This window comes from Streptomyces parvus, from assembly GCF_014648875.1.
GTDB lineage: Bacteria > Actinomycetota > Actinomycetes > Streptomycetales > Streptomycetaceae > Streptomyces > Streptomyces parvus.
Map to the genome: position 1 here is coordinate 457428 of NZ_BMRY01000003.1, position 57211 is coordinate 514638.

The window sequence follows — 57211 nt, forward strand, 5'->3', positions numbered from 1 at the left end:
TCCGCGATGCACCCCCGCCCGGGGACGGGTTCCGCCCCCGCCCTGGGGGGTGTTGTTCCCCTACCGGACCTCGCCGGGCGGGGTGGGGTGTGACGGCCGGGTGGCGGGTCGCTCAGGCGGGGCAGGTGGAGGCGCGGGTCTCCAGGGACCAGGCGTGGCGGCGGACGGAGTCGGGGGCTGTCCGGTCCGCGAGGATGTCGCAGAGCAGCTCGGCGCAGGCGCGGCCGTACGCGGCGGGGCGCAGGTCGACGGCGGTGACGGGTGGTTCGGCGTTGCGTGTGGCGGGGCCGTCGACGCAGGACGCGACGAGCAGGCCGGGGCCGGCCTTCCGGCCGAGGGCGGCCGCCGCGCGCAGGACACCCGGGGCCGAGCCGTCGGGGGCGCAGATCACGGCGTCGACCGCCGGGTCCGCGGTGAGCAGGGCCCGGGTGGCCTCCTCGGCCTCCGCCGGGGTCGCGGCGAACGGCACGGTGCGCAGTGCCACCTCCACCCCGTGGGCCAGTCCCCAGGACCGGGCCGTCGCGCGCAGGGCGGTCGCCCAGGCGGAGGAGCCGGACGGGGAGAGGACGGCGGGGCGGCGGGCGCCGCGGTCGGTGACGTGGTCGAGGAGGGCGGTCAGCGAGGCGGCATTGTCGCAGACCACCGCGGCGCTGGGGCCGGTGGCCGGGCCGAGGTAGCGCTCGCCGGTCACCACCGGGACGCCCGCGTCGAGCAGCCCGGGCACCGCGCTGTCGGCCGCCTCGGGGTCGATCACCAGCAGCCCGTCGACGCGCGAGGCGATCCGCCCGCCCGCCGCCCCCGACGGCGCGAGCAGCACCATGTCGAGCCCGTCCTCCTGGGCGCGCTCGACCGCCCCGAAGGCGAGGTTCATGTAGTAGTCCAGCCGGGTCGCGGTGGCCGGCAGATGCAGGCCGACGGCCCCGGTGCTGGCGCGGCGCAGCCGCCGGGCGGCGCTGTTGGGGCGGTAGCCGAGCTCCGCCGCCACCGCGCGGACCCGGTCCCGGGTCTCCGCCGCGACCCGCCCCGAGCCCTGGAGCGCGTCCGACACGGTGCTCTTGGAGACCCCGGCGGCGCGGGCCACGTCGAGCAGGGTCACGGTCCGGGAGGTCACGGGGGTGAAGTCTAGACGTTGGGGGAGGGGAGGCCGGGAGGGTTGCCGGAACGTTCCGGCAGGGTTAGATTCGGAGCCGTTGCCGGAACGTTCCGGCAGTCTTCGTTGCCCCTTCGTCCGTCCCCCGTCCCCGCTCCTCCTCCGCCCCCGTTGCCCCTGGACTCCGTCCCCTCGCCCCTGGAACTGGTCATGCGTCTGATCACCGCGTACAACCCGCCCGCCTCCCCGACCCGGACCCGGCCCGCCGAGCGCGCCCCCCTGCGCGTCGCGGCCGTCCAGCAGCGCTGGCACCGCGACCCCGCCGAGCACCGCGCCGCCCTGCTGGAGGGCATCCGGCTCGCCGCGGCGGAGGGCGCCCGGGTGGTCTGCCTCCAGGAGCTGACGCTCTCGCCGTACTTCGCGGTCGTCCGCCGGGCCGACCACCCCGAGCCCGCCGCCCCGGAGGACCTGCTGACCGGCCCCACCTTCACGTTCGCGGCGGAGGCAGCCCGTGAGCACGGGATCCACGTACACGCCTCGCTGTACGAGAAGGCCCCGGCGCCCGGCGGCGAGGACGACGGCCTCGGCTACAACACCGCGATCCTGGTCGCCCCCGACGGCACCCTCGCCCAGCGCACCCGCAAGACCCACATCCCGGTCACCGAGGGGTACTACGAGGACGACTGGTTCCGGGCCGGCCCGGCGGGCGAGGACGCCTTCCCGCTGGTCGAGGTCGACGAGGCCCGCTTCGGCCTGCCGACCTGCTGGGACCAGTGGTTCCCCGAGCTGGCCCGCGCCTACTCGCTGGCCGGCGCCGACGTCCTCGTCTACCCGACCGCCATCGGCTCCGAGCCCGGCTTCCCCGGCTTCGACTCCCAGCCGCTCTGGCAGAAGGTGATCACCGGCAACGCCATCGCGAACGCCACCTTCATGGTCGTGCCGAACCGGATCGGCGCCGAGAACGGTCTCACCTTCTACGGCAGCTCGTTCATCGTGGACCCGTACGGCCGCGTCCTGGCCCAGGCCCCCCGCGACGAGCCCGCCGTCCTCGTCGCCGACCTCGACCTGGACGCCCGGCGCGACTGGCTGGAGCTGTTCCCGTTCCTGACCACCCGCCGCCCCGACGCGTACGGCCCGCTCACCGAGACCCGCTGATCCGGGAGACCCGCCGACCCGTTCACGCGGGGCGCCGGAGACCCTCCGGTGCCCCGCCCGCCTGGTTTCACCCGGGCAGACATCTGGCCGGCTGCCGCCTTCTCCGCTTCCGTCCTTCCTGCTTCCTCCGTCCTTCCGGCTGACGTGCCTACGGCACCACCGGATGCCCCTGCCGTGCTCCGAGACGCACCTGAAGCCGAGACGTACCTGAAACAGAGCCGCGCGGTGCTCGAAGCACGCCCCTGACCGGCCGGAAGCGGCGTTCCCGGAGGCTGTCGGCGTACCCGATTCCCGGTGTACGCGACCGTCAGGAGACCCGTGCCGTGCTGAGCCCAACGGAAGCCGCAGAGCCTGTCACGGACGGGACACCCGAGGCCGGACTTCCCGAACCCGCCGGGTCCGCCGTCCGCCGGCGTGCCCCCCGTTGGGTCGCCGCCGGGGCGGTCGTCTGGGCGACGGCGATGGCGCTCCACGCGTCGGTCCCGAACGCGGGCGTCAACGCGGGCAGCCTCTTCCAGACGCTGCTGCCCTGGACGGGCCTCGGTGTGCCGTTGCTGCTCGCTCTCGCCGTCGTACTCCGGTCCCGGATCGCCGCCGTCGCGGTCCTCGCGCCCGCCGTCGTGTGGGTCACGCTCTTCGGCGGAGCCCTCACCGACAAGCGTTCCGGCGGCGGCGATCTGACGGTGGTCAGCCACAACGTGGACGAGGGGAACACCGATCCGGCCGGGACCGCGCGCGTGCTCGCCGCGGCCGGCGCGGACGTACTGGCGCTGGAGGAGCTGTCCGACGCGTCGGCCGCCGTCTACTCCCGCGAGCTGGCCGCCGCCTACCCGCACCACGCGGTGATCGGCGGGGTCGGCATCTGGAGCAGGCACCCGCTGGCGGACGTGAAGGCGGTCCCGATCATGCCGTGGACCCGTGCGATGCGGGCCACGGTGCGGACCCCGGAGGGACCGCCCGTCGCCGTGTACGCGGTGCATCTGGCGTCGGTACGGGTCTCGGCGGCCGGTTTCACGACGGGCCGGCGCAACGACGCTGCCCGCGAACTGGCCGCCGCGCTCCGGTCGGAGACCGCGCCCCGGGTCGTGGTGCTGGGCGACTTCAACGGGGCGTACCGGGATCGCGCCCTGGCCCCGGTGACCTCGCGGCTGCGGTCCGCGCAGGGGGAGGCGGGCGCCGGTCTCGGGTTCACCTGGCCCGCGGCGTTCCCGGTGGTCCGCATCGACGACGTGCTGGTACGGGGGATGACCCCGCGCGCGGCCTGGACCCTGCCCGCCACCGGCAGCGACCACCTCCCGGTGGCGGCCCGGCTGAGCCGGTGAGCCGTGACCAGCAGCCGGTGAGCCGGTGACCCCTGACCAGCAGCCGGTGACCCGCTGTCCTGGTGACCGGCCCTTCGGCCCTCCCCCGACTACGATGCGAGCGACCGACCGATGACCTCGAACGCCCAGGCAGGCAGCGTGCCCGACCCACGAGGACCGGCCCCCGGCCCCGCCCCCGTTAGCGTGCTCGTGGTCGAGGACGACGCCACCATCCGCCGTGCCGTCCAACTGGCCCTGGAACGCTACGGCTACCGGGTCGATGTCGCCGCCGACGGGCTCAGCGGCCTGGAGTCCTTCCGCGCGGGCGCGCACGACCTGCTGATCCTGGACGTGATGCTGCCCGAGCTGGACGGCATCGGGCTCTGCCACCGGATCCGCGAGGAGAGCCCCGTCCCGGTCCTGATGATGTCCGCGCGCGGCGACGCCCTCGACGTGGTCGCGGGCCTGGAAGCGGGGGCGGACGACTATGTGATCAAGCCGGTCGACACCGCCGTCATGGTCGCCCGCATCCGGGCCCTGCTGCGCCGCGCCACCTTCGGCCCGGACGGCCCCGCACCGGAGAAGTCCGGCCGGGACCGGGCCCCCGACCACATCCTGACCTTCGGCGACCTGACCGTCGACACCCTCGGCATGGAGGTCCGCCGGGCCGGCGTGACGGTGCCGCTGACCCCCACCGAACTGCGGCTGCTGCTGGAGTTCGCCGCCGCGCCCGGCTCGGTCCTCGACCGGCGTCGGCTGCTGCGCGACGTGTGGGACTACGGGTGGGAGGGCGACACCCGGGTCGTGGACCTGTGCGTGCTGCGGCTGCGCAAGAAGATCGGCAGCGGGCGGATCGAGACCGTCCGCGGCTTCGGCTACAAGCTCGTCCGCGGCTGAGCGGCCGGCGACCGCCGTGGACTTCCTCAACCCCCGCGCCCTGCGCTGGAAGATCGCCGCGCTCGCCGCGGCAGCGTGCTGCGCGGTCGCCGCCGTGGTCGGTTTCCTCGTGCACGACGCGACCCGGGAACGCGGCCTGCGCGTCGGCACGGACCGGACGCTGACCCGGCTGATCGCCGCCGAGCGGGAGTACGACCGTACGGGGAGGGCTCCGGCCGACATCGACGTGCGGAGCAGGGACGAACTGCCGGAACCGCTGGCGCGCGACCTCGCGACCTTCGTGGGGACGGAGACGGAGCCGGAGACGGGGGCTGTGACGGGGGCTGTGACGGAGTCGGGACCGCCGGACACCGGTGCCTACGCCACCTGGTACGACGCCGATCCCCCCAACTGGTTCTGGATGTGGGGCGCCGTGGCCGTCGCCGACGACCGGTTCCTCGTCGTCCGGGACGACATGAGCACCGAGGTCCGCAGCCTCCAGCTCCTGGACCGCAGCATCGTGAAGTCCGTTCTCGCCGCCCTCCTGTTCGTCGTCCCCCTCGCCGCCCTCGCCACGGAACCGATCAACCGGCGGCTGCGCCACGGGGCCCGTACCGCCCGCCGCATCGCCGACGGCGACCTGGACGCCCGGATCGGCACGGCCGGGCGGGCCCGCGACGAGGTCACCGAGATGGCGTCGGCCGTCGACGACATGGCCGGCGCCCTCCAGCGCAAGCTGGAGAACGAGCGACGCTTCACCGCCGACGTCGCGCACGAACTGCGCACCCCGCTGATGGGACTGGTCACCGCCGCCGGGCTGCTGCCCGAGGACGACGAGGCGGCCGGTCTCGTACGGGACCGGCTGCGGGCCCTGAACGCGCTGGTCGAGGACTTGCTGGAGATCTCCCGCCTCGACGCGGGCGCCGAGCGGGCCCGCCTCGACCCGGTTCCGCTGGGCGAACTGGTCGCCGACGTGGTGCGTCGTACGGGCACGGACACCCGCGTCGGCGCGGTGGACGCCGAGGTGGTGGAGACCGACCCGCGCCGGGTCGAGCGGATCGTGGTCAACCTCGTCACCAACGCCCACCGGCACGGTGCGGCCCCCGTCGAGGTGACCGTGACCGGGGCGCGGATCACCGTGCGCGACCACGGTCCCGGCTTCCCGGCCGACCTGCTGGAGCGAGGCCCCCAGCGGTTCCGCACCGGGGCGAGCGAACGCGGCCGGGGGCACGGTCTCGGCCTGACCGTCGCCCAGGGCCAGTCCGAGGTGCTCGGAGCCCGGCTGACCTTCACGAACGCCCCGGGCGGGGGAGCGGTCGCGACCCTCGACCTGACTCCGCACGCGTCCGCCGCCTGATACGGAACCGAAACGCACTCTCGCGGCCGTCGAAACGGTGCCGTACGGGGCCGGAAGAACGACTCCTCGAAGGTGACACCGGTACGGGAAACCGCACCGGTCCACCTGGAGGAACCCATGCCCGCAGCCCCCACTGTCACCCCTTCCGCCGGGAGCGGTGTGCGCTTTCGCCGCTCGGTCCTCGTACCGCTGACGGCCGCCGTGGTGCTCGCCGCCGGGACGGGAGGGTGGTACGCGGTCGGCGGCAGCGGCGGGTCCATGAACGGGCCGGGCGGCGACGGCGGCCCGGGGGAGGGGGTGGCGCCGCTCGCCCGGTCGCTGCATCTGCCGTGGCCGCGCGAGGGGCAGGCGAGCGTGGCGGTGGAGGGGATCGGCAGCCTCGGCACCCGGGGCGAGCAGAAGCCGGTTCCGATCGCCAGCGTCACCAAGGTCATGACGGCCTATGTGATCCTCAAGGACCACCCGATGCGGGCCGATGCCCCCGGCGCGACCGTGGTCGCCGATCAGCGGGCGGCCGACGAGTCGTACTCCTCCGTCGAGACGACCGCTCCCGTGCTCGCCGGGCGGGAGTACACCCAACGCCGGCTGCTGGAGCTGATGATGGTGCCGTCGGGCAACAACGTGGCCCGGCTGCTGGCCCGTTGGGACGCGGGTGACGAGAAGGCGTTCGTCGCGAAGATGAACCGGACCGCCGCCGGGCTCGGTATGCGCGCCACCACGTACACCGGGGTGAGCGGCATGGAGACGAGTACGCGGAGCACGGCGGCCGACCAACTGGCCCTGGCCCGCGCCGTGATGAAGGACCCGGCCTTCCGGCAGATCGTGGCGACCGCCTCCGTCACGGCCCCGGGCACCGGGGTGACCTTCCGCAACACCAACAAGCTGCTCGGCCACGACGGGGTCATCGGCCTGAAGACGGGCTCGTCCACCCCGGCGGGCGGCAACCTCGTCTGGGCCACGCGGCAGAAGGTCGCCGGGGCCGACCGTCTGGTCCTCGGGGTCGTGCTGCACCAGCGGGCCGGCACGACCCCCGCCGAGGGCAGTGCCGCCGCCCACGAGGCGAGCCGCGCCCTGATCGCCGCGCTCCGGGCGGAGCTTCCGACGACGGCGAACAGGGCGTAGCGGTAGAGGCCCTGCCGGTCGTCAGTGCAGGGTCTTCAGCATCTCCGCGGCGAACGGCGTGATGTCCTCGGTGCGCCCGCGCAGGGTCTTCGCCGCCCACGCGGGATCGGCGATCAGAGCCCGTCCGACGGCGACCATGTCGAACTCGTCGCGCTCCATCCGGTCCAGCAGCTGTTCGATGCCGGTGACGCTGGAGTCGTTGCCCTGGAAGGCGCTGAAGAAGTCGCCGTCCAGGCCGACCGATCCGACGGTGAGGGTCGGCCGGCCGCTGATCTTCTTCACCCATCCGGCCAGGTTCAGGTCGGAGTCCTCGAACTCCGGCAGCCAGTAGCGGCGGGTGGACGCGTGGAAGACGTCGACACCGGCTTCGGCCAGCGGGGTGAGCAGGGCGTCCAGCTCCTGCGGGGTCTCGGCGAGCTTCGCCTCGTACGCGTCCGCCTTCCACTGGGACATCCGGAAGAAGAGGGGGAAGGCGTCGGACACGGCGGCACGGCAGGCGGCCACGATCTCGGCCGCGAACCGGGTGCGGGCGACCAGGTCCCCGCCGTAGGCGTCGGTCCGCCGGTTGCTGCCGGACCACAGGAACTGGTCGATCAAGTAACCGTGGGCGCCATGTAGTTCGGCGCCGTCGAAGCCGAGGCGCTCGGCGGCGGCCGCCGCGTCGGCGAAGGCGGCGATGACGTCGTCGAGGTCCTTCTGCGTCATGGCGCGGCCCTTGGGCTCGCCGCTCAGGGAGATCCCCGAGGGCCCGACCGGCTCGGCGTCCGGGACGGGCCCGGCGCCTTCGGTGCGGGTGATGCCCACGTGCCACAGTTGCGGGATGATCGCGCCGCCCGCCCGGTGCACGGAGTCCGCCACGTGTCCCCAGCCCGCGAGCGCGGCCTCGCCGTGGAAGCGGGGAACCCGGTCGCTGGTCCCGGCGGACTCGTGGTCGACGTAGGTGCCCTCGGTGATGATCAGTCCGACGTCGGCGGCGGCGCGGCGGGTGTAGTAGTCCGCCACGTCCTGCCCCGGAACGCCGTCCGGGGAGAACTGCCGGGTCATGGGCGCCATGGCGATCCGGTTACGGGCGGTGAGCCCGCGCACCGAGAACGGCCGGGAGAGGGCGCTCGCGGCACGGTCGGCGGCGCTCACGAAGTCTGCCGTGCCTGCCGAGCCCGTCGCGCCTGCCGAGCCCGCCGCGTCTGCCGTCGTCGCGTCTGCCGTCGTCGTGTCTGTCACGTCGATGTCCTGTCCGTAGCCGGGGTGTCCACCCGGGGCCAACACGCTCGGGCGGCGTGGACATCCCGGCATCGGCCGCGACGGCAGTAAAGAGTGGGCAAAGAACGGAGTGCGCCTCCGGTGTCTTTCGGTCCTTTCGGTGCCTTCCGGGGCCCTGCGCAGGCGACTCACACCCGCCCCGACTCAGGCGGCCTCACACCCGCCCCGACTCAGGCCGCCGGCTTCTCCGGCTTCTCCGGTTTCTCCGGCAGTTTCAGGTCCGTGCAGGCCCCGCGCCGTACCTGATCCGCGGCGAACGCGGACACGTACGTGCGCAGCAGCACGCGCTGCTCGTACTGCTCGGCCTCGGTCGGCGGCACGTACTTCGTGCCCGGTTCCCGGTGCCGGTCGGGGTAGTCCTGACCCCAGTGCGCGGCGAAGCCGACGTCGTCCCCGTCGCACCTGGCGACGGCCCACGCCCGGTGTTCGGTGAGGGCGGGCCTCCGGGTGATGCCCCGGCCCATCGGCAGGGGATCGGGGCCCGAGCCCATCTCCCTGACCCGCGGGCCCCAGTCGCCGCGCCAGGCGGTCAGCTCGATGATCGCCGCGCCCTCCCGTGCGTCCTCGTACGTCTCCGTGGCACGCAGGGTGCACCGGCCGACGATCCCGCCGTCGGCGATGGCGATGCGGACTTCGCCGTCGCGCCCCGCCGCCGGGACGCGCGTGGTGGCGAGTGCGTCGCAGGCGGTGCCCTTCGCCCCGGCGCGGGGCACGTACGTCCCCTCGTCCGGCACCGCGCCGTCCGCCGGGGCGGGCAACGGCTCGCCGCCGCAGCCGAGCTTCCCGGTCACGACGTTCGTCATGTGGACGGCGAGCCGCAGCATGGCCGCCTTCTCCGCGGGGCTGTGGGCGAAGTACGTCCAGGTGCCCACGAGGAGTCTGTGCTGTTCCGCCGGGGTCCGGCCGGCGCGCGGGCATTCGGGCATCAGGTAGACGAGGCTGTTCTCGTCCTCGAAGCCGGGCAGTCCGCCCGGCAGCACGGCGTGCGGTGGGCGGGAGGTTCCGGCCAGCCCGAGTTCCTGGTCCCGCTCGCGTCCCTCCGGGTAGGCGTCGACGGCGACCACGACCTGGCCGTTCTCGTCCCTCAACACACAGCTGTACGTGCCGTTCTCGGCGTCGAAGGACTCCTCCGTCTCCCCGAGCCGCAGGTCCGTCCGCACGATCTCCAGTTCCCCGGAGGGCAGTTGGCCCCCGCACGCCTCGCGCGCCACCCACCAGTCCCTCACCGGTTCCCGTACGGAGTAGCCGACGATCAGCAGGACGACCAGCGCCCAGAGCCCGGCCACCAGCCACCTGCGGTGCCGGGAGGACCAGTCCTTCACCCGGTCCTCCAGCCGGGTCCCCGTCCGATTACCCGCGCTCAACTCCACTTCCGCATCCCCCGCTCGCCCGTATGTCACGTCCGTACCAGTGTGATCAACGGCCCCGAGGCCTGACCGCCCGGGTCTCGCGGACGGCGGATCACGGGGCCGCCGACGAGACCGAGTTGTGACCTGACCGACAGCCGCACACCGATGACTTCACCGCCCGGCGCCGGTCATAAGTGCGACACCATCGGAACCGCATCCGCTCCACATCCGCTCCACATCCGAACCACAGACGGGACAGACCATGACCGACAACGCTGTGAAGGGCCCTGCCAGCTACTTCCCCTCGATCGAGAAGAAGTACGGCCGCCCGGTCGCCGAGTGGAAGGACCTCATCCGTACCTCCCCGCTGACGAAGCACATGGAGTTGGTCGGCTGGCTCAAGTCCGAACACGGCCTGGGTCACGGGCACGCCAACGCCCTGGTGGCGCACACGCTCGCGGAGGACAGCACCGGCTGACACGGCCGTCCCACGGGAAAGGAGCAGGGCTACTCCTTCGGCTTCCCCGTGCGTTGAGCGAAGCTCCGCGATCCAACCACCCCCGGACGGACACAGAATCTGCACGCGCCAGTAGAGTGCGATGCTTGTTCGATTCGCCGGGAGGCGGAGGGGGAGGGATCGTGGGGGCACAACTGCGCGACACCGCTACGGAATTGGCGGGCGTGCTGTGGCGTGAGCACACCGTGTACCGGGAGCGGTCCGGGGGGATGGTGATCCGGGGCGAACACGTACGGCGCTGGATCAGCCTCGCCCCGGCGGGCGGCCGGGACGAGATCCTCGTACGCGCCGGGCGCATCCTGGACGGCGGCACCACCGCCCCGGCACGCTCGGAGGCCGTGGTGCACCTCTCCGCCGGTACGGACGTACTCGCCGCAGCCTGCCGACGCCTGCTGGCCGAGGCGGCGTCCGACGCGGAGCGGGCCCCGCGGGGCGGCGCGGCGCCCGGTTCCGGCAGGGCCCGCCGAGCGGGAAAGACCGCGCGCCGCAAGGGCAGGGGGCGGCACACCGGGTTCGGCTCGTGGGTGATCGTCATCTGCGTCGTCGGGGTGATCGGCCTGTACGTCTACAGCAACGCGGCACTGCACGGCTGACGCGCCCGACCGGGTCGGGCCGGGCCGGATCCGGGTCTGTCCCGGCCCGGGTCTGTCCCGGTGAAGGGGTCGGCCGTCACACCCCAGGAGAAGACGAACCCGCCCCGTGAAGCGTCGTACGTGACGGCGGCACCCGAGCTCTCCAGACCGAACCGCTCATGGAGCCACCCGTCCATGGCCAAGGCCGCGGCCTCGGACCGATAGTCACTCAGCGGGTAGCCGAGCGAGGACGTGCGAATGAGGACACCGTCGGGTGCGAGCTCGCTCAGGGCGCGGGCGTTGAGGGATACCCCGAACGCCAGCCACGCGGCGTCCTTCCAGTGCAGCCCGGATGCCGGCAGGGCGAGCCAGATCTTCCCGTGGATCTGCATGCTGTGCGGCGGGATCCCGCCGTCGAGCGGAGCGGTGTCGGCCCGCAGATTCACCGCGAGCCCGCCCGCCGGGCCCCGAAAGCGGAACGCGAATGCGTGGACCACGGGTCCTTCAGCCGGCGGCGGTGTCCGTCTGCCCGGCGCCCTCCGCCGTGCCCGCCTGCCCGGCACCCTCCGTTGCGCCGGCCTGTCCAGACCCCTCGGGCGTGTCCGTCTGCCCGACACCCCCGCTCGCACCCGTCTTCTCCCGCATCTTGCGCACCAGCTCCGCCTTCTGGTCGGCCGCGTTCTTGCGGTCGAGGTTGCGGTGCGGCCCGTTGTTCTGCCGCTCGGCGCGGGACTGGCGCTTGCGCTGGCCTCCGCCCATGCCCACGGGATTGTTGATGTTCTTGCTGTCGGTCATGGTTTCTCCCGGGATGAGGTGATCTGAACCATGGGCCCCTCGACGCGCACCGCGCCCGCCGTGAAAACGGCCCAGAGCAGATCCTGGCATCCGAAGAAGGACTCCCCCCAACTGTCCACCCGGACATGGACGCGGGACGGTCCGGCCACCGTGGCGTCCCACCACTCCCAGCCCCGGGAGTCCTCGTCCTGGTCGAAGCGGTACAGCCAGTCCTGGAGATCCCACGGTCCGCCGCCCCCGGTGTGGTCCGCGTACGCCTCGCGGCCCGCCCGGGCGAACCGCGGTGCCCGCTCCTCACCCCCGCCCCCGGACCCGGGCCCCGAACACACCTCGGCGAACCACCCCGGGATCTCGTCGACCGGCAGGCTCTCCTGCTCGAAGTCCGCCGTGCAGCCCAGCCGTACGGCAGGCGCGAGCACGGACCGCAGGCGTTCCACATACGCCGCGGTGTCCCCGGAGACATCGATGACGAAGAGGGAGAGGACGGGGGGCGCGGCATCCGCACCCGGGCGCTGCGGGACATGCCGGTGCTGCGGGACAGGCCGGCACTGCCGGAGACGAAGGAGCTCGGCGGCCAGGCTGTCGCCGGTGTGCATCATCCGGGAGGGGTGCCCTTCCCGGGGCCACGCATGCCGCTCACCAGTTCTCGTAGTCCTCGATCAGGCGCGCCACCAGCTGGTGGAGGGCCGCCGCCCTGACCGGGTCCTCGCCCCGGTCACCCTGTTCGCGCAGGGCACGCTCGGTCGTACGGAGCCGGTGCCATGCCGACGGTTCCTGGTCCATGACCTCGTCGATCAGGGGGCGCGTGATGAGGGCCAGGCACTCGGCCAGCCGCAGCCCGGTGGCCGGCGCCGGCGGTGCCGTATCCGCGTCGGCGTACCCGGTGGTCAGGTACCGGGCGGGGTCGGTCAGGCTCCAGCCGACGACCTCCCCGGCCCGCACCAGGAGCGCCAGGCCGGGGGCGATACCGATCCGGGCGTCGAGCGGAGCGCCGACGCCGACGACCCCGGGGTCCCGCAGGCAGACCAGTTCCCTCGCTTCGGGGTCGCAGTGCAGCACCGTCGTCTGCGCGAGAGTCACATCTCGCTTCTCCTGTGCGCGGAGCCCGCCCCGGACCACCCGGGGCTCGGCGGGCAAGCCGATGCCGGCCTCCGCCGGGGCGGACGCGGGGGGCAGATAGAGCCCTGCGGCGACCAGTTCGCGGCTGGTGTCGTCGAACAGCAGGTCGTCCGTCTCCGAACCCAGCCACTCCCGGCTTCCGAAGGTGCTGGGGAGCAGCCGCTCGAATCCCGCCCGGTCGGCGAACTCCCCCACGATCAGCTGGGGGATGTCGAGGGCGAGGCGCGGAGTGGAGGCGAGCGGCGTGTCCGTCACCACGGCGCGCAGCGTGTCCAGAGCGATTTCCACAGGCGAGCCCCTCACCGGATCTGATCGGCGGGCGCCATCGTGCCGCCCCTGCTGTCCGGAATGTTGCCGTTCACAATATCGTCGTGGGTCACCGGCAGGCCCGGGTCGATGACCGGGGCCTCAGTCGTGGAGCGGGTGACGAGAAGCGACATCGTGCTCTGAGCTTCGGAATCCGCGGCGCTTTCCCGTTGAAGGGCCCCCTCAAGACCAAGCCGGGCAGTCCTCCAGCGAGATCTCCGCGACGGCCGCGTCCGTAACAGCCTCCAGGTCCGGGATGTAGGGCCGGACGTCGGGAAGGGAGGTGCAGAAGGTGACGTTCGAGGTGAGGAGGGCCTCCTCGGTATCGGCGAAGGAGAGGGAGACGTACGCCTTCACCTGAGTGTCACGGAACTCCTCCTGTGCCTTCCGGAGGCAGGCGCACATGTACGCCAGGCACCGCCGGACGAGGAGGGGCGTGCGCTCGTGAGGCGCGGCCGGGAGGTCGTAATCGGTCATCCCCCTCCCGTTGATCGCTGTCTCCTCCGCGAGCCTGTCGAAGTAGGTGCCAGGCGTTTCCGGACGGAGATCGGTCAGCACGCGCCCACCGGAGGCGGTGACGGACCACCCGCGCTCCACGACCTCACGAAACATAGGGGGAATGTCCCGATCGCTCAGGTCGGTGACGTCTGTCGCCCGCAAGATCTCTCGCAGCCGAGCGTTGCTTCGCATGCCTATCCCTCGCCGAGCGCGGCGAGCCCCTTTCTGATCCCTGCGGTGAATCCCGGATTACTTCCAACAGCTTTCTCGATGCCGCGTGGAAGCCCTTCGAATTTCCCTGTCTCGAAGTCGTACTGGTACTTCGCACTCTTGTTGCTCTGGTCCTGGAAGTGGAGCTGCCCCGTTGAGGTCCTCGGCCCCCGTACCGCTCACAGCCGCCGCCCCCCGCCCGGAACGTCGGCATCGGCGTCGACGGCGACACCGTCCGGCACGATCCCCACGACCGGCGGGAACAGCATGGCCCCGTCCGGATCGGCGACGTTCACGGCGACCCCGGCCGGCACGCCCATCGCCGGAATGACCTCGTCGAGCAACCGGGCCCCGCGAAACACGGCGTACTCCCAGCTCCGCGACGCATCCCCGGCCCCCTCCACCAAGGCCCGCTCCTCGGCGAACCGGGCCAGGGCGGCCTCATCGGTGAACCCGCACACCCACCGGATCCCCCCGAATTCGGCGGTCCACAAGCCGCCCCGGTCGTACGGCACGAGCACGAGCGCCCGCCGCAGCTCCCCCACGAGAGCCCCGGGATCCCCGACCCCGGCCCGCCGCTCGGCTATCCGATCCGCCAGCGCCGCCCCGTCACCCACTGGAAGCCCTCCCCGTACGTGAGCTGTTACTCACCCTTCACTGCTGCGCACGCTAGGACACCACGCACGACGGGAACCAATGGTTCCGGCGACCTCACATCGGCGGCGGTGAGGGGCGGGGGCCGTACGCCGTCACAGCTTGTCGGCCGCTCCCTCGATGGCAGGCCCCCAGTCTTCGGGCAGGGCCGCCGAAAGGAGCGCGACAGCCTCCGGCGCGGTGTCGGCCACGCCTACGTCCCGGCGTCCGGACTCGCCCGTCTCCCACAGGCGTATGACGCAGAAGCGCCCGTCGCGCCGCCTGAGGAGGGAGGGCACGTCCCGGGACCACGGGGGCCGTGTGCAGCGACTGAGCTGAAGAGAGCCATGACTGATGAGCGGAAAGAGGGAACGGAGTCTCGGATTCGCATGGGCGGCCCGTGCAAGGGCCGGATCGATCACGCCGGACGGCTCGGCCAGGACGCTCTGCCACTCCCTGATGACGGAGCCGGGGGTGCCGGCACCGTTCTCCGCTGCCATTCGCTTGAGCCTCCCTGCCCAGCCCGGCGCACGACGGGAGATCGCCAGGGGTTCCGTCGATGGCCGTCCCGCAGCCGTCGGGAAGGCCGGCGGCGATCAACGCGTATGCGGAGCTTCACCCCGGCGGAAGCCCTCAACCGGCTCGCAGCGGTTCGGTGGCTCACCGCGCCACTGCCGCAGGGAGCGCAGCACGGGGATGGGTTACTGGGGCCGCTTCAAAGACCGTCCTCCAGCGCCTGAACTGTCACGGCGGTGGCCCGTACAACCGATCGACCCTCTTGTCTGTCTTGTTCGGCGACGTCTGATCGACACCGGTCGACGACACCGGTCGACGACGCCCGTTGACCGACGCCCGTTGACCGGCACCGGTGATCGGCATCGGTCGCCGAACAGGACTGAAGGACTTGATGAACCCAGCCAGACGCACGACCGTCACCGCCTTGGTCCTGGCCACGGCAGGCGGGCTGCTCTACGCCACCGCCGTACCCGCCTCCGCAGCGGTGAACTGCACCTCCCCCGTCTTCAAACGGCAGTTCTTCGCGAACACGACGTTCGCGGGTACGCCGAAGAAAACGGACTGCGATTCCGCGATCAACCAGAACTGGGGCACGGGCACGCCCGCCTCCGGCCTGCCGTCGAACAACTTCGGTGTGCGCTGGTCGGTGACGCGTGACTTCGGCTCCGGTGGCCCCTTCACGTTCACGGCCTCCGCCCGGGACGGTATGCGGGTCTACCTCGACGGTGTCCGCAAGATCGACGTCTGGAAGAACGGCTCCGCCACCGTCAGGAAGACGGTCAACGTGACGATCCCCAAGGGCAAGCACACGCTCCGCTTCGACTACGTCAACTGGACGGGCGCCGCGAACGTCACGTTCGCCTACACGCCGCGCACCTCCGCCGCCCACGACAAGGTCAAGCCCCTGGCCCCGACGGGCGCGGCCGTCTCCTACAACTCCGCCACCGGCGCGGCCAAGTTCGCCTGGACCAGGAACAAGGAGATGGACCTGGCGAACTACCGGGTCTACCGGCGGCTGAAGGGCACGTCGTACGGAAGCAAGCCGCTCGCGACGACGACCGGCACGTCGTACACCGACACCACGCTCCCCCGGACGGGCGCCGCCTACTACTACGAGGTGCGGGCCGTCGACAAGGCTGGCCGTGTCTCCGGCGGCAGCTCCGACAAGCCCGTCACCACGATCGACAGGACACCGCCCGCCGCGCCCTTCGTCGAATGGGACTCCTGCCCGGCCGACCAGCCCTACGCGGCGCCGCAGCTGGTCACCACCGCGAAGAACGCCGCCGACATCGTCCGGTACGAGATGCAGCGGCTCGACGCCGCGACGAAGAGCTGGAGCACGGTCTACTCCGGTACCAAGGGCGCGATCTGCGACACCGGTTACCGGGCCGACGGCAGCAAGGTCACCTACCGGGGCCGAGCCCGGGACGCCGCCGGGAACTGGTCGGCGTACTCGGCCGCCACCACGTTCACCACCCCCGACCTGACCCCGCCCGCCGCCGTCACGGGGCTCCGGGCCGAGTACCGGTCGGGCGTACCGCATCTGGTGTGGTCGCCCGTCACCGGCGCCGCTTCGTACCAGGTCCTCCAGTACGACCCGGCGACCGGCGGCTACGTCGACGCGCGCCCTGCGGGGACCCCCGCCACCGAGACCGACGTGGTGCCGCGCCAGTCGTCCGCCGTCGCCGACAGCTACCGGTACGCGGTGCGCGCGGCGGACGCCAAGGGCAACGCCGCCGCGCCGGTGGAGATCACCGTCAAGATGGCCGACCGGCCGGAGGCGATACCCGCGTTCAAGACCACCGCCACCAGGTTCGACGAGGGGGTGATCGTCGCGTGGAGCAGCGTCGACCCGTGGACCGTCGACGGACGCCCCCTCCCGGCCTACGAGATCATCCGAACCGACACCGCGACCGGCGAGACCACCGTCGTCGACCAGTGCAAGCCGTTCACCTCGGTCGACCAGCCGTTGACCGCGCCGGACACGTACTGGACCTGGGCGGACGACGACGCTCCGCTGTCCGCCCGCAGGCAGGTCAACGGCAGCTGCTGGGACGTCCGGGGAGAGTCGGAGACAACGTACGAATACCGAGTCGTGACGACCGACCGCTACGGAAAGGCATCGCGGCCCGGCCCGCCCGCCAGGGCGACCACCCCGGACACCCGGCGCCCCGCCCCGGTCGAGAACCTGACCGCGGAACGGATCCCGCTCGGCGTCCGGCTGACCTGGACGCCGCCGGCCGACACCGACGTCCGCGGCTACCACGTATGGCAGGGCGTCACCGACCCGGACAGCGGTGAGACGGTCTGGAAGGAGAACTGCTGGTTCGGCAGCTCCCTGGCCGACACCGAGATCCTCTGCCCGACGGTCGCCGACGGCGCCACCCACGTCTACAAGGTGGCGGCCACGGACGACCGCCTCCTGCACGACGACAACCCACTCGACGTCCTCCACCCCGCCGAGGTCTCGGTCACCCTGCCCGACACCCGCCCGCCGGGCTGGACGGAGACCGACGTCCGCGAGGGCCAGTACCCGGAGTTGTACGTCGGCTGCTCCGAAAGCTCCGGCCTCGGAGACTGCTCCCGCTTCACGAGCTACCGTGTGGAGCGCTGGGACCCCGCCACCGCCTCCTACACGACCCTGGCGGAGGGCGCGACGGGCGGCGCGGCGTACTACATGGACATGGCGGTGCACGAGGACCTGCTCGGCCTGTACTACTACCGCGTCGTACGGCTCGACGCGTCGGGCGCGGAGGCCGCGACGCGATCGACGGCGTACGGGATCTGGAACTCCTGGCTCTGACCGGGCGGGGGACGCAGGCAACAGGGAGGGGACCGAGGGCTGTTTCGGTCCCCTCCCTCGCGGAGCTCACGGCGAGACCGCGCAGGCAGCGGTCCGGCTCCACGTCCCGGGCAGCGGCTGAAAGCCCGTGGTGGTGGAGCGGTGGGTCCGGCATCATCCCCCTGTGATGGTGATGCAGCCCGTTCTGGAGATTCTCGCTGCCGACGACTTCGCGCTCTGGCCGGTCGGCGAACACGAGTCGTACGGCCACCTCGTGCTGAACGGGAAGCTGACTCCGGCGGAGGTCGGCACAGCCGTCATGCGGATCGCCGACTGCAACGACTTCGAGCCGGAGGAGGAGCACGGCCCGTGCCCGACCGACCCGCTCGGCACCTTCCTGCACGGGCTGTTGACCATGCCCGACCTGTTCGCCGCCGGTGGCTTCCGGGTGACGGACACCACCACCGGCACCGTCTTCGTCGAGCCGGGCTGCTGCAACGGCCTGGAGACCTGGCGGGACTGGCTGGACGTGCTCGACGGCACCGGCCACGCCCACTTCGGCCACGATCCCTTCTCGACGGCCGAACGCGTCGGCGACATCGTCCGGCTGACGCACGACGCCTACGGGACGGACGGCAGCCCGGTGACCGAGCTGCCCGCCGACCAGGTGCGCAGGCTCGTCACCAACGCCCATCAGGACATACGGGACTTCCTCGGCCTCGCCGGAGCCTGGGCCGAACAGCACCTGCCGGCACACGCTGCCCCCGTCACTGCCGCCCTGGCACGGGCCCTGGACCTGGCGTCCTCACCATGACCAGTTTCCTGACCCACCGAGCACGCGTGCACTATGCTGCGCTGTTTTTGGCCGGCGCGGGGAAGTCGGGGTGGTCGATGTAGGGGAAAGCGAGGTCCTGTACGTCGGGGTGTGGCCAGGGGTCGTGGGCGTGGCGGGCCAGGATGCGCCGCTTGGCCTCTATCTCACGCAGGACGCGGGCCGGATCGTGCAGAGCCACGTGCTGGGCGATCGTGGGATGGAAGCCAGGGAGGTCGACCTGGCAGAAGTCGACCGTGTCACCGTGGGCAGACCACTCACCGCATCCGTCACCGTCGCAGCGCCGGGCCAAGTCGGCCTCCTCATCCAGCCGGGCCTTGAGGAACTTCACCAATTCTTCAGTCATAGAAGCATTCTCGATGTTCTGCCGACACCGTGAAACGATTTCTTGCTGTGGTCGGTGTGGTCACGGCGTCGGAGCTGTCCTGGACAGTTGATTTCACCGGGCTGAGACCAAGGAAGTTTCGGGATGCTGGTGACGGTTGTGCGGTGCGAGGGTGCGGAATCGGCGCGCAAGGGCCGGCCGCGGAGCCTGCCGCTGGAGGACCGGATATTGCTGGTTGCTGTTCACTGGCGCACGTAGGCTGCGGACAGTGACCTACACCATCATGTTTTTGCGGGTGCTTCCGGAACGCACTTTTGACGAGACGCTGGAGGAGATCAACTCCGCTTACGACCCGGATGCCGACCTCAAGCCCATGAACCTCACTGATGAGGATCGTGCCGGATGGGACAGGCTCGTCCAGCGGATACGGCGGGAGGCCGAACCGGCGATATCGAGGTGGCGGCCTCCAGGCTCGGTGGCGTGGCCCGCTGGGCGCAGGAAACTCTGACCTGACGCGCTCGACGCGCGACGTCACGGTGTCCGGTTCAGCCGACGGCCACCGTGACTCCGACGACCGACGACCGACGACCGACGACCGACGTGAGGGCCAGTTCCGTTCAGAACGTCGAAAGGGTGGACCGCGGTGCCGCAGCGGCCGCTCAGAGGTGACCGTCCAGGAACTGCCGTACCTCATCGATGGTCATGGGCCCCGTGCCGTGTGCCACCGCCGCTCCCTCCTTCAGCAGGAGGCTGGACGGGGCTCCGGTGATCCCGTATCGCTCGGTTGCCGCCGGGCAACGCGTGATGTCGGTACGGACGACGGTCAGGCGGCCGGTGCAGGCGGCGGCGATGTGGCCCATGACGACATCCATCACCCGGCAGGGCTCGATTGCCTTGGGCCATGCCCCGGTGAAGTAGGCAAGGACCGGAACCTTGCTTCTCCCGAGGATGAAGTCGAACTCCGCGTCCTCGCGAGGTCGGTGAACCAGCTTTGCCATGGGAGCTCCTGACCTCACGTTTCGTACTCCGACCCATCATCCCTCGCGCGGTGTGCCAGGTGGGCCCCTGGCCGGTCGTCCGGCCGGCCGGCTGCCGGGAGGGAGGTCCGGGCCGCCGCAGGCAGGCGGGTAACGGGTGACGTGTCAGCTGACCCGGAGACCGACCGCCAGCGTCAGTTCAAGGACCCGGTGTGGTGAGGCGAGATCGGGAAACAGCTCCCGCAGCTGCGACATCCGGTATCGGACCGTCTGGGGATGGACGAACAACGCCGCCGCGACCTCGTCCCGCCTGCCCTGGTGCAGCAGCCACGCCCGCAACGTCTCCTCCAGCCGTCGTGCGGTTGCGGCGGACAGGGTCCGCAACGGTGCGAGGGCTCGGGCGCGCAGGTCTGCGAACGCGTCCGCGTCGGCACTGAGCACCAGGTCGGGCAGGTGGTCCTCGGTGTCGCGAATGTCGGAGGAGAGGGCGCGTGCGCGCAGGGCTCGTGCGTACGAGGCGGACGCGCGGATCCACGGCCGGGCCGGGCCGACCACGGCGGCGCGGTCGGTCAGCTGCCGTAGGAGACGTGATCGGTCGGCATCGGGGACGAGGAGCACACCGGTGGCATCCGGCAGATCGTCGAGGACGAGGGTGCTCGGGTCGAGTGTCCGGTAGGCGGGCCGGGCCTGGGCGGCGGGCAGCAGGACGGCGGTCAGCGAGACCGGAGGCTGCCACCTGGCCCGTTGGCCGGAGGCCAGCAGCACGTCCGGGCTCGCGCCGGCGAGGAGGTCGCGGGCCAGGTGTTCCAGGTGGCGCTCGTGGGCTCTGCCCCGGGCGGCGAGTTCGTCGGCGTGGCCCGCGGCGCTCGCGGCGGAGAGCTCGTCGATGTACGCGAAGGTCAGCTCGGCGAACTTCGCGACCTCGGCGGCGGGCAGACCCGCGGGTACGGCACCCGCTGCCAGACACCGCCAGGCGACCCGGGCGCCGACGCGGTAGGCGCTGAGCAGGGCGTCCATGGAACGGCCGTCGCGCACCTCGCCGCGGCCCAGCTCGTAGGCGGCGTCCCCGGCGTCGCCGCCCGTGGCGTTCCCGCTCGCGAGGTCCAGGTAGTGCCCCAGGGCGGTGCGGACGGCTCTGCGGATGGTGGCGCCCATGCGGCCCGACAAGGCACGGGCGTACGGAGGAACCTCGTCGATGATCGCCTGGACGACTTCGTCGGCGGTGGCCCTCAGTGCGGTGCGAAGGGCTGTGACCGTCTTCTCATCCAGGGCCAGCTCGCTGGCCCTCCGGATCGCATAGCTCATTTTTTTGTTCCCTGCGAACAATTCATCCGACCAGATTCACGTCCTGCGGTCAGGACTTTACGCCTGGAGGCGCAGCAAGCTGAGGGCATGACGAGTACAGCCCTCCGCGGCAGGGCGTGGAAACTGCTGGAGATGGTCACGACGCCGCTGCTGCCGTCGGACTACCTCGACCTGGTCAGCCCGCTCCGTACGGGCGCTGACCTGCGTGGGCGCATCGAGGCCGTGCACCCCGAGACGAGCGACGCCGCGACGGTCGTGATCAGGCCGGGACGGGCGTGGCACGGCCACACAGCCGGTCAGTACGTGCGGGTCGGGGTCGACGTCGACGGGGTGCGCCTGTGGCGCGCCTACTCCATCACCTCGCCGACGAACCGCCAGGACGGCCGCATCACGATCACCGTGAAGGCGATCCCGGACGGCAAGGTCAGCAATCACCTGGTCCGCAGGGCGAAACCGGGCACGCTGATCCAGCTCGACCAGGCGACCGGTGACTTCGTCCTGCCGCGGGCCAAGCCCGCCAAGGTGCTCTACCTGACGGCCGGCAGCGGCATCACGCCCGTGATGGGCATGCTGCGCGACACCGAGTTCGACGACGTCGTCATGGTCCACTGCGCGCCACAGCCGCAAGACGTGATCTTCCGCAACGAGCTGCACGGCCTGGTCGCGGACAAGAGACTGCGGCTCACCGAGGTGCACACCGACACGGACGGCATGCTCGACATCGCCCGTCTCGACGAGCTCGTGCCCGACTGGGCCGAGCGCGAGACCTGGGCCTGCGGGCCCGCGGGCCTGCTCGACGCCGCCGAAGAACACTGGACCGCGCGGGGCGTCCAGGCACGCCTGCACACCGAACGCTTCCGCCCCGGCATCGTCGTCGCGGGCGAGGGCGGCGAGGTCACGTTCAGTACCACCGGCAGGACCGTGGCCGCGGACGGCGCCACGCCGCTGCTGGACATCGGCGAGGAAGCCGGCGTGCTCATGCCCTCCGGCTGCCGTATGGGCATCTGCTTCGGGTGCGTCACGCCGCTCAAGGCGGGCGCTGTCCGCGACCTGCGTACCGGCGAGGTCACCGAGGCCGAGCCGGGCGTCCTCATCCAGACCTGTGTGTCCGCCGCGGCGGGCCCCTGCGACATCGAACGGTAGGAGCACCGTGACCGCCATCGACCCCACCGCTCACCTGACCGCGGAGCAGATCGAGGAACTGGGCCGCGAGCTGGACGCCATCCGCGACGAGGTGATCGCCGACCGCGGCGAGAAGGACGCCGCCTACATCCGGCGGGTCATCTCGGCGCAGCGCAAGCTGGAACTGGTCAGCAGGGGCGTGCTGCTGTTCTCGATCTTCCCGCCCGCGTGGCTGATCGGCACCGCCGGGCTGTCCGTGGCGAAGATCATGGACAACATGGAGATCGGCCACAACGTCCTGCACGGCCAGTGGGACTGGATGCGCGACCCGAAGATCCACTCCACCACCTGGGAGTGGGATCATGTCTCGCCGTCCGACCAGTGGAAGCACTCGCACAACGAGCTGCACCACACGTACACCAACGTGATCGGCAAGGACAACGACCTCGGCTACGGCATCATGCGCGTCGACGAGGACCAGAAGTGGCACCCCTTCCACCTCGGCCAGCCGCTGTGGAACTTCCTCAACGCCTGCTTCTTCGAGTACGGCATCGCCGCGTACGACCTGGAGCTCGGCAAGAACCTCCACAAGCGCCGCCGCAAGAACCCGGAGTTCCGCGCGCGGGCCAAGGCCGTCGGCCGCAAGATCCGCAAGCAGGTGCTCAAGGACTACGTGATCCACCCGCTGCTCTCGGGCCCCTCGTTCCTCACCACACTCGCCGCCACGTTCACCGCGAACCTGGTCCGCAACCTCTGGACCCACTCGGTGATCATGTGCGGGCACTTCCCCGAGGGCGTGCAGGTCTTCGAGCGCCGGTCGATCACGGGCGAGACACGCGGCCAGTGGTACCTGCGCCAGATGATGGGCTCGGCGAACATCAGCGGCAGCAAGGCCATGCACTTCATGACGGGCAACCTGTCGCACCAGATCGAGCACCACCTGTTCCCGGACCTGCCGAGCAACCGGTACGCCGAGGTCGCGGTGAAGGTGCGCGCGCTGTTCGAGAAGTACGAGCTGGAGTACGTCACCGGCCCGCTGCCCAAGCAGGTGTTCTCCGCGTGGCACAAGGTCTTCCGGCTCGCACTGCCGAACAAGCGGCCCAGGACCGGAACACCGGACCGCGAGAAGGACCTCATCGCAGCCTGACTCCCCGGCCACACCACCTCAAGCGGCAGTGCTTGAGCCTTCGGAACGGCTCTGACCTGTACTTTCCTGCGAGAGAGCTGGGGCTACCTGGTCTCTGGGGGCTGTACCTGACCGCTGTTGTCCGCTCGGCTGAGCACGGATGGGGCACGGCCGGGCGTGGGCCGAGTGGCCTGGCGTGCACCCGTGCTGAGCGCGTCCGGCCTGACCTGCTGCCCGTGTTGTTCCAGGCCGACGCGCACAGCAGCAATGCCCTCCATGCGATCGGGGTTCTCGGTGCAGATCGGTGAGGTTCACGCAGCAGCCTGGGCGCTGTGAGCCATCCACCGGCCGGCCCAGCACGGGCGCGCTCCGCACTGACCGTCACCAGTGACCGACCCCGGGCCCAGCAGTCACCCGGGTGAACCACCGTGGTGGGGATCCCGATACCGGCCTCCGCGAGATTCCAGTCCGGCGCACGGGAACAGGGCGGCCCGGCGGCGGTAGGCAGAGAAGCAGTGCAATGGCAGCGCACTTGCCGTGTCAGCGGGCCTTCCGGTTTGCGGATGGGGTGGAGGTGATGACCGTCCGGCCGTCGGTGAGGCGGACGCACGGCATGGGTGGGGGCCGCAGACCACGGTGTTGCGGAGGAGCTGAGGGAACCGCTTCGGCGCGAGGGGCGAAGGACCGGTGAAAGCCCCCGTAGTCGAGCATCGTCCCTGGGACGAGAGGAGCCCCGATGGCCATCGGACCAGGTGCCCGCATCGGCACCGCGTGTGCCGATGCAGAGAGCGACGCCTCAGTGATCGCGCGGTCCCGGGATGAGCCCGAGGTGTTTGCCGCGCTCTTCGACCGGCACTCCGACGCCGTGCACCGCTACACGGCCCGCCGTCTTGGCAACGAGGTCGCCGATGACGTCGTGGCGGAGACCTTCACCACCGCATTCCAGCAGCGCCATCGCTACGACCCGGCCCGCGGCACTGGCACCGACGCCCAGCCCTGGCTGTTCGGCATAGCGACGAACCTGATCAGTCGGCACCGGCGGGCCGAGGCCCGCCGGTTCAAGGCCATGGCCCGGGTCCCGGCCCTCACCGACCACGACGAGCCTCTGGCCGACCGTGCCGCGGACCGGGTGATGGCGCGGGCCGTACGCCGCGAGCTGGCTGCGGCGCTTGCCGCGCTGCCCGCTCGCCACCGGGACGTGCTGCTGCTGGTCGCCTGGGGCGATCTCAGCTACGAGGAGACCGCCCAGGCCCTGGGCATCCCCGTCGGCACGGTCCGATCACGGCTGCACCGGGCTCGCGGCAAGCTGCGCGAAGCATTGGGCGGATCAAACCCGACGGCACTGCGAGAGGTATCCGACCATGAATGACGAACTCGAACTCTTGAGGGAGTGGGACGCGGACGCGGCCCCGTTCACCGGAACGGCCAAGTCCCGGGCCCGGCATCGGCTGCTCAACGCGATGGCCCGCGCGGACGAGCGCACCGGCTCCGGCCTCAGTCGCCGCCATGCACTGCGTTTCGCGGCGGCCGCCGTGGTCGCCACGGCGGTCACGGGGACGGCCGTGCTGATCGGCACGGACGGCTCCGGCGAGGGCGGTGCACCGGGCGCGAGGACCCCGCGGTTGGAGTACGCCGCCGTCACGGTGCTGAACGGGGCGGCGGCGTGGGAGCGAGAGCGGGAGAGGGAGCCGGTGGCGCCGCGCGACGACCAGTTCCTCTACTCGAAGCGGATCATCAAGGAGACGGAGCAGAAGACCGGCAAGGTGCAGACCTACACCGACGAGATGTGGGACTCGGTGGGTGTCTCCAAGCCCTCCCTGTCCATGGAGCTGGGCCGCGAGATGTGGGAGGAGCCCGCAGGAAAGGGCAACGGGGTGTGGCCGCCCAGGAAGTGGAGCGAGCTGAAGAAGCTGCCCCACGACCCTGAAAGGCTCGTCCTGGCCATCCTCTCCTCCGGCTCCCGCCCCGACGGCCGGTCGATCAGCGACCTCGACGAACCCAATCGATACGAGGCCTACTGGCTGCTCGGCGAGCTCCTGAAGAATCCGGTACTGCCCCAGGGACTGCGCCCCGCGGCATACGAGGCTCTGGCCCATGTGCCCGGCGTCAAGACGATCCCGGGTGTGAAGGACTCCGCGGGGCGGGCCGGCGTGGGGATTGCCCATACCGGGCGCGGGTCCTACAAGAGCAAGTACCTGATCTTCGACCCGGTGTCGTACGAGTTCCTGGGCTTCCGCGACGAGCGGACCTCGGCTTCGGGGAAGGAGACATACGTCCAGCTGTCGCATGTAGTTGAGTGGGGGATCGTCGACCGGTTGAGGCAGCGACCGTAGCCCCCTGCCACGGGGCGGGGGCCCACAGGGCCGCCGGGCGCTGATCACTTACTGACCGCTCCGGCGGTCTCGCACTCGGGCGTCGGGATCCGCGACGCGGAAATCGGCACCGGGGGCAGGGCCGGCACCGCACCAGGGCCCATCCGTACTCCAGGAGACCCGGACCTCACCCGCGCACCCATACGGCGCGGTCCGCACCGGACCCTGCCCCCGGGTTCTGACACCCCGGGGGCCTCGCAGTCCGATCGCGGCCGGTCGAGCACGCGGTCCGGACGGCACTTCAGTCAGGGAGGAGCGCCAAGACAGGTCCAGACAACAAACAAGGCCCGGGTCGATGACCTGGGCCTCAGTCGTGGAGCGGGTGACGAGAATCGAACTCGCGCTCCGAGCTTGGGAATCAGCGGTGCTTTGGCTGCCAGGAGGGGTTTGAGCTGGGGTTTTGCAGCCGGCAGGTGGATGGGCCCTTGTCTCTGAGTGCCGTATCTGACCGCTGTTGTCCGCTCTGCTGGGCACGGATGGGGCACGTCGACCGTGGGGCGTCAGTCTGAGGTTCTGTGCTGGAGCGGGTGACGGATATCGGAACGGGAGGCACCTGTGCTGCTGACGCCACGGGTGGCGTAGACGTCAGGCCCAGAAGGCTTCGGTGACGATGATCTGAGGACCGGCGTGGCGCTGCATGAAGGTGTAGATGAGCCGCCGCGTCCACTGGCCAGGTCCACGATGTGGGGGCCGCCGGGGCTTGTAGAGGTCGGATGGTCATGCAGTGCGGGAAGCGAGGCATCGGCGCCGATCCCCCGGAAGTACTGGTCTTCGGCCGTGATCAGTTCCGCACGGGCGCTCATACTCAGGTCACTGCCTTCGGCGGGCATGTTCTGGAATTACGATACCGCCACGAGATTAGCCGCGCATAGGGATGCATCCTTGCTTCCGACGGTGTAATCACAGATCGTCAGGGGTTCCGTCGATGGCAGGCCCGCAATCGTCGGGAAGACTGGCGGCGATCAACGCGTAGGCCTCTTCGACGGTGTCAACGACGCCGAGGAGGGACTTGTCGGACTTGCGACGCACTCGGTATCCACCCTCGACCAGCGGGTAGGCCGTACCGACATCGTTCGTCCAGGGCCACCGGGTGCACCGGCTCAGATACAGGACGCCGTGGCTGACCATGGGCCAGAGCTCGCGCAACGACGGGTGCTGGTAAGCAGCTCGGGGAACGGCCGGATTGATGAGGTCCCTGTCGTAGGACAGGATATCGGACCACTCTGCTGCCACGATATCTGCCGCGCTTCGGGATTTTTCGTTGCTCGCCATGATCTATTACCTCAAGTGTGCCGGTAGGTTCGACAGGTCTGGTTGTATCTCGGGAATGTCCGGCTTGGGTACGGTGACTTCTCTGTATCCCCCCTCCTCGGTTCGCGTATACCACGATATCTCCTCCCACGGTCGCCCAGGACGTTCGTCTTCCGGGTCTCCCCAAGCGGCTGCCCCATCGTAATTGCGCACTGCGTAGGCTACTTCGCTCATCTCCCATGCTGTGCCGTGGCCTTGGCCGGGGTAGTTGTCCTCGTGCAGGGTGTTGAACGGAGCTCCATTTCGTGCCGCGTTCTGGAAAGCGTCTACAATATCCTCAGGTGAACTCCAGTTCCCGATCCTGCCACTGCTGTTGGGCATTCCGTCGAGTGTGATCGACAGAGTGGTACCGCGATCCCCGATGGCCCCCATCACGTTGGTCATCCAGACCGGCCCGCTTTCCTCGACTCCGGCATAGTCGTCCCCGTTATAGGTGTGGGCTCCCGGATCACCGTTGGCGCGGAGATGCTCGGCGAGGGAGTTCGAGGCCAAATCGGGCTTCTTGTTGATGCCCAGCACCACACTGTGCTTGTGCTCCCCGCCCCGATGTGGGCATTGCGCCAGCCCCAGCGGGTCGATCCACCGCGTCGGGTCGTCGACATAGGTGACCGCGTTCGGGGCCGGGGCCAGACCGAGCGGGTCGGGGGAGAGGTAGCGGCCCGACTCGGGGTCGTAATGGCGGTGGCGGTTGTAGTGGAGGCCCGATTCCGGGTCGAAGTACTGGCCGGGGAAGCGCAGGGGGGTGTACGCGCCGGCGTCGCGGTTCCACGACGTGGTTCCCCACAGGGCGGAACGGGTGCGCCACGCCACCTCGCCCTGTTCGTCGACCAGTTCGCGAGGCGTGCCGACGAGGTCGGTGATGATCGCGAAGAAGCGGCTGTCGACCTCCGCCTGGTCCACGAGCCGGCGTTCCACCTGGGTCACCGGCTTCACGCCGTCGTGGTCCCAGGTGAGGGCGACGGAACCCGGGGAGCCCGTGATGGACGTGGTCTGTTCGCAGAGGGTGTCGCCGTCCCAGGTGAACGCCACCTCCTCGACCACCGTCGCCCCGTCCTCGGCGAGGCGCTGCTTGGCCGAGCGCCGCCCCAGGGCGTCGTAGAGGTAGCGCCAGCGCGCACCGTCCGGCGTGGTGACCGAGACGAGGCGGTCCTCCGCGTCCCAGCTGTAGTGCCAGGTCTCGGGCTTGCGGGAGAGGCGGGTCTTCTGGCGCAGGATCACCCGGCCTTGGGCGTCGTGCTCGTACCGGACACGGCCCGCGCGGGTGATGCGCGTTCCGGCGTACTCGCGCGGCCCGGAGGCGTCGCCCGCACCGGGCCAGGATCCACTGGTCTGGTTCCCGGCCTCGTCGTACGCGTACCGCTCCGACCAGTTCTCCGCCGTGACGGCGGTGACCCGGCCGTCACGGGAGACCTCCAGCCGCTTGCGGCCTCCGGTCAGCTCCTCGGCCGAGGCGAGATGGCCGTCGGGGCGGTACGTGTACGTGCGGCGCTGGAGGACCCGGTCACCGGTCGTCCTGACGAGCTGGTCGATCAGGCGCCCCGCGGGGTCGTACGCGAGGTCGACGGTCAGCGCGTCACCGATCCGGCGGCCGGTCTCGCGACCCGTCTCGTCGAAGTGGAAGCCCAGCCGGTGGCCGGAGGCGGTCAGCTCGGCGGTGCGACCGGCCGGGAAGGACCAGGTGCTGACGGCACCGGACGGGGTGACGCGACGGATGCGCCGCCCGGTCTCGTCGTAGGTGTTGATCAGTTCGCGGCCGCCGCACACCTCCCGGAGGACCCTGCCCGAGCTGTCGCGGACGAAGGAGAGGTCAGTGTCCGGCCCCGTCGCCGAGGCGAGGTGGCCGTGGACGTCGTAGGTGAAGCGGGTGACGCTCCCGTCGGCGTCCTTGGCGGTGATGCGGCCCGCGAGGTCGCGTTCGTAGCGGACGGTCTGGCCGAGTCCGTTCGTACGGGAGAGGAGTTGGCCGCAGGCGTCGTGCGAGTAGCGGAGGGTGCGGCCGTCGTAGTCGGTCTCCGCGCTGGTGCGGCCTGCCGCGTCATAGGTGTAGTCCCAGGTCAGATCCTGGGGGTTGGTGACCCGGGTGAGGCGCAGCTCGGTGTCATGGGTGAACTCCTGGCGCGCGCCGCCTGGTGTGGTGCGGGCGGCGACAAGATCGAAGTGGGTGTACTCGAAGCGGGTCTCACCGCCCGTCGCGTCGGTGTGCACGAGGCAGTTGCCCTCGCCGTCGTACGTCCACGACTGGTGCGAGCCGTCGGGGTCCGTCCGGCGGGCGAGCTTGCCCTCGACCGTCCACTCCAGCTCGGTGGTGCGGCCTTGCGGGTCGGTGATGCGCACCGGGCGTCCGAACGCGTTCCGGACGTAGCGGGTGACCGTACCGAGTGGCCCGCGCACCGCCAGCGGCAGACCGGCCGCGTCGCAGCGCAGCCGGTCCAGCGCGCCCAGGGAGTCGTCGACTCCGATGAGCTGGCCTTGCGGGCCGTGGCTGAGGAGGGTCGTCGTACCGTCCGGCCGGGTGAACAGCGTCGGATTGCCCCGGTCGTCGTACTCCTGCCGCGAAGTCCCGCCGTCGGCCCCGGTGACGGCGGCGAGCTGATTCAGCTCGTTGTACTCGACCCGGGCGACGGTGCCGTCGGGGTGCCCAACCCGGACCGGGTTTCCACGATCGTCATAGGTGTACGTGGTGGTACGCCCGAGGGGGTCGGTCCGGGACAGCGGCCGGTCGTACCGGTCGAAGGTGCGGTGGGTGACGCCGCCCAGCGCATCGATCTCCGCGACGGCCTGGAGCCGGTCGTTGAACTGGTGGACCTTGGTCGCGCCGAGGGAGTCCGTGTACCGGGTGACGCGGTCGCCCGTCTCCGGATGGACGTCGTACGCGAACGTGGACGACAGATAGCCGTCCGGGCCGACCGTGCGGACCACGCGGCCCGCATCGTCGTACACATAGCGGAACGTGGAGTCGTTACGGTCGGTCCATGAGGTGATCCGGTCGTCGGGGTCGTACGTGAAACGCAGCGGCAGACCGGACGAGTTGATGACGGCGTCGAGGTTGCCGCGAGGGTCGTAGTCGTAGCGCATGACGGTGACGGGACCGTCCGGCGTACGCAGGGACAGCTCCCGTACGCGGGAGTCCTCGACGGCCAGGGCGACCCGGTAGCCCCCGGAGTGGACGACGGCGGTCGGACTGCCGTCCCCGAGACGGGCGAAGTCGATCCGGTTGAGGTTGCGGTCCTCGATCTCCCGGAGCCAGTAGGCGGGGGATGCGTTGTACGGGCCGCCGCAGAAGGAACGCGTCAGCCCCGAACGGGGATCCGCGACGAGATAGGTGGTTTCGCTGTTGCCCTGGCCTCCGTGCCGGAGCGGCAGCCGGGGGCCCTCCACGGGGAGCACCCCGTCGTCGTCCTCGGGCAGGGGCAGCCGCGGATAGACGAGGAGCGAACCGTCCTCCCGGGACCACACCGCGCCCCCGCCGACCGGGTCCAGCTCGATCCGCTCGTCCAGCGTGGAAGCCCAACTACGTCCGAACCACTGGCCGTAGCGGTAGCCGGAGAGATGGGTCCGGCGTAGGACCAGGGGAAGGACTCCGGGCAGGGCCAGATCGGTCTGCGGGAGGGCCATCTCGCCGGTGGCGACGTCCACCGGGTCGTTCTCGCAGGTCTTCTTCTCCAGCGAGATGGCGTTACGGCGCGGCTCGTCCTTGGCGTTCTTCAGCGCGTCGGCCTTGGTGCGGGTGGAGTTCCGGGGTGCATCGGGGCGCGAACGGTCTCTCTCGTCGCCCTTCTGCACCTTGACGCCCTTGGACATCATCTCCTTGATGTCCAGTTCGATCTTCTTCTGGTTGTCGGAGATCTCCTTTACTGCCTTCGGTAGTGCCTTGCCGACGTGGTCGCCCATGGCCTTGTTGGCCTTGCCGAGCGCCTTCATGGCCTTGTCGATCACGGGGTCCAGGGCGCCGGCGATGTCGTCCTTGCCGCGGGTGCGTCCGTGGGAGGTCCTGGCCTTGGAGAGCTTGCCCGCGGTCCTGCCGTGCACGTTCACGCTGACCAGGTTCAGCTGGGTGCCGGCGCGCGTGTGCTCCGCGTGCTCGATGTGGACGCCCTTGCCAGGGGCGGGGCCGGGACCGGAGCCGCCGGCCGAAGCGAGCTGGAGGGAGTCCTTGGCCCCCGCCACCCCTTCCCTGAAGCCTTCCTTGCCCGTCTGGCCGACCTGGTTCATGTCGACGCCGTCCTGGAGGCCGAGAGCGTTGGCACCGACCTGTACGGCGAGGTCCGCGGCCATGTTCTCCAGCGCGGCGACGGCCGGCTCGGTCAGGGCGGAGACGATGTAACCGACGACCTCCTCCATGCACTCCTTGATGATCCGGCGGATGGCCTGCTGGGCGACCGCGATGGCCGCCCCGCCGATGAGCATGGAGAGCCCGCCGGTTACCGGTATCAGCGCCATGGAGATGCCGGCCTTGCCGGCCAGCACGCCCAGGTGGACAAGTGCCGCGTACTTCATGGCCTCGATCGCCGTGGCCGCGTTGTCCAGCGCGCCGGCGATCGTGCGAGCACCGCCGGCCAGGTCCTTCACGTGCTTCTTCTGGACCTTGCCCCAGTGGCCCTTGAGAGCGTCGAGAGCTTCGCCGCTTCCGGAGGAGAGCAAACGTTGCACGTGCTGGTTGGCAAGGTGACCGTCGTCCTCGACGTCGTCGGCGAACTCCCGCAGAGCGTCCGCCATGTCGCGGTACGCGTCTTCGTCGACGTTCGGCCAGTTGATCCCGATGAGGTCAAGCATGGTGTCGGCCCAATCGGGCACGGTTACAGCCACAGTGCGAAGTCCCCCCGTGCAAAGCTGCGTTCACTGAACGCACGTGCGAACAGGATCTCATTTCCGGGGCCGTGTTACCAAGATCGTTTAAATTGGGCGTGCGTGGGCGGGTAGACGGCGGCGAGCTGAAACTGTTGACGTCTGGCGCCCGGTTTCTCGCGGCGGGGCGCGGCGGCGAGGCGACGGACGGGAGGCCCGTACCCTGAGGGGGCGTCCCGGCGGAGGTCGGGTGTCGGAGGGGCGCGGCCGCTGGTTGGCCGGTCCGTACTGAGGGCGTGCCACCTGGTCCGGATCTGGTGCGCGACGCCTGAAGTGGTCCAGACAACAAACAAGGCCCGGGTCAATGACCTGGGCCTCAGTCGTGGAGCGGGTGACGAGAATCGAACTCGCGCTCTGAGCCTGGGAATCAACCAGCACTCGGACAGTGATCAGGCCGCTGACCAGGCGAAATAGCTCCATCGTTGCCGGTTCACGTTTGCGCGCAAGACTTGTGATGACCGCTGTTTACCCCTATGAATGGCACGTTGTGGCACGACGCCCCCAGAAGCAGACCTTCGAGGCCAGCCTGTCGTCTGGTGGGCTGCCATGGCTAGTGCCTCTTGGTGTGCTTCGCTCGCGCAACGGATGTATGCAGGGTGATAGGGGTGCGGACGTCGCACCCTCGGATCTTTCGGCGGGGGAAGGCTGGTCTGTCAGTGGCGGGGTCTACGCTTCCGGCATGCCGTTTTAGACAACAACTATCCCGGTCCTCATCGCTTCCCCCGGGGATACGAAGGCGGAGCGCGCCGTGGTTGAGGATGCGATCCTGAGCTGGAACAGCGATCACACCTTGCGCTCCAAGGTTCACCTACTGCCGCTCCGCTGGGAACTGGACGCTACTCCGATGCTGGGTCGTGGTACGGCCCAGGAGATGATCAACGACCAGTTCGCGGACAGCGCCGACATCGTCATCGGCCTCTTCTACTCCCGGCTTGGCCAGCCCACGGCGAGTGCGGCCTCGGGTACCGCCGAGGAGATCGAGAGGGCGATGGAGCGCGGCGCTGTCGTAGGGGTCTATTGCTCTTCTGCACAGCTCCCCAACGACGTGGATGTTGAGCAGCTGCGCGCACTGCGTGACTTCCGCGTAGCACTGCAAAGCCGGGGACTGCTTGGCGACTATGCCTCGCCGGATGACCTCAAGGCCAAGATCCGCTCCTTCCTTGAGCGCGCTGTGTCCCGGCTGATCACAGATGGCCCATCCCACCGGGTGCCTGGAGCCTCCGGTCCTCTCGCGATCCTGCGAAGTGAATACGTGAGCGAGCCCGAGACATACGTGGACAGCCGTGGTCGGGTGAAGACACGGCAGCGGCGACAGAGGCTGCGTGTCAGCAACATTGGCGCCGGCCCGGCGGAACAGCTGAGAGTCGAAGTCGAGCCTCTCGGTGAGGGCGAATCGCCCGTCGTCGATGAGGACATGACGACGGAACGACTACTTGATCACAGTCACTTCGACATTCCTGTGGCGCTGACTTTCGGTACTAGCCCGCAGGCCCGCGTGACGATGACCTGGGACGAGGGCGGGCAGGAGTTCTCGGAGTCACAGGTCATTCGTTGGATGTGACTTCGCGCTTCCGACGTCGCTCCACTAGATGCGCGGCTGGCGCCGGGTGCCGGTGGATGCTGTGGTGCACCTCCAAAGAGCGCGGGTTAATTCGCCTACGTGAGTCCAGCGACGAACGCACCGGTGCGCTCCAGAGCCTCCGTCAGGCGGTCCGGCGACACGGTGTAGGAGATCCGGACGTGGTCGGGCGCGGCGAAGTCGGAGCCCGGGACGACGGCGACGTTGGCCTGAGCGAGGAGGAGCTCGGCGAAGTCCGCGGCCGAGGAGATGGTGCGGTCGCCTGAGCGGAGGCCATGGGTGCCGGAGACGTCGGCGAAGACGAAGAAGGCGCCGCGCGCGTCTGCGTCCACGTGTACGCCAGGGACGACGGCGAGGGCATTGAGTGTGGCCTGGCGGCGTTCGTCCAGGGCCGATCGGCGTTTGGAGAGTTCTGCGGTCAGGTCGGCCGTAAGAAGTTCCTGCAGGAGGTGTTCCCACGCGATCCCGGTGTGCAAGACGAACAGGATGCCCTGGAACACCAGCCGGTCAGGATGCCGCTTCCGACCAGGATGACGAGCCCGACGCTCCAGCCTCGGCAGGAGCGGCTCGATCACCGCCCAGAGGCGAGCCGGGAGGCTGTCTGACCAGGTTGTGTGCGGTCCTGCCCTTGGGCGGAGGTCCTTCTTCCCCCGGAAGGTACTTGCCAGATGGGTGCTCGAACAGCTGAGGCGATCTCGCCCGACCTGCTGGTCTCGGCCTCTGAGACCGAGCGACCGGAGCAGATCGAGCACACCGTCGTTGAAGGGGGTCGTACGCGAACACCACGGTGATCCGCGGATCGTCGTGCACGATCTCGGGCACCACATCCAGCACGCGCACCAGCGAGTCACCGTTCTCGCGGCGACCACCACCCTCCTGGCGCGACGGTGCCCAGATGCGCGGTAGCTCGCCAGGCTGAGCGAGGAACTCAGGATGCAGCGGGCCAGTGCTCAGGCCGGCGCTGCGATACCTGGACTGCTCTAGCCGAGGGCTGGGAGATGGGGGGCGACAGATTCGAGGCGCACCCGTCGCTGACCGGCAGTGTTGGCGAGTTCATCCAATGCGGCAACGGGGTGCACATAGTGCGATCGCCGCTCCAAGGCCGACTGGACCGCCGTGCTCCGCCGCCAACTGCACCGGCGTGACCATGACCGCTTGGGTCGCGGAGGAGAAGCCGGAAAGGTTGCTCGTGGCTGGCTGGCTCCCTGCGCCGACTCCCGGCGCCAGCCGCCGTGTCGCCCGGACCCCTGTCGGCGACACGCCATAAGGGCGACAATATTTGCATTAGACGAGCCATGATGGAAGCGGAGTTCTGTGACTCGGCCGGGAGTGTTTCGTAATCTTCAAGCCACTCGGCAATGAAATCCAACGGCCGAGATTGATCCAGGTTTGGACGTCGCTAATGGCTGCTACCAGGGTAATCCTTTGATCCACTTGTGTTGGAGTGTGGCGAATCATGGCTGAATGGTGATGTGTGCCTTCGACTGTTATCGGTCAAGAACTTTGTTTCGATTGTTTGCCGCGATTTCACCCCGCACTCTGATCTCTCGAATTCGGCGACGAAGCGGGTGGGGGTGTGGGCATGACGGAAGCGTTCAATGTCCTCGAGGTGGCGACCAGCGGCGCAGGGGTGCTGGCGGCCGAGATGGCCAGGTCGAGCTGGCATGGTGTGCGCGACGCATTGGTGGCGTTCTTCCGGCGAGGCAACGAGGGGACGGCCGCGGACGAGCTCCGCGTGCTGGATCTCCACCAGGTGCGACTGTTGGAGACGCCGGAGGCGGAGCGCGAGCGGGTGCTCGAGGAGATCTGCCGGGAGCTGTTCATTCAGTTGAAGGGCTTCCTTGAGAAATACCCCGAGACGGCCGTCGACCTCATGGCGCTTGTGCGTGAGCGGCAGCGGGCCCACGGCGAGGGCAGCTCGGAGCCGCGAATGGTCGCCCAGAACAACACGAACAGCCAGGTCATCATGACCGGAAATTCGATCTTCGGTGGCAGCTTCACGTACCGGGCGGAGGAGTCCAAGTGACGGATGCCTTCGACGACGGGATCCCGGACTGGGTGCGCCCCCAGCGCCCCGGGCACCAGCCAGCGGACACGTCCCAGCTGGCCGAGCCCGCAGGCTCATCAGAGGAGGACGCCGTCCGTCCGAACGGTGCCGACGTGTCCGGGCAGACGTCCACGGCCGATGAGAAGGACGCAGATCCGGTGGCGTCAGAGGGCGACGTGCAGGCATCGCCGCCTGGGCTGAACGTGTCCGGCAACCACAACGCGTTCGTTGTGGCCGCCCTCGGCTCGGTGTTCCTGTCTACGGGCAAGCAGCCGCTGACCGTCATCGACCTATCCGAGTTCGAGCTGAGGGCGGCCAGCCAGGGGTGGGTGTCCAAGGACGCGGACGACCTGCCGGTAACCGCTGCCGACGAGGCCGCCAAAATCCTCTCCGTACCAGGCAGCGCGCTGGCGGTGATCTCCGGCCTTCCGGAGTACGGCAAGCGAACTGCCGGTATCCGGGCCCTGTGGCGGACGGCGCGCTCGCGGCTGGCCAGGGACGGCTCGATGGGGCTGAAGGAGATCGAGCCCGACTGGGAGGACCCCGCGGAGCCGGACTGCTCCGTACTGCCCGACGTGGCCAATACCGGCTACCTGCTGGACGTCGAAAATGAGATGGCCGGCTGGGTGAACCCGGACCGGGTGGCCGGCGCACTGGCCGTCCATGCGGAGAAGCTGGCGAAGATCGGATCATGCCTGGTCGTGATCGCCGACGAACGGGTTTGGCCGCAGGGAGCCGCGCATACCGCGGCCCTTGTCCGCGTGAAGAACAGGCCGTCGGCCCAGTTGGTGGCCCGTACCCACTTGGAGTACGTGTACGACCTGCCCGGCCGGGCAGACCTCGTTACAGCCGATCGCACTGACCCCGAGGCGGGCACGGCCGCCCGGTTGCTGACCGCTGAGTCCACACCGGCAGATGGGGCCCGGCTGGCTGCCCTTCTGGCAGCCGCGGACGGCTCTCCGGAGAGCATCGAGACGGCGGTCAGCAGGTTCCAGGAATGGTCCGCTGACGTCAGCGCGGTGTTCACGGCCACGACGCAGATGCCCGAGGACCGGGCGTTGCTCATTGCCGCGGTTTTCCTCAGTGGCGAAGATGCCCTCGCGATCCAGGAGGGCGCCCGGGCGCTGCTGGGAGACCAGGGGCATGACAGCGTGCGCGAGATCCTCACCGGACCGGACCTCAGCGACAGGCTTACATCGGTCAAGGCGAAGGTGTCGGGACGGCAGGCGTCCTTCGACCACCGGCCTGGGTACACCAGGGCGGTGCTCCTGCACCTGTGGCACCAGCGTCCGGACATCCACACCCCTCTGCTGCGGTGGCTGGACCGGCTGGTGGCGGACCGTGCCAGCACGAAGCGCCTGGAGAAGATCAGCGATCTTCTGGTCGAGCTGGCCATCGCCGAGAACGACATCCGCGTGGTGGAGACCATCAAGAACTGGATCGGCGTCAGCAGCGACGAAGGGCACCTGCGACTGATCGCCAGTGTCCTGAGCCGAACGGCGCAGGCCGACCGTTTGGGCCCGGCCGTCCGTGCGAAGCTCCTCGACTGGGCGCAGGACGGGCGGGAATCCGTGGCCCGTGTGGTGGCCATGGTCTGTCAGAGCGACTTTGCCCATCATTACCCCCGGCAGGCACTGGTACGCATCCAGCACATCCTGGGGAGGGCGGAGCGGGACAATGCCGTCACGGAGGCCGAGGCGGCGCTGCGCGCCATGGCGTCCACTGAGAGGCACCTGCCGACCGTCTGGCGGATGGTCAACTCCCGGGCTGTCAAACGAGGCAGCACCGCTGGGAGTCGGGCGTTTCTGGCCATCCTCGATCCACAGACCGACCCGTACGCCCTGCAGGTCACGCTTGCCTCGGCGGCGACTGATCCGGTCGTCGCGGACGCCCTTGTCACCGGGTGGAGCACCGCGCTGGAGAACCGGGCTGTCGATCCGGAGTGCCGGACGCTGATTGACCGGTGGGCCCATGCGCGGGCGGACGGCGTGGTGCCTCGTGAGCAGGTCACCGAGATCCTCGGCCGGGTCATCTCCCGGTACCTGACGGCCGCGCCGGTCTCCGCACTGCTGATCGGCGAGCCGGGAGTCGCCTACGACGCCGCGGTGATCGAGTTGCGGGCCGACCTGAGGCAGATTTCACAGGCCGGTCCGTGGCCGGCAGCCGACGGCAGCAGGGAGCCGTAGGACGTGGGCTGGAGAAAGCAGACTGCGCCCGACCCGCGAGAGGAAGTCCAGGCTCTCGTACAGCGCTTCGAGGCCCGGCTGGACAGCGCGCACGAGGGGATCGCCTTCCACGTGGTCTTCCATGCGCGGATCCGGAGCGCGGCCGTGCCCCTGGCGGATGTGGACGGGGCGGCTCGCGCTGTCCGCATCGCCTTGCGGCACGAGGCGGCGGATTACCTTCGGCATCAGTCCGCGACCGACCTCCACTCCGTACAGGATCTGCTGGCGCGAGAGATGGCGCGCAGCCGCACGCTGGTCGCTCCTGAGATCCGGTACGACGCGCACGTGGACGTGATGCTGCTGCCGGGGGACCAGGTCGCTGTGGAGGCGCTGTTGGCCGCCCAGCGCGGGCAGTCGATGGCCACCGCTATCCGGCGGCAGGAACTCGAAGATCTCGCCGAGGAGTTCTCCGACCCCGCCGGGGTCATGGCTCGATGGGTCACGAACGACGCAGCCGACTGGGCCAAGCGCTCGGGCGAGGCTAAGACTCTTGCCGAGCTGTTCGCCGCCTACCGGCCACCAGGGCGCCACGGCGTCGAATACGCCCTGGTAGAAGCGATTCGGGAGTTCTTGGCCTCCTTCCCGGAGCCGGCGCAGAAACAGATGGTCTACGGGCTCCTGAGCGCCGGAATGCAGCGGGCCGAGCGGCCCGTGCACGCGGCACGGGTCGAGGAGATAGCCGAGGCCGCCAAATGGGCACAGGCGCCAGGCGGAGGCGCCTGATGAACACGAGAATCCTCCGCGGCACTTCAGAGGTCCGGCGGTGAAGGCAACCAGCGCGTTCTGGCGCTGGGCGCTTTCACCGCGGACCAGCTTCCTCGCCTGGAGGCTCTCCAGGGCCAGCCACGACACCATCTCCTTCGACGTCGCCTGGAGGGAGATCCGAATCCGCCAGCACCCGGAGGAGGTTTCATACCGGGAGGCCGGGCACCTCCCCCCACCACCGCGGCACACGGATGCCTGATAGAAGCACGGGCCTCTCCGAGGAAAGGATCCGCCGGTGGCTCGCCGAACAGTGAACCTCTGGCGGCGTACGGGTGCCGTCCATACAGGTCATAGTGCTCCTATGGCACGTGAATGGGACGCCGCCTCAAAGTGGTCTAGGCAGCAAGGAAGGCCCTGGTCTGTGACCAGGGCCTTCGTCATGGAGCGGGTGACGAGAATCGAACTCGCGCTCTGAGCTTGGGAAGCTCATGTTCTACCATTAAACTACACCCGCGAAGCATGCCGATCACCGGCTCTGCATCGTTCCACACTGTACCCCATGCCAGGCCCCCGGCGGATGCGCCGTGGGGCCTTCGTGTCGTGTGCCCGGGGAGGGGGGATGTGTGTACGGGGGTGTGATGGGCGGGAGTTGGGGGCGTAGCGTGGGTGGTCGGAGTGCCGCGTGGAGTGGCGTCCTGTTCATCCCCTAATGTGGCGGTCTCGTCCAGATGCCGGTTGGGGAAGGGACTTGATGGAGTCGATGGAGCGCACCGTCGTCCGCTGTGCCGAAGGGCACGTTTTCACTACCTCGTCGTTTCCGATGCAGCAGCTCGGGGCCGACAGGATCGGGCCGGGGCGGTTGATCCGGTGTCCCCGGTGCGCCCGGTTGCGGCAGGCCGTTCCCGTGGCGTTCGAGAAGCGGTAGGTGGGAGCGGTAACGGCAGCGGTCGTCGTGGCTGAGCGGTCGCCGGCGGTAGTGGAGTCGTAGCCGAGCAGTAGTCGCGGAGACGTGGAGCGAGGGCGCGCGGGTGGTCCGGTTGGGGCGGGCTCGCGCGTTCTGCGTATCCTCGGGGCGTGCTTCTCTCAGACAAGGACATCCGGGCCGAGATCGACGCCGGGCGAGTCCGTATCGATCCGTACGACCCTTCGATGGTGCAACCGTCGAGCATCGACGTGCGGCTGGACCGCTTCTTCCGGGTGTTCGAGAACCACCGGTACCCGCACATCGACCCCGCCGTGGAGCAGCCCGATCTGACGCGGACCGTCGAGCCCGAGGGGGACGAGGCCTTCATCCTCCACCCCGGCGAGTTCGTGCTGGCGTCCACGTACGAGGTCATCTCGCTCCCCGACGATCTGGCCTCGCGGCTGGAGGGGAAGAGCTCCCTCGGCCGGCTCGGTCTGGTGACGCACTCGACGGCCGGGTTCATCGACCCCGGGTTCTCCGGGCACGTGACCCTGGAGCTGTCGAACCTCGCCACGCTGCCGATAAAGCTGTGGCCGGGGATGAAGATCGGGCAGCTGTGTCTGTTCCGGTTGAGCTCGTCCGCCGAGTTTCCCTACGGGTCCGAGCGGTACGGGTCGCGTTACCAGGGGCAGCGGGGGCCGACGGCCTCGCGGTCCTTCCAGAACTTCCATCGGACCCAGGTGTGATCGACCATGGCTGCTGACGTGCGGGAAAACCTTACCTACGAGGGCTTCGGGCGTGCTGTGCGCGAGCTCGCCCAGGCCGTTGCCGACGATGGCTATGAGCCGGATGTGGTGCTGAGCATCGCTCGCGGTGGCGTGTTCGTCGCCGGCGGGCTCGCCTACGCTCTCGACTGCAAGAACATCCACCTGGTGAATGTGGAGTTCTACACCGGGGTCGGTACCACCCTGGAAATGCCCGTCATGCTGGCGCCCGTCCCCAACGCGATCGACTTCTCCGACAAGAAGGTCCTGATCGCCGATGACGTCGCCGACACCGGCAAGACGCTCAAGCTCGTCCATGACTTCTGCGTCGACCATGTCGCCGAGGTGCGCAGCGCGGTCATCTACGAGAAGTCCCACTCCCTCGTGAAGTGCGAGTACGTGTGGAAGAAGACCGACCAGTGGATCAACTTCCCCTGGTCCGTCGAGAAGCCCGTCGTTCGGCGGGACGGGCAGGTTCTCGACGCGTAGGGCCTACGGAGACCCATGGGGAAGGCCCCGGAGCGCGGAAGCGTTCCGGGGCCTTCTCGCGTGTCACTCGCTCAGATCGTGCCCAGCTTGATGATCGACAGCAGCGCGATCAGCTGGATCGCCGACGCCCCCAGCGCCTTCGGCCACGGCAGGTCGTGCGACTTGCTCACCATCGACGTGAAAAGCGCGCCCGCCGCCAGCCAGGTCAGCCAGCCCACGATCTGGACCAGGGAGTTCTCGCCGCCCAGGAAGAGGGCGAAGAGCAGGCGCGGGGCGTCCGTCATCGACATGATCAGCATCGACAGGCCCACCGTCGGCTGCCACGAGCCCGTGCCGCCGAGCTGGCGGGCCAGGGTGTGGGTCACCGCGCCGAGGACCAGGCCGCCGATGACGAAGCCGACGCCGGTGAACAGGACGTACGGGATGGCCGTCGAGATCGTCGCGTTGATCGCCTCTTCGCGCGCCTGGTCGAAGCCGAAGAGCGCGAGCAGACCGTAGAGGAACGTGACGACCAGCGCCGGGCCCCAGACCGGGTAGTCCCGCATCTGCCAGAACGTCGGCCCCGGGCGCATCACGATGCCGCTCAGCAGCTCCTTCCAGCGCAGCCGCGGGCCCGCCGGCTGGGCGGGGGCGGAACCGGCGCGGTAGGTGTTGCCGTCGCCGTACGGGTCCTCGTCGACGCGGAACGCCTGCGTGTGGCCCGGGTTGTTCGCGTACGGGTCGTGGGGTGCGGGGGCGGTGTACGGGTCGCCGAAGTACTCCGGTTCGCCGTGGCCCCCGTGGCCCCCGTGGCCCCCGTGGCCGCCACCTCCGTGACCGTGATGGCCGCCGTGGCCGCCCTGGGCCTGGTAGCCGCCTCCGTTGTACGGGGCGGCCTGCGGCGGGCCGTACTGCGGTGGCGCCGCGCCGTTGCCCGGGCCTCCTGCCGTCGGCCACGGCTGAGCACCGTACGGCGGCTGTGGTGCCTGCCCTCCGTACGGCTGCTGCCGCTGCTGCTGCGGTTGTTGCGGGGTGCGGTTGTCCCGGCCGCGTCCGATCCTGAATCCAGCCACCCGTCGAACGTACCTGGTCCCCGGGGGCGGGGTGCGGGGGCCGGGGTAACCGGGGGGCCTTTGCGGCCGAGCTGTGACATCCCCTAGGGGCCGCACCCCGGGCCCCCCGGAGGGGGAGTTCAGGGGAGGAACAGCGCCGTGGAGAAGGTGACGAGGGGCTCGTCCGTGGTACCCGCCGGGTAGAGCGCGATCAGGTCCTGCCGCTCGCCCCGGTACGTCCGCACCACCGTGTCCGGCTTCTTGTCGCCGTCGTAGTCGCCGTGGTTCAGGAGGGCGGTGCGGGTGGTGCCCGTCGTCTTCAGCGGTGCGGTGGGGACGTCCTCCGCCGCGAACGCGTACGCGCCGCCCGGGCGCGCCGGGCCCTTCGCCGAGCCGAGGAGCAGGGTGCCCTTGCCCGCCCGGCCGGGGGCGTGCGGGCGGGCGGCGGCGACGAGGTCGTCGTAACCGTCCCCGTCGGTGTCGGTCCGGGGCTCGGGGGCGTAGAGGTACGGGCCGCCGTCGGGCAGCAGTTCCGCGCTGCGCGGGGCTCCGGCGCGGGTGAAGGGGCCGTGCAGGAAGGTGACCTGGCCGGCGCTGGCGGTGACCGCGAGGTCGGCCCTGCCGTCGCCGTCGAAGTCGCCGCAGACCGGCTGCTCGGGCCACTCGTTCCCGAACCGGGCCTGCTGCGGGATGCGCAGGGTGACCGCCTTGCCCGTCAGGCCCTGCGGGGAGCCGAAGAGGATCTGGAGCGGTACGGGCGGGGCGCCGATGCCGTTGTACGGCGGGTCGGTCGAGACGATCAGGTCGGTGAAGCCGTCCCGGTCCAGGTCACAGGCGGCCTCGGAGTCGAACGCGGCGGGCAGGGTGTCGCCGGACTTCGCCGCGTTCGCGCGGGCGCTCAGGAGGTGGCGGGTGGCCGGGTTCAGGGGGCGGTCGCGGTCGGCGGTGCCGTAGACGATGCCGATGCCCGCGTCGTCGCCGTGGCTGTCCTCGGGGGCCTTCACCAGGTCGTCGATGACCAGGTCACGGTGGCCGTCGCCGTTGAAGTCGTACGGGACACGGCTGCCGGTGCCGCGGGGGACGGGGGCGCTCGCCGTCTCCGCCTGGGTCCGCGCCTGTGCCGGGGGCGGGGTGTCGCCGTTCTTGCCGTCGGACGCGGCGGACGGGCCCGAGCAGGCCGTGAGCGCCAGCAGCAGGGCCGTACAGCCCACGGCGAGGGCGGCGCTCACCCTGCTGGTGACCGCCGCCTGCGGGTGCTCGGTGCTGGTGCGGGTGCGTGGACGCACGGGGGCCTCGTTGTTCGTCGTTCGTGAGCCGGTGTTCCCGTCGGCCGCCGGGCCTGGGATGTGTACCGGGAGTTCTGGCGGGCTTCTCCGGGGAGACATGATGCTCCAGTTACGTCGTCGCGTACATGTCCGAGTTCACAGTTCCTCTGCGGCGGTCGTCACGTCGCCCCCCCGGCCACCGCGGCCCGCGGCCCCGGACACGAAGAAGCGGCCGGTCCTGCCCCCGAGGCAGGTCCGGCCGCTTCTTCGCGCTGATGCCGATGCGTTACGTCACTTTGCCGGTTCCGGCTCCGGTGCGTCCACCTGCTCCGACTCTCCGGTCGGGTCGACGGGCGTCTTCACGGACTCCAGGAGGAGCTGCGAGACGTCCACGACCTGGATGGACTCCTTCGCCTGGCCGTCGTTCTTCTTGCCGTTGACCGAGTCGGTCAGCATGACGAGGCAGAACGGGCAGGCGGTGGAGACGATGTCCGGGTTGAGGGCGAGGGCTTCGTCGACGCGCTCGGTGTTGATGCGCTTGCCGATCCGCTCCTCCATCCACATCCGGGCGCCGCCGGCGCCGCAGCAGAAGCCGCGTTCCTTGTGGCGGTGCATCTCCTCGTTCCGCAGGCCCGGGACCTTCGCGATGATCTCGCGCGGCGGGGTGTAGATCTTGTTGTGCCGGCCCAGGTAGCACGGGTCGTGGTACGTGATCAGGCCCTCGACGGGGGTCACCGGGATCAGCTTGCCCTCGTCGATGAGGTGCTGGAGCAGTTGGGTGTGGTGGATGACCTCGTACTCGCCGCCGAGCTGCGGGTACTCGTTCGCGATCGTGTTGAAGCAGTGCGGGCAGGTCGCGACGATCTTCTTCGACGACTTGGGCTTCTTCGTCTCCGGGTCGTCGTCGTCCTCGCCGTACGCCATGTTCAGCATGGCCACGTTCTCCTGGCCGAGCTGCTGGAACAGCGGCTCGTTGCCCAGACGGCGGGCGGAGTCACCGGTGCACTTCTCGTCGCCGCCCATGATCGCGAACTTGACGCCCGCCATGTGCAGCAGCTCCGCGAAGGCCTTGGTGGTCTTCTTGGCCCGGTCCTCCAGGGCGCCGGCGCAGCCGACCCAGTACAGGTAGTCGACCTCGGTGAGGTCCTCGACGTCCTTGCCGACGATCGGGACCTCGAAGTCGACCTCCTTGGTCCACTCGACGCGGGCCTTCTTGGCGAGGCCCCAGGGGTTGCCCTTCTTCTCCAGGTTCTTGAGCATCGTGCCCGCCTCGGACGGGAACGCGGACTCGATCATCACCTGGTAGCGGCGCATGTCGACGATGTGGTCGATGTGCTCGATGTCGACCGGGCACTGCTCGACGCAGGCGCCGCAGGTGGTGCAGGACCACAGGACGTCCGGGTCGATGACGCCGTTCTCCTCGGCGGTGCCGATCAGCGGGCGCTCGGCCTCGGCCAGCGCCGAGGCGGGGACGTCCTTGAGCTGCTCCTCGGTGGCCCTCTCCTCGCCCTCCATGGTCTTGCCGCCGCCCGCGAGGAGGTACGGCGCCTTGGCGTGCGCGTGGTCGCGCAGCGACATGATCAGGAGCTTCGGGGAGAGGGGCTTGCCGGTGTTCCAGGCGGGGCACTGCGACTGGCAGCGGCCGCACTCGGTGCAGGTGGAGAAGTCGAGGATGCCCTTCCAGGAGAACTGCTCGACCTGGGAGACACCGAAGACCGCGTCCTCGGCCGGGTCCTCCCAGTCGATCTCCTTGCCGGCCGTCGTCATCGGCTGGAGCGCGCCGAGCGCGACCTCGCCGTCGGCGTTCCGCTTGAACCAGATGTTCGGGAAGCCGAGGAAGCGGTGCCAGGCGACACCCATGTTGGTGTTGAGCGAGACCGTGATCATCCAGATCAGCGAGGTGCCGATCTTGATCATCGCGGTGAAGTAGATGAGCGTCTGGAGCGTGCTGAGGCTCAGCCCCTTGAAGGCGAGCACCAGCGGGTACGACACGAAGTACGCGGCGTCGTAGCTCTCGACGTGGTGGATCGCGCCCTCGAGGCCGCGCAGCACCAGGATCGCGAGGCCGATCGTGAGGATGATGTACTCGACGAAGTACGCCTGCCAGGCCTTCGAGCCGGCGAAGCGCGACTTGCGGCCGGCCCGGGAGGGCAGGTTCAGCAGCCGGATCACCATCAGCGCCACGATGCCCACGACCGTCATCAGGCCGATGAACTCGATGTACATCTCGAACGGCAGGAAGCCGCCGATGACCGGCAGCACCCAGTCGGCCTGGAAGAGCTGGCCGTACGCCTGGAGCAGTGTGGGCGGCAGTGTCAGGAAGCCGACCGCGACGAACCAGTGGGCGAAGCCGACGATGCCCCAACGGTTCATCCGGGTGTGGCCCAGGAACTCCTTGACCAGCGTGATCGTGCGGGCCTTGGGGTCGTCGGTGCGGCTGCCTGCTGGTACCGGCTGGCCCAGACGGACGAAGCGGTAGATCTGCGCGACGGCTCGGCAGATGAGCGCAACGCCGACGACCGTCAGCACCAGCGACACGATGATCGCGGCGAGTTGCATGAGTGGGGCTCCTCGGGCCTGCGAGAGCGGGATCCAGTTGGTTGCGTGATACTGCCCGCAACTACTAAGCAGTAACTTAATTAGTCTGTGCTGACACTATCCGCTTGGTCCACCCTCCTGCAGGCGGGCGGGCGGTGATCTGCGTCGCTCAGGTGTGCCTTGGTTCGGCGGGCCTTCCCGAGCCGGTCCCGCAGGGGGGTGCGGGCGGCTTCGGCGAGAATCGCCAGGTCGAGCACCACTCCATGGTGCTCTGCGTAGTGCTGGTCCAGCAGGGCGGGGTCGTCCCACGGCATGCCCGAGCGGGCGCGCACCTGTGCCAGGCCCGTCAGTCCCGGCCGCAGTTCCTGCCGCCACCGCCGGGCGCCGGGCCCGGTCGCCCGGGGGTCGCCGGGGGGCAGCGGGGCGGGGCCGACCAGGGCGAGATCGCCGCGTACGACGTGCGGCAGCCGCGAGAACAGATCCAGGCGGAGCCTCCGGGTGCGCAGGGTGCGCAGCTCGAAGACCCGGCCGCCCAGGCCCGTCCGGGGTCGGCGGTCCCAGGCGCCGCCCGGAGTGCGCCGCGCGGTCAGGACGAGCGCGGCCACGGCGACGGCCGGGCAGCTCAGGGCGAGCAGCGCGGTGCCGAGTGCCACGTCCAGCGCGCGTTCGGCCGTCGTGCGGGCGAGGGCGCGGTCCGTGAGTTGCCGCGCCCGGTCGGCGGCGCCCGCCAGGCGTGCGGCGGGGCGGGAGGGGAAGTGGCCCCGCGCGGTGCCGGACACGGTGGCGTACGCGGGTGGGGTCCGGTGCTCGTACGCGGGTGGGGGCGGCTGCGCCGGACTTCCCGGCCGCCGGTCCTCCCGTCTCTTCTGCTGCCGTACGTGCCGCTTCCTCGCGTTCTGCATCGCGCCCGCCCGGGGTTCGAGGTTCGATGGGACACCATGGGTGACGATCCACGTTGAAACCTGCCGGTCGAGGACGGTTGCGGCCGTCTCGCGGCACTTTGTGACAGAACGATCCCATGGTGGGACGGTGGGTCGGGTGGTGTGCGAGGGGTGTGGCGTGCGCCGGTGCGGTGGTGTGGCGGGCGGATCGGCGCAGATAAGTTCCGCGTAAGCTCTGCGTAGCACTTAAGTTGAGCGTGGCCGACTCAGGTCTGTTGACTCGGGGGCGGGCGTCATGCATTCTTGAGTCAGATCCGCTCAAGTAATCCGTTGGAGGAATTGAAATGGCACGTGCGGTCGGCATCGACCTGGGCACGACTAACTCCGTCGTCAGCGTTCTCGAAGGCGGCGAGCCCACCGTCATCACCAACGCCGAAGGCGCCAGGACCACGCCGTCCGTCGTCGCCTTCGCCAAGAACGGCGAGGTGCTCGTCGGCGAGGTCGCCAAGCGCCAGGCGGTCACCAACGTCGACAGGACCATCCGCTCCGTCAAGCGCCACATGGGCACGGACTGGAAGATCGACCTCGACGGCAAGAGCTTCAACCCGCAGCAGATGAGCGCCTTCATCCTGCAGAAGCTGAAGCGCGACGCCGAGTCCTACCTGGGCGAGAAGGTCACCGACGCGGTCATCACCGTCCCGGCGTACTTCAACGACTCCGAGCGTCAGGCGACGAAGGAGGCCGGCGAGATCGCGGGCCTGAACGTCCTGCGCATCGTCAACGAGCCGACCGCCGCCGCCCTGGCGTACGGCCTCGACAAGGACGACCAGACGATCCTCGTCTTCGACCTCGGTGGCGGCACCTTCGACGTGTCCCTCCTGGAGATCGGCGACGGCGTCGTCGAGGTGAAGGCCACCAACGGTGACAACCACCTCGGTGGTGACGACTGGGACCAGCGCGTCGTCGACTACCTGGTGAAGCAGTTCGCCAACGGGCACGGCGTGGACCTGTCCAAGGACAAGATGGCTCTCCAGCGTCTCCGCGAGGCCGCGGAGAAGGCGAAGATCGAGCTCTCGTCCTCGACCGAGACCACGATCAACCTGCCCTACATCACGGCGTCCGCCGAGGGCCCGCTGCACCTGGACGAGAAGCTGACGCGCTCGCAGTTCCAGCAGCTGACCGCGGACCTCCTGGACCGCTGCAAGACCCCGTTCCACAACGTCATCAAGGACGCCGGCATCCAGCTCTCCGAGATCGACCACGTCGTTCTCGTCGGTGGCTCCACCCGTATGCCCGCCGTCGCCGAGCTCGTCAAGGAGCTGACCGGCGGCCAGGAGGCCAACAAGGGTGTGAACCCGGACGAGGTCGTCGCCATCGGCGCCTCGCTCCAGGCCGGTGTCCTCAAGGGTGAGGTCAAGGACGTCCTGCTCCTCGACGTCACCCCGCTGTCCCTCGGCATCGAGACCAAGGGAGGGATCATGACCAAGCTCATCGAGCGCAACACCACGATCCCGACCAAGCGCTCCGAGATCTTCACGACGGCCGAGGACAACCAGCCGTCCGTGCAGATCCAGGTCTACCAGGGCGAGCGCGAGATCGCGGCGTACAACAAGAAGCTCGGGATGTTCGAGCTGACCGGTCTGCCGCCGGCCCCGCGCGGTGTCCCGCAGATCGAGGTCGCCTTCGACATCGACGCCAACGGCATCATGCACGTCGCCGCCAAGGACCTCGGCACCGGCAAGGAGCAGAAGATGACCGTCACCGGCGGCTCCTCGCTGCCGAAGGACGAGGTCAACCGGATGCGCGAAGAGGCCGAGAAGTACGCGGAGGAGGACCACGCCCGCCGCGAGGCCGCCGAGTCGCGCAACCAGGGCGAGCAGCTCGTCTACCAGACGGAGAAGTTCCTCAAGGACAACGAGGACAAGGTCCCCGGTGACGTGAAGACGGAGGTGGAGACCGCGGTCGAGGAGCTGAAGGAGAAGCTCAAGGGCGAGGACACCGCCGAGATCCGTACGGCCACCGAGAAGGTCGCCGCCGTCTCGCAGAAGCTGGGCCAGGCGATGTACGCCAACGCCCAGGCCGAGGGCGCGGCCCCGGGCGCCGAGGCCCCGGGCGACGGCCAGGCCAAGGCCGATGACGATGTCGTCGACGCCGAGATCGTGGACGACGAGAAGGACACCAAGGGCGGTGCGGCGTGACCGAGGAGACTCCGGGCTTCGAGGAGAAGCCCGACGTCCCCTCCGGCGCCACCCCTGATGACGCCGAGCCGAAGGCTGCCGACTCCTCCGAGGAGGAGGCGGCGGCCCCGGCCGGGGACACCGATGCGACCGTCGGTCTGACGGCGCAGCTGGACCAGGTCCGTACGGCGCTGAACGAGCGCACGGCAGACCTCCAGCGGCTCCAGGCCGAGTACCAGAACTACCGCCGCCGCGTCGAGCGGGACCGGGTCACGGTCAAGGAGATCGCCGTGGCGAACCTCCTGTCCGAGCTCCTGCCCGTGCTCGACGACGTCGGCCGCGCGCGGGAACACGGCGAGCTGGTCGGCGGCTTCAAGTCGGTGGCCGAATCGATGGAGACCGTCGTCGCGAAGCTGGGCCTCCAGCAGTTCGGCAAGGAGGGCGAGCCCTTCGACCCGACGATCCACGAGGCCCTGATGCACAGCTACGCGCCGGACGTCACCGAGACGACCTGCGTGGCGATCCTTCAGCCGGGGTATCGCATCGGCGAGCGCACCATCCGCCCCGCGCGGGTGGCCGTCGCCGAGCCGCAGCCGGGCGCCACGCCCGCCGCGGCGAAGGAAGAGAAGAAGGCAGACGACGAGGAGAGCGGTGGCACCGAGGAGGTCTGACGGCAACACGTCTGATCACCTCGGTGCACACCGACCGGCCCGGCGGCCGGCCCACGGGCCGGCCGCTCGGCCGATCGTCCGGAAGGAGGGACGTCGATGAGCACGAAGGACTTCGTCGAGAAGGACTACTACAAGGTCCTCGGCGTCCCCAAGGACGCCACCGACGCCGAGGTCAAGAAGGCGTACCGGAAGCTCGCCCGCGAGTTCCACCCGGACGCCAACAAGAACGACGCCAAGGCGGAGGAGCGCTTCAAGGAGATCTCCGAGGCGAACGACGTCCTCGGTGACCCCAAGAAGCGCAAGGAGTACGACGAGGCGCGCGCCCTCTTCGGCAACGGCGGCTTCCGGGCCGGCCCCGGCGGTGCGGGCGGCAACTTCAACTTCGACCTGGGCGACCTCTTCGGCGGGGGCGCCCCGGGCGGCGGACAGGGCGGCGCGGGCGGCGGCTTCGGCGGCGGGGGCGGTCTCGGCGACGTCTTCGGCGGGCTGTTCAACCGCGGCGGCACGGGCACCCGGGTCCAGCCCAAGCGCGGCCAGGACATCGAGTCCGAGGTGACGCTCAGCTTCACCGAGGCGGTCGACGGGGCCACGGTCCCGCTGCGGATGTCCAGCCAGGCACCCTGCAAGGCGTGTTCCGGCACCGGCGACAAGAACGGCACCCCCAGGGTCTGCCCGACCTGTGTCGGCACCGGGCAGGTCTCGCGCGGCAGCGGCGGCGGCTTCTCGCTCACCGACCCCTGTGTGGACTGCAAGGGCCGGGGCCTCATCGCCCAGGACCCCTGCGCCGTCTGCAAGGGCAGCGGCCGGGCGAAGTCGGCGCGCACCATGCAGGTGCGGATCCCGGCGGGCGTCTCCGACGGCCAGCGGATCCGGCTGCGGGGCAAGGGCGGTGCGGGCGAGCGCGGCGGTCCGGCCGGCGACCTGTATGTCGTTGTCCACGTCGACGCCCACCCGGTCTTCGGCCGCAAGGGCGACAACCTCACGGTCACCGTGCCCGTCACCTACCCCGAGGCGACGCTCGGCGGCGACATCAAGGTCCCCACGCTCGGCGGGCCCCCGGTCACACTGAAGCTGCCCGCCGGCACCCCCAACGGGCGTACGATGCGCGCCCGGGGCAAGGGCGCGGTGCGCAAGGACGGCACCCGCGGCGACCTGCTGGTCACCGTGGAGGTCGCGGTCCCCAGGGACCTGGGCCAGGAGGCCAGGGACGCCCTGGAGGCCTACCGGAAGGCGACCGCGGACGAGGACCCGCGGGCGGAACTGTTCCAGGCCGCGAAGGGAGCTTGAGATGGACGGCCGTCGACGCAATCCGTACCAGCTGACCGATGAGACCCCGGTGTACGTGATCTCGATCGCGGCCCAGCTCTCGGGGCTCCACCCGCAGACGCTGCGCCAGTACGACCGTCTCGGCCTGGTCTCCCCGGACCGTACGGCCGGGCGCGGCCGGCGCTACTCGGCCCGCGACATCGAGCTGCTGCGCACCGTGCAGCAGTTGTCGCAGGACGAGGGCATCAACCTCGCGGGCATCAAGCGGATCATCGAGCTGGAGAACCAGGTGGCCGCGCTCCAGCAGCGCGTCGCCGAGCTCTCGGCGGCGGTGGACGGCGCGGCGGTCGCCATGCAGCAGCGCGAGGCCCAGGTGCACGCCTCGTACCGCCGGGACCTGGTGCCGTACCAGGACGTGCAGCAGACGGGCGCGCTGGTGGTGTGGCGGCCGAAGCCGAAGCGGCCGACGGAGTAGGACCCGGTTGTGCCCGCGTGAAGGGGGCCGGAGAGCGGACGAACGCTCTCCGGCCCCCTTCACGCGTCGTGGGCGCGGGCCCTACGGCAGGAACTCGCTGACCGTCTCGATCGCCATCATCCACATGGGCTGTCCGCCGGTGCCGAAGGCGGCGGCCAGGGCGTAGCCGATCGCCGCGTCGGCCGGCTCGATGACGGCCCCGTCCCGCCACTCGGCGATCACCCGCCGGTCGCCGCCGACCGAGGAGAAGTCCCCGATGTGCTTGCCGTCGCGGGTCAGCCGGCTGCTCGGGATCGAGTCGGGCACGAGCCGGTAGGCGGTGCCCGCGCAGCGGACGTCGACCCGGTAGGAGCGGCGGCGGAGCTTCCCCTTCCCCGGCTTGATCGTGGCGTCCCGGCCGTCCACGGTGAGCGTGAGCAGGCGGGGGTCGCGGGTGCCGATGAGGATGTGGTCGTCGATCTCGGCCCCGGGGGCGCGGGTGAGGACGACGCGGGGTATCCCCTCGCCGCTCACGACGAGCGTTTCACGCTGCTCGCCGACGAGTTCGACGCGTATGTCCCCGTGGTGGTCGTCCTCGACGGTGGCGGGCAGGGGGGCGGGTGCGGGGGTGGTGTCGGTCATCCGGGCTTCGCGGTCCTTCGGTCGTGCGGGGGGTGTTCGTCAGGTCGGTCAGGGCTGACGTACGGAATTCTCGCAGGCGGCGGGGGAGTTCGGGAGTTCGGAGATGCCCGAGCGGACGATGAGGGCGCCGAGGTGGGTGCGGCTGGTGGCGCCGAGGGTCTGCATGAGTTTGGCGATGTGGGCGCGGCAGGTGCGGACGCTGATGCCCATCTTGCGGGCGACGACGTCGTCGACGTGGCCTTCGGTGAGGAGACGGGCGATGCTGAGCTGGACGGCGGTGACCGGGACGTCCGGTGCGGCCGTGTGATGGTTCTCGGCCAGCGGGACGGCTTGCGCCCACAGGACTTCGTAGACCTGGATGAGGTAGGCGACCAGGGCCGGATGCCCGATCCGCAGGGCGGTGTTGCGGTCGGCGGATGCTGGGATGTAGGCGACCGTCCGGTCGATGATGATCAGGCGCTCGACGGTGAGTTCGGTGGTGCGTACCTGAAGATGCTGCTCCGGTACCTGGGAGATGTAGCCGCGGACGGAGCGGCTGTACCGGGCCGGGTGCTGGTAGATGTGCCGGATTCGCGCACCACGCCTGATGGCGGTGTGGGCATTGGCCAGAGCGGTTTGCAGCGTCTCGGGAGGGCGGTCGCTGCCGGGCTGGGCCGTCAGGATCTCCTCGGTGGCCATAGTGGACGGTGCTGTCAGCCCAGGTGTGGGGGGATCGTGGAGGTGTCGGGGGAGCGGGGAACTTCCCCGGCTCACCCGGGCGTGGCCACGCTCGCCCCCGTCTGTGGTCACGCCCCGGTGCCGGGGGTTACCGAATGGTCGGGGTCTGATTCCAGGATTCCTGATCGCGCGATCAGATAGCCGAGTTGGGCCCGGCTGTTGCTTCCCAGCGCAACGCTCAGTTTGGCGATGTGCGAACGGCAGGTCCGTACGTTCATGCCGAGGCGGCGGGCGATCGCCTCGTCGACGTGGCCTTCGACGAGGAGCTTCGCGATGGAATGCCGTACTCCGGAAATCCCGTCCGACTTGGAGTCGTACGGAATCTGTTCCTGAAGGGGAACCGCGCGGTGCCAGAGTTGCTCGAAGACTTTGACCAGGTACTCCACGATGCCGGGGTGCCGCAGTTCCAGGGCCACGGTTCGATCGTCCGTGGCCGGGATGAAGGCGACGGTGTTGTCGAAGATCATGAGCCGCTCTATGAGCTCTTCGAGCGTTCGGATCTCGACCTTGCTCTCAGCCATCTGGGCGGCATAACTGAGAGTTCCGTGGCTGTGGCGAACGGTGTGCTGATACAGAGTGCGCATGCCGACGCCGCGTGCCGTGAGCATCTTGCCGCGCTCCATGGCGATGGTCAGCGCATTCTCGCTGCGCCCGCCGCCGGGTTGAATCGTCAGAACTTCCGAGCGGCACTCGGCCAGAGCGAGCTCGATCGACGCGTTGATGCGGCCGATGCCTTCGAGAACCGTGATGGCGTGCGTCGTTGGCGGCGCCTGCGCGCTGATGGCCATGAAGGGTTCGAATGCTTCGGTGAGCTCGACCGAGAGGCGCCTGCGCTCCTGGATCTCTCGCTCGATCGGGTGGAGTCGCTGCGTCAGCGCTGCTGAAGGTGGCACCGGTCGAAGCCAGGTGGCATCGTCGGGATCAGGGTGCAGCAGGGCGAACTCCAGCAGGCAGGGAGCTTCCTCTGTCTCGACACGAGCTATCTTGCCCACGCTCAGCGCACTGGCGTAGAGCCGCGCCCCCTCGTCGCACATGGCGCTTACCGCGTGGGGATGTGTCGCTTTAGTTCTTTCTGTGGTCAATTCTCCACCCCCCAGGAACATGAATCAGCAGGAACATGATGCATCGGTTCTGTGGCATTGACGTGCCTGGATGGGCCATCGTCTTGTTTGCGGGGGAGAGGAAACCTTGGAAGTGAGGACGAAGCCCATCATGAGTTACAAAACGCTTCGCTCGGTGCTTGCTGTTGCCCTCTCCGTCGGGGTGACGACCGGGGCGCTGAGTGTTCTTGACCTCGTTGAGGGCGGCGTGACCAACGGTGCGGCCGGTGCGCATGCGCTGGCGGCTCCGCCTCCAGACCTGGCTTGGGACCTGATGCCCGCGAAGGCGACGGGAACGGAAGCGACGCTCGGTTCGCCGTCGGGCGCCGCCTCGTCGGACGGAGCCCGAGCATGAGCACCCCGCCGGACGACCGCACCTTCCGGCGCGAGATGGCAACCGCCTATCGCTCAGGGTGGCATTTCATCGATCTGCTCACGGCCCTCCCCCGCCGTGGCGACTCGTTGATGGTCACCCTGTTCGGAGAGCCGATCGTCGTGGTGATGGAAGAGGACGAGGACGTCCGCGCCTATCGCTGCCTCCGTCGGCCCCGCGGCGCCCCGCAGCCGGTTCGCTGTGCCGTCAGGTACGGCATGATCTTCGTCAACCTCGACCAGCGCGACCACGAGCTGTTCGACGCAGAACCCCTTTCCGCCACCCCCCGCAGTGCCTGAGCGATTCCCCCGTCGTCACCTGTCGCTCCAGGCGCTTCCCCCACACAGCGGCGCCACCGTGACCTGAACACGGTGGCGCCGTTGTGCTGTCTCCGCGGCCCTGCGCGGTCTCAGGCCCTGCCGAGCGCCCGGTCGAGGGTGATCTCGATGACGACCCGGGTCGGATTGATCCGCGGCGGACGGCCGTAGCGCTCCTCGTGGCGGGCCTCCGCGTCCCTGACGGTCTCCGGTTCGGTACGGATGACCGCGCGGCCCTCCAGCGTCGCCCAGCGGGCCCGGTCGATCTGGCAGACCGCCACGCGTGCCCCGTCGGGGCCGGCCGCGCGGATGTGGGCCACCTTGCGGCTGCCCCCGTCGGTGATCACGCGCGCCACCCCGGCCTCCGGGTCGTACGTCACGCACACCGGGACCACGTGCGGCGTGCCGTCCGGGCGGGGGGTCGTCAGCGTGGACAGGTGGCTCTCGCGCCAGAACGCGACGTATTCGGGGGAGGGATTGCGTACGTCTGCCATGGGGGCAGCGTACGAGGCCGGGGACCGGGCGGCCGCAGCGCGTGCGATCAGTGCCTTGAGTGGAATAGACTCAACTTTGTGTACGTTGATTAGGTCAATGCGGGCTGTGTCCCTGACCCCCAGCTGCGAGGAGGAGTAACCACACGTGGACGCCGAGCTGACCAACAAGAGCCGCGACGCCATCAACGCGGCCACCAACCGGGCCGTGAAGGACGGGCACCCCGACCTGACCCCGGGGCACCTGCTGCTCGCGCTGCTGGAGGGGCAGGAGAACGAGAACATCATCGACCTGCTCGCCGCCGTCGAGGCCGATCTGGCGCTGGTGCGCGGCGAGACCGAGCGGCTGCTCGGGGGGCTGCCCAGCGTCACCGGGTCCACCGTCGCCCCGCCGCAGCCCAACCGCGAGCTGCTCGCCGTCATCCAGGACGCGGCCCAGCGGGCCAAGGAGCTGGGCGACGACTACATCTCCACCGAGCACCTGCTCATCGGTATCGCCGCGAAGGGCGGCCGGGCCGGTGAGATCCTCGACGGACAAGGGGCCGGCGCCAAGAAGCTGCTGGCCGCGTTCGAGACGAGCAGGGGAGGGCGCCGGGTGACCACACCCGACCCGGAGGGCCAGTACAAGGCCCTGGAGAAGTTCGGCACCGACTTCACGGCCGCCGCGCGGGAGGGCAAGCTGGATCCGGTCATCGGCCGGGACCAGGAGATCCGCCGCGTCGTGCAGGTGCTGTCGCGCCGGACGAAGAACAACCCCGTCCTCATCGGTGAGCCCGGCGTCGGCAAGACCGCCGTCGTCGAAGGCCTCGCCCAGCGCATCGTCAAGGGCGACGTCCCGGAGAGCCTCAAGGACAAGCGGCTCGTCTCGCTGGACCTCGGCGCCATGGTCGCGGGCGCGAAGTACCGCGGCGAGTTCGAGGAGCGGCTGAAGACCGTCCTCTCCGAGATCAAGGAGAGCGACGGCCGGATCATCACGTTCATCGACGAGCTGCACACCGTCGTCGGCGCCGGCGCGGGCGGCGACTCCGCCATGGACGCGGGCAACATGCTCAAGCCGATGCTCGCCCGCGGCGAGCTGCGCATGGTCGGCGCGACCACGCTCGACGAGTACCGCGAGCGCATCGAGAAGGACCCCGCCCTGGAGCGCCGCTTCCAGCAGGTGCTGGTCGCCGAGCCGTCCGTCGAGGACACCATCGCGATCCTGCGCGGCCTCAAGGGCCGTTACGAGGCCCACCACAAGGTGCAGATCGCGGACTCGGCGCTGGTGGCCGCCGCGACCCTCTCCGACCGCTACATCACCTCCCGCTTCCTCCCCGACAAGGCCATCGACCTGGTCGACGAGGCCGCGTCCCGGCTGCGGATGGAGATCGACTCCTCGCCCCTGGAGATCGACGAACTCCAGCGCTCCGTCGACCGGTTGCGCATGGAGGAGCTGGCGCTGAAGAACGAGTCCGACGCCGCCTCCAAGGAGCGCCTGGCGAAGCTGCGCCGCGACCTCGCCGACAGGGAGGAGGAGCTGCGAGGCCTCAACGCCCGCTGGGAGAAGGAGAAGCAGGGCCTCAACCGGGTCGGTGAGCTCAAGGAGCGCCTCGACGAGCTGCGCGGCCAGGCCGAACGCGCCCAGCGCGACGGCGACTTCGACGCCGCCTCCAAGCTGCTGTACGGGGAGATCCCGGGCCTGGAGCGGGAGTTGGAGGAGGCCGCGGAAGCGGAGCAGGAGGCGTCCAAGGACAAGGACACCATGGTCAAGGAGGAGGTCGGGCCGGACGACATCGCGGACGTCGTCGGCGCCTGGACCGGCATTCCGGCCGGCCGGCTCCTGGAGGGCGAGACCCAGAAGCTGCTGCGGATGGAGAGCGAACTCGGCAAGCGGCTGATCGGGCAGACCGAGGCCGTGCAGGCCGTCTCCGACGCCGTACGCCGGACCAGGGCGGGCATCGCCGACCCCGACCGGCCCACTGGGTCGTTCCTCTTCCTCGGGCCCACCGGCGTCGGCAAGACCGAGCTGGCCAAGGCGCTCGCGGACTTCCTGTTCGACGACGAGCGGGCCATGATCCGCATCGACATGAGCGAGTACGGCGAGAAGCACAGCGTCGCCCGCCTCGTCGGGGCCCCGCCCGGTTACGTCGGGTACGAGGAGGGCGGCCAGCTCACCGAGGCCGTCCGCCGCCGCCCGTACAGCGTCGTGCTCCTGGACGAGGTGGAGAAGGCCCACCCCGAGGTCTTCGACATCCTGCTCCAGGTCCTCGACGACGGCCGGCTCACCGACGGTCAGGGCCGCACGGTCGACTTCCGCAACACCATCCTGATCCTCACCTCCAACCTCGGCTCCCAGTTCCTGATGGACCCCCTGGTCAAGCCCGAGGTGAAGAAGCAGCAGGTGCTGGACGTGGTGCGGGCGTCGTTCAAGCCGGAGTTCATCAACCGGCTCGACGACCTCGTGGTCTTCTCCGCCCTCTCCGGCGACGAGCTCGCGCACATCGCCGGGCTCCAGATCGACCGACTCGCGGCCCGGCTGGCCGACCGGCGGCTCACCCTCGACGTCACACCCGAGGCGCTGGCCTGGCTCGCCCAGGAGGGCAACGACCCGGCCTACGGGGCCCGGCCGCTGCGCCGGCTCATCCAGACCGCGATCGGCGACCGGCTCGCCAAGGAGATCCTGTCCGGCGAGGTCCGCGACGGTGACACCGTACGGGTGGACCGGGCCGAGGACGGACTGATCGTCGGCCCCGCCTCGTAACCACCGGTCACGGAGCGTCGCACGCTGTGAGCGAACGCCCGGCGAGCCCCGTTCCCACGCGCTGTCTGTCAGCTTGTGGCTGATCGGGGCCGCCGGGGCTTGCCATGCCCCGCCCGCCATGGGAGAGGATGGCCGCAACCGCACGAAGGGAAATAACGGTGA

Annotated in this window: 52 protein-coding genes, 1 tRNA gene and 3 pseudogenes (1 of these 56 running past the window's edge); 29 read left to right on the forward strand and 27 right to left on the reverse strand. The window is 69.9% G+C overall.

Annotated elements, in window-relative coordinates:
• Positions 1–112: 112 nt before the first annotated feature.
• Positions 113–1111 carry a LacI family DNA-binding transcriptional regulator gene (locus tag IE140_RS12375; protein WP_150197062.1) on the reverse strand — a complete coding sequence of 333 codons (999 nt, stop codon included), beginning with the start codon at positions 1109–1111 and terminating at the stop codon, positions 113–115.
• 189 nt (positions 1112–1300) lie between these two features.
• Here IE140_RS12375 and IE140_RS12380 point away from each other — a divergent pair, with 189 nt between their 5' ends.
• From IE140_RS12380 to IE140_RS12400, 5 genes are all read left to right on the forward strand, one after another.
• Positions 1301–2245, forward strand: a complete 945-nt coding sequence (locus tag IE140_RS12380; protein ID WP_093438509.1) for a carbon-nitrogen hydrolase — start codon at positions 1301–1303, stop codon at positions 2243–2245.
• A gap of 323 nt (positions 2246–2568) precedes the next feature.
• Positions 2569–3567, forward strand: coding sequence for an endonuclease/exonuclease/phosphatase family protein (locus IE140_RS12385; RefSeq protein WP_229826755.1), 999 nt, complete (start codon positions 2569–2571; stop codon positions 3565–3567).
• 111 nt (positions 3568–3678) lie between these two features.
• Entirely contained in the window at positions 3679–4443 is a 765-nt protein-coding gene (cseB, locus tag IE140_RS12390) for a two-component system response regulator CseB (protein ID WP_150197517.1), read from the forward strand.
• A gap of 16 nt (positions 4444–4459) precedes the next feature.
• Positions 4460–5779, forward strand: coding sequence for a sensor histidine kinase (locus tag IE140_RS12395; RefSeq protein WP_150197518.1), 1320 nt, complete (start codon positions 4460–4462; stop codon positions 5777–5779).
• 117 nt (positions 5780–5896) lie between these two features.
• Positions 5897–6901 (forward strand): D-alanyl-D-alanine carboxypeptidase family protein, encoded by a 1005-nt coding sequence (locus tag IE140_RS12400; protein WP_229826756.1) that lies wholly within the window; start codon positions 5897–5899, stop codon positions 6899–6901.
• 21 nt (positions 6902–6922) lie between these two features.
• Here the strand turns inward: IE140_RS12400 and IE140_RS12405 are convergent, their stop codons facing one another.
• Positions 6923–8035 carry an NADH:flavin oxidoreductase gene (locus tag IE140_RS12405; protein ID WP_150197527.1) on the reverse strand — a complete coding sequence of 371 codons (1113 nt, stop codon included), beginning with the start codon at positions 8033–8035 and terminating at the stop codon, positions 6923–6925.
• Between the two features lie 296 nt (positions 8036–8331).
• Positions 8332–9531 carry a hypothetical protein gene (locus tag IE140_RS12410; RefSeq protein ID WP_150197519.1) on the reverse strand — a complete coding sequence of 400 codons (1200 nt, stop codon included), beginning with the start codon at positions 9529–9531 and terminating at the stop codon, positions 8332–8334.
• Between the two features lie 241 nt (positions 9532–9772).
• Between IE140_RS12410 and IE140_RS12415 the strand changes: the two genes are divergently transcribed.
• Together IE140_RS12415 and IE140_RS12420 are read left to right on the forward strand one after the other, a co-directional pair.
• The gene (locus tag IE140_RS12415) at positions 9773–9988 is read left to right on the forward strand and encodes a DUF4287 domain-containing protein (RefSeq protein WP_032767094.1); all 216 of its coding nucleotides are present in this window, start codon (positions 9773–9775) and stop codon (positions 9986–9988) included.
• A 203-nt stretch (positions 9989–10191) separates the two neighbouring features.
• On the forward strand, positions 10192–10620 hold the full coding sequence (locus tag IE140_RS12420) for a hypothetical protein (RefSeq protein WP_032776714.1): 429 nt from the start codon (positions 10192–10194) through the stop codon (positions 10618–10620).
• Here IE140_RS12420 and IE140_RS12425 read toward each other — a convergent pair.
• From IE140_RS12425 to IE140_RS35930, 8 genes are all read right to left on the reverse strand, one after another.
• Positions 10593–11096, reverse strand: a complete 504-nt coding sequence (locus IE140_RS12425) for a hypothetical protein (protein WP_189460369.1) — start codon at positions 11094–11096, stop codon at positions 10593–10595. The genes IE140_RS12420 and IE140_RS12425 overlap by 28 nt on opposite strands.
• A gap of 7 nt (positions 11097–11103) precedes the next feature.
• On the reverse strand, positions 11104–11394 hold the full coding sequence (locus IE140_RS12430) for a DUF6243 family protein (RefSeq protein WP_150197520.1): 291 nt from the start codon (positions 11392–11394) through the stop codon (positions 11104–11106).
• Positions 11391–11993 (reverse strand): hypothetical protein, encoded by a 603-nt coding sequence (locus tag IE140_RS12435; RefSeq protein ID WP_150197521.1) that lies wholly within the window; start codon positions 11991–11993, stop codon positions 11391–11393. The genes IE140_RS12430 and IE140_RS12435 overlap by 4 nt, the downstream gene beginning before the upstream one ends.
• A gap of 37 nt (positions 11994–12030) precedes the next feature.
• The gene (locus IE140_RS12440; RefSeq protein ID WP_150197522.1) at positions 12031–12801 is read right to left on the reverse strand and encodes a hypothetical protein; all 771 of its coding nucleotides are present in this window, start codon (positions 12799–12801) and stop codon (positions 12031–12033) included.
• 11 nt (positions 12802–12812) lie between these two features.
• Positions 12813–12953 (reverse strand): hypothetical protein, encoded by a 141-nt coding sequence (locus tag IE140_RS12445; RefSeq protein ID WP_162600189.1) that lies wholly within the window; start codon positions 12951–12953, stop codon positions 12813–12815.
• A 49-nt stretch (positions 12954–13002) separates the two neighbouring features.
• Positions 13003–13431 carry a hypothetical protein gene (locus IE140_RS12450; protein WP_229826757.1) on the reverse strand — a complete coding sequence of 143 codons (429 nt, stop codon included), beginning with the start codon at positions 13429–13431 and terminating at the stop codon, positions 13003–13005.
• A 275-nt stretch (positions 13432–13706) separates the two neighbouring features.
• A complete protein-coding gene (locus tag IE140_RS12455) occupies positions 13707–14144 on the reverse strand; it encodes a hypothetical protein (protein ID WP_093438546.1) in 438 nt (145 codons plus the stop codon).
• 132 nt (positions 14145–14276) lie between these two features.
• The gene (locus tag IE140_RS35930; RefSeq protein WP_150196330.1) at positions 14277–14660 is read right to left on the reverse strand and encodes a DUF6193 family natural product biosynthesis protein; all 384 of its coding nucleotides are present in this window, start codon (positions 14658–14660) and stop codon (positions 14277–14279) included.
• A 407-nt stretch (positions 14661–15067) separates the two neighbouring features.
• Here IE140_RS35930 and IE140_RS12460 point away from each other — a divergent pair, with 407 nt between their 5' ends.
• The gene (locus IE140_RS12460; protein WP_150196331.1) at positions 15068–17479 is read left to right on the forward strand and encodes a PA14 domain-containing protein; all 2412 of its coding nucleotides are present in this window, start codon (positions 15068–15070) and stop codon (positions 17477–17479) included.
• A gap of 166 nt (positions 17480–17645) precedes the next feature.
• Positions 17646–18272: a hypothetical protein gene (locus IE140_RS12465; protein WP_308438371.1), complete on the forward strand. Its 627-nt coding sequence runs from the start codon at positions 17646–17648 to the stop codon at positions 18270–18272.
• 31 nt (positions 18273–18303) lie between these two features.
• Here IE140_RS12465 and IE140_RS12470 read toward each other — a convergent pair whose 3' ends face one another.
• Positions 18304–18636, reverse strand: coding sequence for a DUF6221 family protein (locus IE140_RS12470; RefSeq protein ID WP_093438556.1), 333 nt, complete (start codon positions 18634–18636; stop codon positions 18304–18306).
• Between the two features lie 47 nt (positions 18637–18683).
• Here IE140_RS12470 and IE140_RS12475 point away from each other — a divergent pair.
• Both IE140_RS12475 and IE140_RS12480 read left to right on the forward strand, forming a co-directional pair.
• Positions 18684–18870, forward strand: a pseudogene (locus IE140_RS12475) (IS5/IS1182 family transposase); the annotation flags it as partial.
• Positions 18871–18883: 13 nt separating this feature from the next.
• Positions 18884–19123, forward strand: coding sequence for a hypothetical protein (locus IE140_RS12480; RefSeq protein ID WP_229826758.1), 240 nt, complete (start codon positions 18884–18886; stop codon positions 19121–19123).
• A 151-nt stretch (positions 19124–19274) separates the two neighbouring features.
• Here IE140_RS12480 and IE140_RS12485 read toward each other — a convergent pair whose 3' ends face one another.
• Together IE140_RS12485 and IE140_RS12490 are read right to left on the reverse strand one after the other, a co-directional pair.
• Positions 19275–19613, reverse strand: coding sequence for a thioredoxin family protein (locus IE140_RS12485; protein WP_150196332.1), 339 nt, complete (start codon positions 19611–19613; stop codon positions 19275–19277).
• Positions 19614–19757: 144 nt separating this feature from the next.
• Positions 19758–20897 (reverse strand): PucR family transcriptional regulator, encoded by a 1140-nt coding sequence (locus IE140_RS12490; protein WP_150196333.1) that lies wholly within the window; start codon positions 20895–20897, stop codon positions 19758–19760.
• A gap of 87 nt (positions 20898–20984) precedes the next feature.
• On the opposite strand from IE140_RS12490, the gene IE140_RS12495 reads away from it, so the two are divergent.
• From IE140_RS12495 to IE140_RS12510, 4 genes are all read left to right on the forward strand, one after another.
• Entirely contained in the window at positions 20985–22040 is a 1056-nt protein-coding gene (locus tag IE140_RS12495) for a ferredoxin reductase (protein WP_229826759.1), read from the forward strand.
• 7 nt (positions 22041–22047) lie between these two features.
• Positions 22048–23166, forward strand: coding sequence for a fatty acid desaturase family protein (locus IE140_RS12500; protein WP_093438569.1), 1119 nt, complete (start codon positions 22048–22050; stop codon positions 23164–23166).
• Between the two features lie 715 nt (positions 23167–23881).
• Positions 23882–24514: an RNA polymerase sigma factor gene (locus IE140_RS12505; RefSeq protein ID WP_150196334.1), complete on the forward strand. Its 633-nt coding sequence runs from the start codon at positions 23882–23884 to the stop codon at positions 24512–24514.
• Positions 24507–25478: a CU044_5270 family protein gene (locus IE140_RS12510; protein WP_150196335.1), complete on the forward strand. Its 972-nt coding sequence runs from the start codon at positions 24507–24509 to the stop codon at positions 25476–25478. Before IE140_RS12505 ends, IE140_RS12510 begins: the two co-directional genes overlap by 8 nt.
• Before the next feature lie 939 nt (positions 25479–26417).
• Here the strand turns inward: IE140_RS12510 and IE140_RS12515 are convergent.
• Together IE140_RS12515 and IE140_RS12520 are read right to left on the reverse strand one after the other, a co-directional pair.
• Positions 26418–26789, reverse strand: coding sequence for a DUF6193 family natural product biosynthesis protein (locus IE140_RS12515; RefSeq protein WP_150196336.1), 372 nt, complete (start codon positions 26787–26789; stop codon positions 26418–26420).
• Positions 26790–26795: 6 nt separating this feature from the next.
• Positions 26796–31622 carry an RHS repeat-associated core domain-containing protein gene (locus IE140_RS12520; protein ID WP_229826760.1) on the reverse strand — a complete coding sequence of 1609 codons (4827 nt, stop codon included), beginning with the start codon at positions 31620–31622 and terminating at the stop codon, positions 26796–26798.
• Positions 31623–32385: 763 nt separating this feature from the next.
• On the opposite strand from IE140_RS12520, the gene IE140_RS12525 reads away from it, so the two are divergent.
• Positions 32386–33234, forward strand: a complete 849-nt coding sequence (locus tag IE140_RS12525; RefSeq protein WP_494486794.1) for a DUF4062 domain-containing protein — start codon at positions 32386–32388, stop codon at positions 33232–33234.
• Between the two features lie 95 nt (positions 33235–33329).
• Here IE140_RS12525 and IE140_RS12530 read toward each other — a convergent pair whose 3' ends face one another.
• Complete coding sequence (locus tag IE140_RS12530; protein WP_279344597.1) at positions 33330–33698, reverse strand: aminotransferase class I/II-fold pyridoxal phosphate-dependent enzyme; 369 nt, start codon at positions 33696–33698, stop codon at positions 33330–33332.
• Positions 33687–33836 (reverse strand): annotated as a pseudogene (locus tag IE140_RS35935) (transposase); the annotation flags it as partial. The gene IE140_RS12530 and the pseudogene IE140_RS35935, both read right to left, overlap by 12 nt.
• 998 nt (positions 33837–34834) lie before the next feature.
• Here IE140_RS35935 and IE140_RS12535 point away from each other — a divergent pair.
• From IE140_RS12535 to IE140_RS12545, 3 genes are read left to right on the forward strand one after another with little or no spacing between them, the layout of a single operon-like run.
• A complete protein-coding gene (locus tag IE140_RS12535; RefSeq protein ID WP_150196340.1) occupies positions 34835–35278 on the forward strand; it encodes a hypothetical protein in 444 nt (147 codons plus the stop codon).
• Positions 35275–37485 carry a hypothetical protein gene (locus tag IE140_RS12540; protein WP_150196341.1) on the forward strand — a complete coding sequence of 737 codons (2211 nt, stop codon included), beginning with the start codon at positions 35275–35277 and terminating at the stop codon, positions 37483–37485. Before IE140_RS12535 ends, IE140_RS12540 begins: the two co-directional genes overlap by 4 nt.
• A gap of 3 nt (positions 37486–37488) precedes the next feature.
• Positions 37489–38247 (forward strand): hypothetical protein, encoded by a 759-nt coding sequence (locus IE140_RS12545; protein ID WP_150196342.1) that lies wholly within the window; start codon positions 37489–37491, stop codon positions 38245–38247.
• A 422-nt stretch (positions 38248–38669) separates the two neighbouring features.
• On the opposite strand, the gene IE140_RS12550 is transcribed toward IE140_RS12545, so the two are convergent.
• Positions 38670–38743 (reverse strand) — tRNA-Gly (locus IE140_RS12550).
• A 560-nt stretch (positions 38744–39303) separates the two neighbouring features.
• On the opposite strand from IE140_RS12550, the gene dcd reads away from it, so the two are divergent.
• Together dcd and IE140_RS12560 are read left to right on the forward strand one after the other, a co-directional pair.
• Complete coding sequence (gene dcd, locus IE140_RS12555; protein ID WP_032767073.1) at positions 39304–39879, forward strand: dCTP deaminase; 576 nt, start codon at positions 39304–39306, stop codon at positions 39877–39879.
• 6 nt (positions 39880–39885) lie between these two features.
• Positions 39886–40386 (forward strand): phosphoribosyltransferase, encoded by a 501-nt coding sequence (locus IE140_RS12560; protein ID WP_006126277.1) that lies wholly within the window; start codon positions 39886–39888, stop codon positions 40384–40386.
• Positions 40387–40457: 71 nt separating this feature from the next.
• On the opposite strand, the gene IE140_RS12565 is transcribed toward IE140_RS12560, so the two are convergent.
• From IE140_RS12565 to IE140_RS12580, 4 genes are all read right to left on the reverse strand, one after another.
• A complete protein-coding gene (locus IE140_RS12565) occupies positions 40458–41438 on the reverse strand; it encodes a Yip1 family protein (RefSeq protein ID WP_150198688.1) in 981 nt (326 codons plus the stop codon).
• 119 nt (positions 41439–41557) lie between these two features.
• Entirely contained in the window at positions 41558–42703 is a 1146-nt protein-coding gene (locus IE140_RS12570) for an FG-GAP repeat domain-containing protein (RefSeq protein WP_150198514.1), read from the reverse strand.
• Between the two features lie 270 nt (positions 42704–42973).
• Positions 42974–45241, reverse strand: a complete 2268-nt coding sequence (locus IE140_RS12575) for a (Fe-S)-binding protein (protein WP_150198516.1) — start codon at positions 45239–45241, stop codon at positions 42974–42976.
• 80 nt (positions 45242–45321) lie between these two features.
• A complete protein-coding gene (locus tag IE140_RS12580; RefSeq protein ID WP_189460395.1) occupies positions 45322–45999 on the reverse strand; it encodes a sugar transferase in 678 nt (225 codons plus the stop codon).
• A 446-nt stretch (positions 46000–46445) separates the two neighbouring features.
• Here IE140_RS12580 and dnaK point away from each other — a divergent pair, with 446 nt between their 5' ends.
• The 4 genes from dnaK to IE140_RS12600 all read left to right on the forward strand — a co-directional run bounded on the left by dnaK (position 46446) and on the right by IE140_RS12600 (position 50690).
• The gene (dnaK, locus tag IE140_RS12585; protein ID WP_030578774.1) at positions 46446–48299 is read left to right on the forward strand and encodes a molecular chaperone DnaK; all 1854 of its coding nucleotides are present in this window, start codon (positions 46446–46448) and stop codon (positions 48297–48299) included.
• Positions 48296–48949 carry a nucleotide exchange factor GrpE gene (grpE, locus tag IE140_RS12590; RefSeq protein ID WP_032767068.1) on the forward strand — a complete coding sequence of 218 codons (654 nt, stop codon included), beginning with the start codon at positions 48296–48298 and terminating at the stop codon, positions 48947–48949. The genes dnaK and grpE overlap by 4 nt, the downstream gene beginning before the upstream one ends.
• Positions 48950–49045: 96 nt before the next feature.
• Complete coding sequence (dnaJ, locus tag IE140_RS12595) at positions 49046–50236, forward strand: molecular chaperone DnaJ (protein ID WP_150198294.1); 1191 nt, start codon at positions 49046–49048, stop codon at positions 50234–50236.
• 1 nt (position 50237) lies between these two features.
• A complete protein-coding gene (locus tag IE140_RS12600; protein WP_032767066.1) occupies positions 50238–50690 on the forward strand; it encodes a heat shock protein transcriptional repressor HspR in 453 nt (150 codons plus the stop codon).
• 81 nt (positions 50691–50771) lie between these two features.
• Here IE140_RS12600 and IE140_RS12605 read toward each other — a convergent pair whose 3' ends face one another.
• The 3 genes and pseudogenes from IE140_RS12605 to IE140_RS12615 all read right to left on the reverse strand — a co-directional run bounded on the left by IE140_RS12605 (position 50772) and on the right by IE140_RS12615 (position 53131).
• A complete protein-coding gene (locus tag IE140_RS12605) occupies positions 50772–51311 on the reverse strand; it encodes a hypothetical protein (protein WP_189460371.1) in 540 nt (179 codons plus the stop codon).
• Positions 51312–51359: 48 nt separating this feature from the next.
• Positions 51360–52064, reverse strand: a pseudogene (locus IE140_RS12610) (helix-turn-helix transcriptional regulator); the annotation flags it as partial.
• Positions 52065–52096: 32 nt separating this feature from the next.
• Complete coding sequence (locus IE140_RS12615) at positions 52097–53131, reverse strand: helix-turn-helix transcriptional regulator (RefSeq protein WP_189460373.1); 1035 nt, start codon at positions 53129–53131, stop codon at positions 52097–52099.
• Between the two features lie 109 nt (positions 53132–53240).
• Between IE140_RS12615 and IE140_RS12620 the strand changes: the two genes are divergently transcribed.
• Both IE140_RS12620 and IE140_RS12625 read left to right on the forward strand, forming a co-directional pair.
• Complete coding sequence (locus IE140_RS12620; RefSeq protein ID WP_229826761.1) at positions 53241–53483, forward strand: hypothetical protein; 243 nt, start codon at positions 53241–53243, stop codon at positions 53481–53483.
• Positions 53480–53800: a Rieske (2Fe-2S) protein gene (locus IE140_RS12625; RefSeq protein WP_003967571.1), complete on the forward strand. Its 321-nt coding sequence runs from the start codon at positions 53480–53482 to the stop codon at positions 53798–53800. Before IE140_RS12620 ends, IE140_RS12625 begins: the two co-directional genes overlap by 4 nt.
• Before the next feature lie 110 nt (positions 53801–53910).
• Here the strand turns inward: IE140_RS12625 and IE140_RS12630 are convergent, their stop codons facing one another.
• Positions 53911–54312, reverse strand: a complete 402-nt coding sequence (locus IE140_RS12630) for a pyridoxamine 5'-phosphate oxidase family protein (protein WP_010071534.1) — start codon at positions 54310–54312, stop codon at positions 53911–53913.
• Between the two features lie 145 nt (positions 54313–54457).
• Here IE140_RS12630 and clpB point away from each other — a divergent pair, with 145 nt between their 5' ends.
• Positions 54458–57049, forward strand: a complete 2592-nt coding sequence (gene clpB, locus IE140_RS12635) for an ATP-dependent chaperone ClpB (protein ID WP_032767064.1) — start codon at positions 54458–54460, stop codon at positions 57047–57049.
• A gap of 158 nt (positions 57050–57207) precedes the next feature.
• Positions 57208–57211 carry the start of a YbjN domain-containing protein gene (locus IE140_RS12640; RefSeq protein ID WP_032767063.1) on the forward strand. The gene runs 542 nt beyond the window's last position, so only the first 4 of its 546 coding nucleotides appear in the window; it begins with the start codon at positions 57208–57210; the stop codon falls past the right edge of the window.

What these genes read in the sequence shown, in the direction of transcription:
- IE140_RS12380 (WP_093438509.1), top strand. Translation starts at nt 1,301, where the DNA reads ATGCGTCTGATCACCGCGTACAACCCGCCCGCCTCCCCGACCCGGACC.
- cseB (WP_150197517.1), top strand. Translation starts at nt 3,679, where the DNA reads ATGACCTCGAACGCCCAGGCAGGCAGCGTGCCCGACCCACGAGGACCG.
- IE140_RS12400 (WP_229826756.1), top strand. Translation starts at nt 5,897, where the DNA reads ATGCCCGCAGCCCCCACTGTCACCCCTTCCGCCGGGAGCGGTGTGCGC.
- IE140_RS12415 (WP_032767094.1), top strand. Translation starts at nt 9,773, where the DNA reads ATGACCGACAACGCTGTGAAGGGCCCTGCCAGCTACTTCCCCTCGATC.
- IE140_RS12430 (WP_150197520.1), bottom strand. Translation starts at nt 11,394, where the DNA reads ATGACCGACAGCAAGAACATCAACAATCCCGTGGGCATGGGCGGAGGC.
- IE140_RS12435 (WP_150197521.1), bottom strand. Translation starts at nt 11,993, where the DNA reads ATGATGCACACCGGCGACAGCCTGGCCGCCGAGCTCCTTCGTCTCCGG.
- IE140_RS12445 (WP_162600189.1), bottom strand. Translation starts at nt 12,953, where the DNA reads ATGTCGCTTCTCGTCACCCGCTCCACGACTGAGGCCCCGGTCATCGAC.
- IE140_RS12450 (WP_229826757.1), bottom strand. Translation starts at nt 13,431, where the DNA reads ATGTTTCGTGAGGTCGTGGAGCGCGGGTGGTCCGTCACCGCCTCCGGT.
- IE140_RS35930 (WP_150196330.1), bottom strand. Translation starts at nt 14,660, where the DNA reads ATGGCAGCGGAGAACGGTGCCGGCACCCCCGGCTCCGTCATCAGGGAG.
- IE140_RS12460 (WP_150196331.1), top strand. Translation starts at nt 15,068, where the DNA reads ATGAACCCAGCCAGACGCACGACCGTCACCGCCTTGGTCCTGGCCACG.
- IE140_RS12465 (WP_308438371.1), top strand. Translation starts at nt 17,646, where the DNA reads ATGGTGATGCAGCCCGTTCTGGAGATTCTCGCTGCCGACGACTTCGCG.
- IE140_RS12470 (WP_093438556.1), bottom strand. Translation starts at nt 18,636, where the DNA reads ATGACTGAAGAATTGGTGAAGTTCCTCAAGGCCCGGCTGGATGAGGAG.
- IE140_RS12485 (WP_150196332.1), bottom strand. Translation starts at nt 19,613, where the DNA reads ATGGCAAAGCTGGTTCACCGACCTCGCGAGGACGCGGAGTTCGACTTC.
- IE140_RS12490 (WP_150196333.1), bottom strand. Translation starts at nt 20,897, where the DNA reads ATGAGCTATGCGATCCGGAGGGCCAGCGAGCTGGCCCTGGATGAGAAG.
- IE140_RS12495 (WP_229826759.1), top strand. Translation starts at nt 20,985, where the DNA reads ATGACGAGTACAGCCCTCCGCGGCAGGGCGTGGAAACTGCTGGAGATG.
- IE140_RS12505 (WP_150196334.1), top strand. Translation starts at nt 23,882, where the DNA reads ATGGCCATCGGACCAGGTGCCCGCATCGGCACCGCGTGTGCCGATGCA.
- IE140_RS12510 (WP_150196335.1), top strand. Translation starts at nt 24,507, where the DNA reads ATGAATGACGAACTCGAACTCTTGAGGGAGTGGGACGCGGACGCGGCC.
- IE140_RS12515 (WP_150196336.1), bottom strand. Translation starts at nt 26,789, where the DNA reads ATGGCGAGCAACGAAAAATCCCGAAGCGCGGCAGATATCGTGGCAGCA.
- IE140_RS12535 (WP_150196340.1), top strand. Translation starts at nt 34,835, where the DNA reads ATGACGGAAGCGTTCAATGTCCTCGAGGTGGCGACCAGCGGCGCAGGG.
- IE140_RS12560 (WP_006126277.1), top strand. Translation starts at nt 39,886, where the DNA reads ATGGCTGCTGACGTGCGGGAAAACCTTACCTACGAGGGCTTCGGGCGT.
- IE140_RS12575 (WP_150198516.1), bottom strand. Translation starts at nt 45,241, where the DNA reads ATGCAACTCGCCGCGATCATCGTGTCGCTGGTGCTGACGGTCGTCGGC.
- dnaK (WP_030578774.1), top strand. Translation starts at nt 46,446, where the DNA reads ATGGCACGTGCGGTCGGCATCGACCTGGGCACGACTAACTCCGTCGTC.
- dnaJ (WP_150198294.1), top strand. Translation starts at nt 49,046, where the DNA reads ATGAGCACGAAGGACTTCGTCGAGAAGGACTACTACAAGGTCCTCGGC.
- IE140_RS12600 (WP_032767066.1), top strand. Translation starts at nt 50,238, where the DNA reads ATGGACGGCCGTCGACGCAATCCGTACCAGCTGACCGATGAGACCCCG.
- IE140_RS12605 (WP_189460371.1), bottom strand. Translation starts at nt 51,311, where the DNA reads ATGACCGACACCACCCCCGCACCCGCCCCCCTGCCCGCCACCGTCGAG.
- IE140_RS12615 (WP_189460373.1), bottom strand. Translation starts at nt 53,131, where the DNA reads ATGTTCCTGGGGGGTGGAGAATTGACCACAGAAAGAACTAAAGCGACA.
- IE140_RS12620 (WP_229826761.1), top strand. Translation starts at nt 53,241, where the DNA reads ATGAGTTACAAAACGCTTCGCTCGGTGCTTGCTGTTGCCCTCTCCGTC.
- IE140_RS12625 (WP_003967571.1), top strand. Translation starts at nt 53,480, where the DNA reads ATGAGCACCCCGCCGGACGACCGCACCTTCCGGCGCGAGATGGCAACC.
- IE140_RS12630 (WP_010071534.1), bottom strand. Translation starts at nt 54,312, where the DNA reads ATGGCAGACGTACGCAATCCCTCCCCCGAATACGTCGCGTTCTGGCGC.